Consider the following 47,006-nt stretch of genomic DNA (forward strand, 5'->3'; position numbering starts at 1 on the left):
GTCAGCCCCCGGCCGGCCGGCGCTCCGCCCCGGCGGCGACGCGCCGGCGCCGCAGCGTCCAGGCGTAGCGCGCGTCGCCGTCGAGCAGGTGCAGGTGGTCCTGGAGGCGGTTGCGCTCGAGCCAGGCGAGGGCCGCCTCGAGCTCCGCCGCCGTCATGGCGGCGCGGCCCTTGTTGCCGAAGAGGCGCTTGAGCACGGCGTTGTAGCGGTGGGGCAGGGGGCTGCCCCGGGGCATGCGCAGCTCGGCCTCGTCCTCGACCGCCTGGGCGGTCACCATGGCGGCGACGCGGGCCCGCAGCTGGCGCTCGGCGAGGGAGGGCGGCACCGCGTCGGGTTCCAGGCGCTCCGGGCGCGCCAGCGCCACGGCGGGGCCCGGCCGCAGCAGGGCGTAGCGCAGGCCGAGCGCGTTGCTCTCGAGCGGCACGATGCCGTCGTCGTCCTCGCGCCAGGGGCGCGGCTCGGGCGTGGCGGCCGAGACCGGGCGCGGGCGGCGGCGGGGCGCCGTCGCCTGCTCGGTCTCGATCCGCGCGCGGAAGCGGGCGAAGAGCGGGTCGTCGGGGTGGAACACCAGGGCGTGCTGGTCGGCGTAGGGGCCCGCGTGCGGGTCGACCCGGGTCGCCCGGGCGACCATCTGCTCGAGCCAGGGCCGGCTGCGGATGTGGGTGAGGGCCGCCACCACGGCCACCTCCGGCGCGTCCAGCCCCTCGTAGGCCATCGCCACCGTGACCAGCACGGCGGGCTCGGGCGTGAGCCGGAAGGCGGCCAGGACCGCGTGGGCGTCGGGCTCGGCCGAGGTGGCGATGCGCACGTCGCGCGCGCCCTGCGCGGCCGGCATCCAGCCCTGCAGCATGGCGTGGTAGCCCTGGGCGCTCGCCTGGTCGGGCGCCACCACCAGGAGCTTGCCGAGGCCGCGGGCCGGCGCCTCGGGGCTGAGGCCCCGGGTGAGACGCCGCGCCGCCCGCAGGCGCCGGGTGGCGAAGAACGCCTCGCGCAGGAGGTCGCGGGCAAAGCCCGTGCGCAGGGCCGTGAACAGGGCCGGCCGCGTGGTGGCGCTCGGCGCCGGCCCCGAGAGGCGGTGGGGCCCGACCCGCGCCTGCCCGGCCGTCCGCCCGCCCTCGAGCCAGCTCGCCTCGCCGTCGAGGGCCCCGAAATTCACCGGCAGCACCGCCTTCTCGGCGAGCGCCTGGGCGCGCGAGTAGCCGATCACGGCCCAGCCCGGCGCCTCGATGTCCGGCAGCGCCTCGCGGCCGGCGGGCGCCTCGCGGTAGGGCAGCCCCAGGATGGGCCGGCCGTCGGCCCGCTCCAGGGTGCCGGAGAGCAGGAGGCGCAGGGCGGCCTGCCGGAAGAGCGGCAGCAGGGCCCGGCTCCAGGCCGCCGCCTCGCTGCCCGGCTCCTCGTCGGCCAGGGCCGGCAGGTGGTGCACCTCGTCCACGACGAGCAGGGTGCGGTGGCGGCGCATCTCGGCGAGGTGCAGGGCGGGCGCCGCCGCGACCGCCTGGTAGGTGGTGACGTAGCCGGCGAGGCCCCGCGCCGGGTCGGGCGCGTTGTCGGCGGCGCGCACCGACAGGCCGTGCCCGAGGGCCGCGCGCCAGGCCGGATCCGCGAAGGCCTCCTCGGCCTGGAGGCGCAGCGAGTCCCGGGGCACCACCCAGACCACCCGCGCCACGACGCCCGCCTCGATCAGGCGCGCCGCCGCGATCACCGGCAGCAGCGACTTGCCGCCCCCGGGCGTCACCGCGGCCAGGATGTCGGCGATGCCGGCCGCCTCGCCCCGGGCGATGGCGCCGACGAGCGCGGCGAGGCTGCGCTGGTGGCTGCGCAGGGGGCGGGGCGGGGTGCTCAAGCGGCGGGACGGACCGGAACCATGGCGGCGACCATGCCGGAGCGCCGCGCGGTTGGGAATCCCGGCGAGGGCTCAGGCCGGCGGATTTGCGCCGCGGCGCGCCTCCACGGCGGCGCGCCAGCCGCCGAAGCGGGTCACCTCCTCGGCACCCGCCACGGCGTGGGCCTCGCACAGGAAGCCCGGCAGCGCCCGCCCGTCGTCGAGGGCGATGCGGCCGATGCCGAGCGGCGCCGGGATCGCCGCCACGAAGCGCCCGAAGGCCGCCGGGTCGAGGGACCAGACCTCCACGGCGAGGCCCGGCCCGGCGAAGCCGGGCTCGCGCACGAGGCCGGGCTTCGGCGGCGCGGTGCCGGGCAGGGCGTAGAGCCGGTACTCGCCCGTCGTGCGGGCGGCGCCCTCCGGCCGCGCGTCGAGGGCGAGGAGCTCCCGGTTGAGCGGCAGCCCCGACAGGTGCGCGCCCACCACCACCAGGGAGAGGCGCTCCGGTGCCGGCGCGGGCGCCGGTGCCGGCGCGGGCGCGGCCACCCGGCTCCCGGCCGGGAGCGCCGCCGCGCGGTCGCGCCCGAGGCCGGGCGCGGCGGCGCGGTGGAGCGCGTCGGCGAGCGGCGCCAGCGCCTCGTCCGAGAAGGCCCGCCCCACCAGCGTGACCCCGGCCGGCAGGCCGTCCTCCCGGAAGCCGGCCGGCACCGCGACGGCCGCGCAGTCCAGCAGGTTGACGAAGTTGGTGTAGCGGCCGAGGTGGCCGTTGAGCCGGATCGGGTCGGCCCGCATGGCCTCGACCGTGTAGGTGGTGGGCGCGCTCGGCAGCAGCAGCAGGTCGACGGCGGCCCAGGTCGCCTCGGTGCGCCGGCGCAGGGCCGCGAGGGCGTACTGGCCCCGGAAGGCGTCGGCCGCCGTCGGCGCGCGGCCCGATTCCACGATGCGGCGCACCGCCGGGTCGAGGGCCTCCGGGTGCGCCGTCGCGAAGGCCTCGATGGCGGCGAGGCGCTCGGCCACCCAGGGCCCTTCGTAGAGCAGGGCGGCGGCCTCGCGGAACGGCGCGTAGTCGAACGGCACCAGGGCGCAGCCGAGCGCGCCCGCCCGCGCCACCGCCGCGTCGTAGAGGCGGGCGGTCTCGGCGTCGCCGTGGAACTCGCGCTCCTGCGGCGTGAGGATTCCGACGCGGGGCGCGCCCGGGATCGCGGCCGGGACGGCGCGCCGGGAGTAGGGGTCGGCGGGGTCGAACCCTTCCGCGACGCGCCGGACCGCCAGGCCGTCCGCCACCGTGAGGGCGAAGACCGAGATGCAGTCGAGGCTGCGGCAGGCCGGCACCAGCCCGGTGGTGCTGAGGAGGCCGGGCGTCGGCTTGATCCCCACGATGTTGTTGAAGGCCGCCGGGACCCGGCCCGAGCCCGCCGTGTCGGTGCCGAGCGCGAAGGCCGCGACGCCCGCCGCCACCGCGACGGCCGAGCCCGAGCTGGAGCCGCCCGAGATGTAGGCCGGATCGAACACGCTGCGGGGGGCGCCGTAGGGCGAGCGCGTGCCGTTGAGCCCCGTGGCGAACTGGTCGAGGTTGGTCTTGCCGACCACGAGGGCGCCCGCCGCCCGCAGCCGCGCCACCACGGCGGCGTCGGCCTCCGGGGTGTAGGCGAAGGCCGGGCAGGCCGCCGTGGTGGGCAGGCCCGCCACGTCGATGTTGTCCTTGACCGCGAAGGGCACGCCCCAGAGCGGCAGCGAGTTCGGCTCCGGGGCCCGCGCCGCCAGCGCCTCGGCCGCCGCCCGCAGGGCCTCCGGCGCGACCTTCGTGATGAAGGCCGCCGGATCCGCCGCCGCGAGGCGCGCGGCGACCTCCGCCGCGAGGGCCACCGGGGTGAGCCGGCCGGAGGCGTAGAGCGCCCTCAGGCCGGCGAGATCGAGGACGGCTGGCAGCATGGGACGGCGTGGGCTCCTGGCGCCTTGCGGGGACCGGTATGGCGGCGGCGCGGCCCGACAGGCAAGTCCCGGGCCCTCGCGGGCCGCCCGCGGCCGCCCGCTCGCGGCCGCCCGCCCGAGGCCGCTCGCCCGCCGCCGGCCGCGGGACCGGGCGGCCGAGGCCGGCCCTCACCCCCGCGGCCCGAGCACGATCACGGCCGCCCCGGCGAGGCACAGGACCGCGCCGGCCGTGTCCCAGCGGTCGGGCCGCTGCCCCTCGGCCCACCACAGCCAGAGCAGCGCGGTGCCGATATAGACGCCCCCGTAGGCCGCGAAGGCGCGCCCGGCCGCCCCGCTCTCGGCGAGGGTCAGCAGGAGGGCGAACAGCGCGAGGGCGAGGGCGCCCGGCACGAGCCACCAGGGCGAGTGGCCGAGGCGCGCGACCGCCCAGACCGCGAAGCAGCCCGCGATCTCGGCGAGGGCGGCGGCGGCGTAGATCACGACGGTGAGCATCCGGGCTTGTCCCATGCCGGGCGCGGCCCGTGAAGCGGCCCGGCGGCGCCCGGCGCAGGAGCGCCGCCGGGCTTCCCCGTGCTAAGCGGGGGAGGGCGCGCTCCGGCCGGGCGCCCGGGCCGCGCCCGGGCCTCGGCCGGACGGCCGCGCGATGCGATCCGGCGGCCCGGGGGTGCGGATGAACCACGACAGCGACGAGCATTTCATGGCGATGGCGCTCGCCGAGGCCGAGGCGGGGGCGGCCGAGGGGCAGACGCCGTTCGGGGCCGTGGTGGTGAACGGGGCCGGGGAGGTCGTCGGCTCCGGCCACAACCGGGTCCGCGCCGACCGGGATCCCACGGCGCACGGGGAGATGGTGGCGCTCCGCGACGCCTGGCGCCGCCTCGGCACCCGCGAGCGCCTCGCGGAGTGCACGGTCTACACCAGCTGCGAGCCCTGCCTGATGTGCTCGTACGTCCTCACGCAGTTCCGCCTGCGGCGGGTCGTCTACGCGGCGCGCGGCACGGACGTGCCGGCCTACCGGCCGCTCCTCGATGCCGACCTCTCCGCCGTGGCGGGCTGGGTCGGCCGGCAGAGCGACTGGTCGCCGATCGAGGTCCGCGGCGACCTCCTGCGCGAGCGCGCGGTGGCGGTCCTCCGGGCGTTCGACTGGGGCTGACCGGCGCCGCCCCGCGCCCGCCGCCGTGGCGGCGGCGGCGGGCCCCGTCCCCTCACCGGCCCATCGCCCGCGGCATCCGGAACGGCAGCATCAGGCGCACCAGCGGGTGGCTGAAGCGGTCGAGGTCGAGGGCCTCGTGCACCGGCCGGACGTCCTCGCCGCAGAGGCGGGCCGAGAGGAGGGACCGGGAGTAGAACGGCGCGTCCTCGAAGCGGCGCAGCACCCGGGCGGCGCCGTCGTCGCTGCGGGTGGCGCGGGGGAGGCGCCAGAGGGTCGGCGGCAGGGCGGCGGGGACTGGCGGGTCGATGGCGCGCGGCCGGCCGGCGGCGTCGAAGCGCAGCGACAGGTCCTGCCGGCTGCCGTCGCGGCGCACCACGTCGTACAGGATCGCCGCGCCGTCGCTCAGGGGCGCGCGGGCCCAGGTCCAGCGCGTGAAGGAGCGCTCCAGCGCCACGTCGCCGTCGTTGGTGTCGAAGTAGGCGTGGCCCTGCCAGGCGAGGGCCGGGCGCGTGAACGCCACCTCGATCCGCGACGAGGGCGCGAGGGGCCACCAGCGATGCTGCCCCTCGGCGTCGAGCACGAAGGGCCCGGGGGTCAGGCCCTCGGGCCGCACCCGCACGGTGCCCGAGAGGCGCGAGGGCAGGGGAGCCGTGACCTCGTCGATGCGGATCGTCAGCGCGCTGCCGTCCCAGGACAGGCCGCTCGGGCCGATCGTCAGGGTGCGGGCGTCCCGCGCCAGGGCGCCGCGGCCGCGCTCGGTCATCGCCCAGCGCTGGGGGCGGCCGTACAGCACGACGTTGACGGCGCAGTGGTTGAGCGGGTCGCCGTCGCGGCTGCGGGCGTAGTAGGGCGAGAAGACGCTGCCCAGGAACGCGATCACCGTGATGCCGTGGGCGCCGTCGTCGCTCACCCCGTCGACGTACCACCAGGCGTAGCCGCCCGGGGGGACGGGCGCATCGAAGCGCGGTCCTGCAGGAGGCTCGCGGCGGCGATCCGTCCCGACAGGGCCGCCATCGGCACCCCCGGGCCCGGGTGCACGCTGCCCCCCGCGAGGTAGAGCCCCGGCAGGCGCGTGCGCGCCCCCGGCCGCCGGAACGAGGCCATCCAGCCGTGCGAGGCCCGGCCGTACAGCGCCCCCCCGGTCGCCGGGAACAGCCGGGCGAAATCCTGCGGAATCGTGGTGGTGCGGGCCGCCTCCCTGAGGGTCAGGCCGCTCGCGGCGAGGCGCCGGGTCAGGGTGGCGTGGCATCGCGCGGTCTCCTCCGGGTCGGCCGGGGCGTCGGTGGCGGGGGCGTTGACGAGGCAGAGCAGGGGCTCGGGGCCGCCGGGGCCGGTCCCGGCGTCGTCCCGGCCCTGCGCGCAGACGTAGACCGTGGGGTCGGCCGGGATGCGCCGGTGCCGGTCGAGGTCGGCGAACTCGCGCGCGCTGTCGGCCGAGAAGAACACGTTGTGGCGCACGAGCGGGAAGCCGTCCGGCTCGGCCGCCAGCGCCACCGTCACGGCCGAGAGCGAGCGCTCGGCCGCCGGCACGGGGTCGATCGCCCGGGCGGCGGGCGCGCCGAACAGGCCGCCCGCGAGGGCGGCCGCGTCGGCGTTGAGCACGACGTGGTCGGCCGGCAGGCGCTCGCCCCCGGCGAGGTCGAGCCCCGCGACCCGGCCGTGCGCCACCGCGAGCCCGGTCGCCTCGGTCCCGTACCGGAACGTCGCGCCGCGCTCGGCCGCGAGGTCGGCCATCGCCCGCGCCAGGCCCGACAGGCCGCCCGCGAGGGTCCAGACCCCCTCCTGCTCGACGTGGGCGACGAGCATCAGGGTGGCGGGCGCCCGGAACGGCGACGAGCCGCAATAGGTGGCGTAGCGGGCGAAGAGCTGGCGCAGGCGGGGGTCGTGGAAGTACGCCCCGAGCGCCCCCCACAGGGTCTCGAAGGGCTGGATGCGCCAGAGGTCGCCGAGGCCCGACAGGCCGACCCGCCGGGCGAGCCCGACCGGGCTCGGCCGCGTGCCGCGGATGAACGGCCCCTCCAGGGTGCGGTAGATCTCCGCCGCCCGGGCGCGGAAGCGCCGGAACCCGTCCGCCTCGCCCGGGCCCGCGAAGGCCGCGATCGCCGCCTCCGAGCGCGCCGGATCGGCGAAGAGGTCGAGGCGCTCGCCCGCCCCCCAGGCATGGCGGGCCAGGATCGCGGCCCGCCGCAGGGGAACCCGCGCGGCGAGGTCCGCCCCGGCCTCGCGGAACAGCTCCTCGAACACCCACCGCATGGTGAAGACCGTCGGCCCCGCATCGACCGCGAGGCCGCCGACCGGCAGCGCCCGCATCTTGCCGCCGGGCGCGGCCGCGCGCTCCACCACCGTCACGGCGAGCCCCGCCTGCGCCAGGCTCAGCGCCGCCGCGAGCCCGCCGATGCCGGCGCCGATCACCACCACCCGCTCGAGCCCCACGCGCCCCGCTCCTTCGCCGTTGATCTCCGGCACCATCGGTGTCAAGTATCATAGACAGTCGGGGTGACCAATCAAACTGACAGTTTCGTGGGAGGCAGACCATGGACGACGGCAGACGGATCGAGCGTGCGCTCGACAACGCGGTGGCCTACGCCGAGGCGCCGGGGGCGCCCCCGCGCCTCGCCGAGGCGATCCGCTACGCGGTCTTCCCGGGCGGCCACCGCATCCGCCCGCGCCTCTGCCTCGCGGTCGCCCGCGCCTGCGGCGACGACGACCCGCGCGCCTCCGACGCGGCCGCGGCCGCCATCGAGCTGCTGCACTGCGCCTCGCTCGTCCACGACGACCTGCCCTGCTTCGACGACGCGGCGGTGCGGCGCCAGAAGCCCTCCGTCCACGTCGCCTACGGCGAGCCGGTGGCGCTCCTCACCGGCGACGCCCTGATCGTGCTCGCCTTCGAGACCCTGGCGCGGGGCGCGGCGCGCTCCTCGGGCCGCCTCGCCGCCCTCGTCGGGCTCGTCGCCCGGGCGGTGGGGTCGCCCGCCGGCATCGCCGCCGGCCAGGCCTGGGAATCGGAGCCGTGCGTCGGGCTCTCCCAGTACCAGCAGGCCAAGACCGGGGCGCTGTTCGCCGCCGCCACCGTGGCGGGGGCCGCCGCCGCCGGGGTCGAGCCGCTGCCGTGGCGCCTGCTCGGCGAGTGCCTGGGCGAGGCCTACCAGGTCGCCGACGACCTGCGGGACGTCGCCTGCCGGCAGGAGGAGGTCGGCAAGCCCGTCGGGCGCGACGCCACCCTCGGGCGCCCCAACGCCGCGGCGCTCCTCGGCATGGAGGGCGCCCTGCGGCGGCTCGAGCACCTCGCCCACGAGGCCATCGAGGTGATCCCGCCCTGCCCCGGGGCCGAGACGCTCAAGGCCGAGGTCCTGGCCCAGACGAGGCTGTTCCTGCCCGCCCGCCTGACGGCCGGGCTCGCCGCCTGAGCGTCCGGTCCCGCGACGTGCCGGGGCGTGCACGGGACGCCGGGGCGGGACCGGGGGCGGGCGCCCTCGGCCCGGCCGAACCCGCCCGCGCGGCCGGCCCCGGGGACGGCGCGGCGCCGTCCTGGCGCGAGCGCTGGCTGGCGCTCCGCCACCGGCTGGTCGCGAGTCCCGCCTTCCAGCGCTGGGCCGCCTCGTTCCCGCCGACCCGCGGCATCGCCCGGCGCAACACCCGGGCCCTGTTCGACCTCTGCGCCGGCTTCGTCTACGCGCAGGTGCTGCTCGCCTGCGTGCAGCTCGACCTGTTCGGCCTCCTGCGCGGGGGGCCGATGGGCCTCGGCGCCCTGGCGCAGCGCCTCGCCCTGCCGCCCGAGCGGGCGGAGCGCCTGCTGCGCGCCGCCGCCGCGCTCCGCCTCGTCGCGGCCCTGCCCGACGGGCGCTACGCCCTCGCCGACCTCGGCGCCGCGCTCCTCGGCAACCCCTCGGTGAGCGCGATGATCGCCCACCACGCCATGCTGTACGACGACCTGCGCGACCCCGTGGCGCTGCTGCGCGGCGAGGCGGGGCCGACGCGGCTCGCGGGCTACTGGGGCTACGCCGGGGCCGGCGACCCGCGGGACCTGCGCGACGGCGAGGTCGCGCCCTACGGCGGCCTGATGGCGGCCTCGCAGGCCCTGGTGGCCGAGGACATCCTCGACGCCTGCCCGCTCGCCCGCCACGCCCGCCTCCTCGACATCGGCGGCGGCGAGGGGGCGTTCGCGGTGGCGGCCCTGCGGCGCCATCCCGCCCTGCGCCTGACCCTCTTCGACCTCCCGGCCGTCGCCGCCCGGGCCTCGGCCCGCTTCGCCGCCGAGGGACTCGGCGCGCGGGCGCAGGCCCTCGGCGGCAGCTTCCACGACGGCCTGCCGGGGGGCGCGGACGCCGCCTGCCTGGTCCGGGTCGTGCACGACCACGACGACGGCCCGGCTCTCGCCCTGATGCGCGCCGCGCACGCGGCGCTCGCCCCCGGCGGGAGGCTGCTCCTCGCCGAGCCGATGGCCGGCACGCCCGGGGCCGAGCCGGTCGGCGACGCCTATTTCGGCTTCTACCTCCTCGCCATGGGCAGCGGCCGGCCGCGCACGGCCCGGGTCCTGGCCGGCATGCTGGCCGAGGCCGGCTTCCGGGACGTGCGCGAGGTGGCGACCCGCCGCCCGCTCCTCGTCCGGCTGCTGACGGCCCGGCGATCCTGCTAAAAGTGTAAAGTAGACTTGACGCACAACCCTGCCCATCTAGGATGACATCACCGCCGCACCAGACGACGGCCCCGCACCGGTTGGAGGGACAGCAAGGCCATGCACGCGCTCGCCGTCGTCCTCGACCGACCGGAGCAGCTGGGGCTCGACCGCCTGGCCCTCGACGCCCCCGGCGCCGGCGACGCCGTCGTGGAGGTGGCCTGGAGCGGCATCAGCACCGGGACCGAGCGGTTGCTCTGGTCGGGCCGGATGCCGGACTTTCCCGGGATGGGCTACCCGCTGGTCCCGGGCTACGAATCGGTCGGCCGGGTGGTCGAGGCGGGCGCCGCCTCGGGCCGCCGGGTCGGCGAGACCGTGTTCGTGCCGGGCGCCCGCTGCTTCGGCCCCGTCCGCGGCCTGTTCGGCGGCGCCGCCTCGCACCTCGTGGTCGACGGGGCCCGGCTGGTGCCGGTCGCGCCGCGGCTCGGCGCGGAGGCGGTCCTGCTGGCCCTCGCGGCGACCGCCCACCACGCCCTCGGCGCCCTCGACGCCGGGCCGAGCCTCATCGTCGGCCACGGCGTCCTCGGCCGCCTCCTCGCCCGCCTGACCCGCCTCGCCGGGGGCGAGCCGGTGGTGTGGGAGCGCGAGGCCGCCCGGATCGCCGGCGACCACGGCTACCCGGTGATCGACCCGGATTCCGACCCGCAGCGCCGCTACGCCCGCATCACCGATGCGAGCGGCGATGCCGGCCTCCTCGACGGGCTGATCGCCCGCCTGGCGCCGGGCGGCGAGGTCGTGCTCGCGGGCTTCTACGAGGCGCCCCTGTCCTTCGCGTTCCCGCCCGCCTTCCTGCGCGAGGCGCGCATCCGCGTCGCCGCCCAGTGGCGGCCCGAGGACCTCGCCGCCGTGGCGGCGCTGGCGCAGAGCGGGCGCCTCGCCCTCGACGGCCTGATCACCCACCGCGCCCCCGCCGGGACCGCGCCGGAGGCCTACCGCACGGCCTTCCGCGATCCGGCCTGCCTCAAGATGATCCTCGATTGGAGTGCCCGCCCATGACGCTCGCGCTGAACGGAGCCGCCCTCCGCCAACCCGGACCCCAGGCCGCCCTCCTGCGGGCGGAGGCGGCCATCGGGCCCGACCCCGTCGCGACGCAGGCCCGGCGCGAGACGCAGATCATCGCCATCTACGGCAAGGGCGGCATCGGCAAGAGCTTCACCCTCGCCAACCTGTCCTACATGCTGGCCCAGCAGGGCCGGAAGGTGCTGCTGATCGGCTGCGACCCGAAGAGCGACACCACCTCGCTCCTGTTCGGGGGGCGCGCCTGCCCGACCATCATCGAGACCTCGACCCGCAAGAAGCTCGCGGGCGAGCAGGTCGCCATCGGCGACGTCTGCTTCAAGCGCGACGGCGTGTTCGCCATGGAGCTCGGAGGGCCGGAGGTCGGGCGCGGCTGCGGCGGGCGCGGCATCATCCACGGCTTCGAGCTGCTCGAGAAGCTCGGCTTCCACGAGTGGGGCTTCGACTACGTCCTGCTCGACTTCCTCGGCGACGTGGTCTGCGGCGGCTTCGGCCTGCCGATCGCCCGGGACATGTGCCAGAAGGTGATCGTGGTCGGGTCGAACGACCTGCAGTCGCTCTACGTCGCCAACAACGTCTGCTCGGCGGTGGAGTACTTCCGCAAGCTCGGCGGCAACGTCGGGGTCGGCGGCCTCGTGATCAACAAGGACGACGGCACCGGCGAGGCGCAGGCCTTCGCGCAGGCCGTGGGCATCCCGGTCCTCGCCTCGATCCCGGCCGACGAGGACATCCGCCGCAAGAGCGCGAACTACGAGATCATCGGCCGCCCCGACGGGCGCTGGGGCTCGCTCTTCGCCATGCTGGGCGAGAACGTCGCGACGGCGGCCCCGCACCAGCCCCGGCCGCTCAGCCAGGACGGGCTGCTCGGGCTGTTCAAGGGCGAGGCGGTGGGGCGCGGCGTGGTGCTCGAGCCGGCCACGCACGCGGACATGTGCGGCGCCGCGATCGTCGACAGGCCGTCCCTCGAAGTCGTCTACGACGCGGCCTGATCCCGATGGGCGTCTCCCTCGACATCGGCGCGCTGCGCGCCCGGAAGTCCGCCCCGGCGGCCGGGATCCCGCTCCCGGCGGCCGGATCTCCGCCGGCGGCCGCAACTCCGCCCCCGGCGGCCGGGTCTCCGCCCCCGGCGGCCGTATCGCCGCCCCCGGCGGCCGTATCGCCGCCCCCGGCGGCCGGGATCCCGGCCCCGGAGGCCGTGAACCTCGCGGCCGCGCAGGCCGACGGCCTCGGCTGCCACGCCGGCGCCGACACCATGCGCGCCGCCGCCCGCGCGGCGGGCCTGAGCGAGACCCTGGAGACCTACGCCCGGGACTACCCGGCCGGGCCCCACGACCAGCCCCAGAGCATGTGCCCGGCCTTCGGCTCGCTCCGGGTCGGCCTGCGCATGCGGCGCACCGCCACGATCCTCTCGGGGAGCGCCTGCTGCGTCTACGGCCTCACCTTCACGTCGCACTTCTACGGCGCGCGCCGCACGGTCGGCTACGTGCCGTTCAACTCCGAGACGCTGGTCACCGGCAAGCTGTTCGAGGACATCCGCGAGGCGGTCCGCACGACCGCCGACCCGGCCCTCTACGACGCGGTCGTGATCATCAACCTGTGCGTGCCGACCGCCTCCGGCGTCCCCCTGCGGCTGCTGCCGCGGGAGATCGACGGGGTCCGCATCATCGGCATCGACGTGCCGGGCTTCGGGGTGCCGACCCACGCCGAGGCCAAGGACGTGCTCGCCGGCGCGATGCTCCGGGTCGCCCGCCAGGAGGCCGAGCGGGGCCCGGTCCAGGCGCCTCGCGGGGGCCGCGACGGGCGCCCGAGCCTGACGCTCCTCGGCGAGATGTTCCCGGCCGATCCGGTCCAGATCGGCGCGATGCTGGAGCCGCTCGGCCTCGCCGCCGGCCCCGTCGTGCCGACCCGCGAGTGGCGCGAGCTCTACGCCGCCCTCGACGGCGCGGCCGTCGCCGCCGTGCACCCGTTCTACACCGCGGCGATCCGCGAGTTCGAGGCGGCGGGCCGGCCGGTGATCGGCTCGGCGCCCGTCGGCCACGACGGCACCGCGGCCTGGCTCGACGCGGTCGGCGACGCCTGCGGCGTGCCCCGGGCCACCGTCGAGGCGGCCAAGAACCGGCTGCTGCCCCCGATCCGCGCCGCGCTCGCCGAGAGGCCGATCCGGGGCCGGATCACGCTCTCGGGCTACGAGGGCTCCGAGCTCCTGGTGGCGCGCCTGCTGATCGAGAGCGGGGCCGAGGTTCCCTACGTCGGCACCGCCTGCCCGCGCACGCGCTGGTCGGATCCCGACCGGGAATGGCTCGAGGCCCGCGGCGTCACGGTGCGCTTCCGCGCCTCCCTGGAGCACGATCTGGCGGCGCTGCAGGCCATCCGGCCGGACCTCGCCATCGGCACGACGCCGGTGGTGCAGAAGGCCAAGGAGATGGCGATCCCGGCCCTCTACTTCACCAACCTGATCTCGGCCCGCCCGCTGATGGGCGTCGCCGGGGCCGGCTCGCTCGCCCAGGTGGTGAACGCCGCGCTCGGCAACCAGGCCCGCTTCGAGGCGATGCGGGGCTTCTTCGAGGGCGTCGGCACCGGCCACGCCGCCGGGATCTGGGAGGACGTGCCGGTCAGGCGCGCGCCCGTCCCCCGCAAGGCCGCCCAGAAGCCGATCGGGGAGATGGCCTGATGCTCGTCCTCGATCACGACCGCGCCGGCGGCTACTGGGGCGCCGTCTACGTCTTCACGGCGATCAAGGGCCTCCAGGTCGTCATCGACGGCCCGGTCGGCTGCGAGAACCTGCCGGTCACCTCGGTGCTGCACTACACCGACGCGCTGCCGCCCCACGAGCTGCCGATCGTGGTGACGGGGCTCGCCGAGGAGGAACTCGGCCGCCACGGCACCGAGGGCGCGATGAAGCGCGCCCACGCCACCCTCGACCCGGCCGAGCCGAGCGTCGTCGTCACCGGCTCGATCGCCGAGATGATCGGCGGCGGCGTGACGCCGGAGGGGACCGGCCTCCAGCGCTTCCTGCCGCGCACCATCGACGAGGACCAGTGGCAGGCCGCCGACCGGGCCATGACCTGGCTCTGGAACGAGCACGGGCTGAAGAAGGCCGCCCGCAAGGGCGTGATCCCGAAGCCGCCCGAGCGCAAGGCCGGCGAGAAGCCCCGGGTCAACCTCATCGGCCCGGCCTACGGCACCTTCAACATGCCCTCCGACCTCGCCGAGATCCGGCGCCTCGTCGAGGGCATCGGGGCCGAGGTCAACCTCGTGTTCCCGCTCGGCTCCCACCTCGCCGACGTGCCCCGCCTCGTCGAGGCCGAGGCCAACATCTGCCTCTACCGCGAGTTCGGGCGGCTCCTCTGCGAGTCCCTCGACCGGCCCTACCTGCAGGCGCCGATCGGCATCCACAGCACCACCCGGTTCCTGCGGGCGCTCGGCGGGATCCTCGGCCTCGATCCCGAGCCGTTCATCGCGCGCGAGAAGCACACGACCCTCAAGCCCCTCTGGGACCTGTGGCGCTCGGTGACGCAGGACTTCTTCGGCTCGGCGAGCTTCGGCATCGTGGCGACCGAGACCTACGCCCGGGGCGTGCGCCACTTCCTCGAGGACGAGATGGGGCTGCCCTGCCGGTTCAGCTTCGCCCGCACGGCGGGGCAGAAGCCCGACAACGCCGCGGTGCGCCGGGCGATCCGCGAGACGCCGCCGCTCGTGCTGTTCGGCTCCTACAACGAGCGCATGTACCTCGCGGAGGCCGGCGGGCGGGCGGTCTACGTCCCGGCCTCGTTCCCGGGCGCGGTGATCCGGCGCCACACCGGCACGCCCTTCATGGGCTACGCGGGCGCGACCTACCTGGTCCAGGAGGTCTGCAACGCGCTCTTCGACGCGCTGTTCCACATCCTGCCGCTCGCCCGCGACATGGACGCCGTCGAGGCCACGCCCGCCCGGACCCACCGGGAGCTGCCCTGGGAGGAGGCCGCCCGCGCGCGGCTCGACGCCCGGGTCGAGGAGAGCCCGGTCCTGGTGCGGATCTCCCTGGCCAAGCGGCTGCGCGACGCCGCCGAGCGCGAGGCCCGGCGCGCCGGGGCCGAGACCGTCACCGAAGCCTTCGTCGAGCGCGCCCACGGCACGCTCATGGCGGCCGCGTGAGCGCCGCCCTCGCCCACCCGGAGGGCGCCGCCGGCGCCCTCCGCCCGACTGTCCAGCCGCGTCCGGCCGCCGGCGCGAGGAGGAGTTCCGACGCCATGCACCGTTCCTTCGTCACGGGGTCGCGCTCCCAGCAGGAGCAGGTCCAGTTCCGGGTCATCCTGGCGGCAACCTATCCGGTCTTCCTGATCGCGGCCGTGCTGCAACGCGTGCTGCCCGCGCGCGAGCACGGCACCGCGCCGCGGCGCTCCGTGTTCGGCGAGGCGCGGGCCATGGCCCTCTCGGCCATCCCGTTCGCCTTCATGGGCTGAGGCACGGCACCTTTCCGCCGCCGCGAGGCGTCGGAGAACCCACCCTGCCGCACCCCGTGGCCTCGGGAGGCGGCAGGGCGACACCCGCCGCGGGGCTCAACCCGCCCGCGGCCAAGCACGCGGAGGTTCTCGTCATGGCCAACGGTATCGACAAACCCAGCACCCTCTCGGGGCTCACCGAGGCGGAGGCCAAGGAATTCCACGGCATCTTCGTCACGAGCTTCATCATCTTCACGGCCGTCGCGGTGGTCGCGCACTTCCTGGTCTGGCTGTGGCGGCCCTGGCTGCCGGGGCCCAACGGCTACTCGGCGCTCGAGGAGAGCGTGAAGGTCGCGGCCCACGGCATCCTGCCGTTCATCTCCTGAGGAAGGATCGCCCGTCATGCACAAGGTCTGGCTACTCTTCGATCCCCGTCGCACCCTGGTGGCGCTGTTCACCTTCCTGTTCGTCCTGGCCCTGCTGATCCACTTCATCCTGCTCAGCACCAGCCGCTTCAACTGGCTCGAGGGCCCGGCGAAGCGGGCGGAGGCGCCAGCGCTGTCGCTGGTGCTGCCGACCTAGGGCAGGCTCCGACGAAGCGCCCGCGGCCCTCGACCGAGCGCCCGCGGCTCGCCATCCGGCGCCCGCGGCCCCTCGACGATCCCGGCAGGCGACGCGTCGCCTGCCGGGATCGTCAGGGTCCGCCGGACGGCGCGCGCCCGTCCCTCCGCGGGCGGTCCCGGCGGGGACCGCCCGCGGCGCGGCCCCGGCCGCCACCTGCCCCGAGACCTGCCCGGAGACCTCGCGCCATGGCAATGCTCAATTTCGAGAAGAAGTACCGGGTTCGCGGCGGCACCCTGCTCGGCGGCGACCTGTTCGACTTCTGGGTCGGCCCGTTCTTCGTCGGGTTCTTCGGCGTCACGGGCCTGTTCTTCACCCTGCTCGGCACCGGCCTCGTGGTCTGGGGCGCGGCCCTCGGGCCGACCTGGAACATCTGGCAGATCAACATCGCGCCCCCGGACCTGAAGTACGGCCTGGCCCTCGCGCCCCTGAAGGAGGGCGGGCTGTGGCAGCTCATCACCTTCTGCGCCATCGGGTCGTTCGCGTCCTGGGCCCTGCGCGAGGTCGAGATCTGCCGCAAGCTCGGCATCGGCTACCACGTGCCCTTCGCCTTCTCGGTCGCGATCCTGGCCTACGTCACCCTGGTGGTGGTCCGGCCCCTGCTGCTCGGCGCCTGGGGGCACGGCTTCCCGTACGGCATCCTGAGCCACCTCGACTGGGTCTCGAACGTCGGCTACCAGTACCTGCACTTCCACTACAATCCGGCCCACATGCTGGCGGTGACGTTCTTCTTCACCACCACGCTGGCGCTCGCGATGCACGGCTCGCTGATCCTGTCGTCCACCAACCCGCCGAAGGGCGAGGTGGTGAAGACGCCCGAGCACGAGGACACCTACTTCCGCGATACGATCGGCTACTCGATCGGCACGCTGGGCATCCATCGCCTCGGCCTGTTCCTGGCCCTCTCGGCCGGGTTCTGGAGCGCCGTCTGCATCGTGATCAGCGGCCCGTTCTGGACCCGCGGCTGGCCCGAATGGTGGGGCTGGTGGCTGAACCTGCCGGTCTGGCGCTGAGAGCGCCGGGCCCCGGCGGCAGCGCGGCGGCGCCGTGACGGCGCCGCCCTCCGATTCCCGAACCCGACGCGCCACCCACCAGAAGGCCTCGCCGCCATGGCGTACTACCAGAACATCTTCACGCAGGTTCAGGTCCACCCCCGGGTGCCCGAGCACGGGGTCACCATCGCGGAGGACAAGCGGGTCGGCACGCCCGGCTTCAGCTACCTCGCGGGGCTCGTCGGCAACGCGCAGGTCGGGCCGATCTACCTCGGCACCCTCGGCACGCTGTCCCTGGTGAGCGGGCTCATCGCCTTCGAGATCATCGGGCTCAACATGTGGGCCTCGGTGAACTGGGACCCGATCCAGTTCCTGCGCCAGCTGCCCTGGCTCGCGCTCGAGCCGCCCCGACCGGAATACGGGCTGATGATCCTGCCGCCCCTGGCGGAGGGCGGCTGGTGGCTCCTCGCCGGCTTCTTCCTCACCGCCTCGATCCTGCTGTGGTGGCTGCGCCTCTACCGGCGGGCCCGGGCGCTGGGCATGGGCACCCACGTGCCGTGGGCCTTCGCCTCGGCGATCTGGCTCTACCTCGTCCTCGGCTTCATCCGGCCGATCCTGATGGGGAGCTGGAGCGAGGCGGTGCCGTTCGGGATCTTCCCGCACCTCGACTGGACCGCGGCGTTCTCGCTGCGCTACGGCAACCTCTTCTACAACCCCTTCCACATGCTCTCGATCGTCTTCCTGTACGGGTCGACGCTGCTGTTCGCCATGCACGGCGGCACCATCCTGGCGGTGAGCCGCTACGGCGGCGAGCGCGAGATCGAGCAGATCGTCGACCGCGGCACCGCGACGGAGCGCGCCGCCCTGTTCTGGCGCTGGACCATGGGCTTCAACGCCACGATGGAATCGGTCCACCGCTGGGCCTGGTGGTTCGCGGTCCTGACCACGCTCACCGGGGGCATCGGCATCCTGCTCACCGGCACCGTGGTCGACAACTGGTACCTCTGGGCCGTCAAGCACGGCGTGGCGCCGTCCTACCCGCAGGTCTTCGGGCCGGTGGTCGATCCCCTGAGCATCCCGGGAGGCGCACGATGAGACTCGCGCTCCAGATCATCGGCGTCATCGCGGCGGTGCTGCTCACGGGCGCCATGCTCGGCACCGCCGGATGGACCCACCCGCCGGTCGACACCCAGCAGGTCGGCTTCCGCGGCACCGGCATGGAGACGGTGCGCAACCCGCGCACCCAGGCCGCCCTCCTCGCCGCCAACGTGGCCCCGGACCCGCAGGACCCGGCCCCGCCCGGCGGCGATCCCGCCACCGCGACCTACCAGAACGTCCAGGTGCTCAAGGACCTCAGCACCGACCAGTTCAACCGCCTCATGGCCTCGATCACCGAGTGGGTCTCGCCCGAGCAGGGCTGCGCCTACTGCCACAACGTCGAGAACATGGCGGACGACAGCGTCTACGCGAAGAACGTCGCCCGCAAGATGATCCAGATGGTGCGCCACATCAACGGCGGCTGGAAGAACCACGTCGGCGAGACCGGCGTGACCTGCTACACCTGCCACCGCGGCCAGCCCGTGCCGGCGAACGTCTGGCACATCAACCCGGGCCCGCCCCACGCCGTCGGCTTCGCGGCCCGGGACAACGGCCAGAACCACCCGAGCAAGGTCGCGGGGCTGTCCTCGCTGCCCTACGATCCCTTCGCGTCGCTCCTCGGCGACAAGGAGGTCGACAACAACGCGATCCGGGTCGCGGCCACCACCGCGCTGCCGACCAGCAAGGGCAAGCCGATCCAGGAGGCCGAGCGGACCTACAGCCTCATGATCCACATGTCGGAGGCCCTCGGCGTCAACTGCACCTACTGCCACAACACCCGCGCCGTGTCGCAATGGTCGCAGAGCACGCCGCAGCGCACCACCGCCTGGCACGGCATCCGCCTGGTGCGCGACGTCAACGGCAACTACATCGACCCGATCACCTCGATCCTGCCCGAGGCGAGGCTCGGGCCGGAGGGCGATGCGCCCAAGGTCGACTGCACCACCTGCCACCAGGGCCTCACCAAGCCGCTGAACGGCGCCAAGATGCTGACGACCTATCCGGAGCTCGCCGGGGATCCGGCGCCCGCCCCGGCCGCGAAGCCCTGAAACCTCCCGCCGGCCCGGTCCGCGCTCCGGGCCGGACCGGCGACGCGGGCCCGGACGGGACCGAAGGCGGGGGGCGCGGCGACGCCGCGCCCCCCGCCTCGCCGCGTCGGGACCGGGCGCCCGCGCGTCCCGGCAGGTTCTCCTCGGGCTCCGGCATGTCCGCCCGAGCCGCGGCATGGTAGGGGTGCGGCACCCGCTGCCGCGCCCCCGGGCGCCGGCGCGGTGGCCCGCTCGAGGGGCCGCCCTTCGCGTTCAGGCTCAGCGCCCGTGACCCTCCCCCGCCCGCGCGGCGCGTCCCGCGTCCTCCTCGGCCTCGCCCTCCTGGCCCTCCCGGCCGGCGCGGCCTGGCTCGCGGCGCCCTGGCGGCCCGCCGGCCCGGCCGCGCCGGTGCGGCTCGCCCCGACCCGCGCGGCCGTGGAGGAGGGCCGCACGGTGGTGCGGCTGACCCCGGCCGAGCGCCGGCGGATCGGCATCGAGACCGCGACGCTGCGGGCCGGCGCCCACCGCGAGGAGCGCCAGGCCTACGGGGCGATCCTGGACCTCGCCCGGGTCACCGAGCTCACCAACGCCTACGCGGCCGCGAAGGCGCAGCTCCAGACCGCGCAGGCCCGGATCGAGGTGTCGCGCAGCGCCTTCCAGCGCGCCAAGGCGCTCGGGCCCTACGCCACCGCCGTGCAGGTGGAGACGAGCGAGGGCGCCTACCGCACCGACGAGGCCTCCCTGGCCAGCGCGGAATCGCAGCTTCGCACGCTCGCCGCCACCGCCCAGCAGGAATGGGGCCCGGTGATCGGGCGCGCGATCGTCGGGCGCTCCGACCTCGTCACCCGGCTGATCGAGCGCGAGCGCTTCCTCGTGCAGGTCACGCTGCCCCCCGGCGAGGCCCCGGCGGCGGCGCCCGCCGTGGCCTACGCCGAGGTGCCGCCGCAGAGCGCCCGGGTGCCCCTCGCCTACGTCTCGCCCGCGACCCGCACCGACCAGCGCATCCAGGGACTGAGCTACTTCTACACCGTGGCGGGCACGAGCGGCTTCCTGCCCGGCATGAGCACCCTGGCGTTCCTGCCCGCCGACCGGGCGGTCGAGGGCGTGGCCGTCCCGGAGGAGGCGGTGGTGCACTGGCAGGGCGGCGCCTGGTTCTACCGCGGCGTCGGGCCGGATGCCTTCGCGCGCCACCCCCTCGGCCCGGACGCGCCGATGTCGGCGGACGCCTTCGTGGTCGCGGGGCTGCCGGGGGAGACCGAGATCGTGCTCAAGGGCGCCCAGGCGCTGCTGTCGGAGGAGATGAAGAGCCAGCTCCAGGTCTCCGGCGGCGCCGACGACGATTGACGCGGATGGCGCGCGCTCCCCGAGGCCCGCAGGCGGCGCTCGTCGCCTTCGCGGTGCGCCTGCCCGGCACGGTGCTGGCCCTGGCGCTGGCCCTGGCGGCCTGCGGGCTGATCGCGCTCGGCGAGGCGCGCTACGACGTCTTTCCCGAATTCGCGCCGCCCTCCGTGGTGGTCCAGACCGAGGCGCCGGGCCTGAGCCCCGAGCAGGTCGAGCTCCTGGTGACCCAGCCCGTGGAGCTGGCGGTCAACGGCCTGCCGGGGGTCGAGCGGCTGCGCTCCGCCTCGATCCAGGGCCTCTCGGTGATCACCGTGGTGTTCCGGGCCGGCAGCGACGTGTTCCGCAACCGCCAGCTCGTCACCGAGCGCCTCGCGGCCGCGGCCGGGCGCCTGCCCCAGGGCGTGCAGCCGCCCGCCATGACGCCCCTGACCTCCTCGACCAGCACGGTCCTGCTCGTCGGGCTCACCTCCGCGGCGCGCTCGCCGATGGAGCTGCGCACGCTGGCCGACTGGACGGTGCGGCTGCGGCTGCTGGCGGTGCCCGGCATCGCCCAGGTCTCCCTCTACGGCGGCGAGGTGCGGGCGCTCCAGGTGCAGGTCCGGCCCAGGGACCTCGTCCGGTTCGGCATCGGCCTGCCGGAGGTGCTGGCCGCGGCCCGCCGCGCCACCGGGGTGCGCGGCGCGGGCTTCGTCGACACGGCGAACCAGCGCGTCACCCTCCAGACCGAGGGCCAGTCCCTCACGCCCGAGCAGGTCGCCCGGGCGGTGCTGGTCAACGAGGGCGGCGCGAGCGTCGTGCTCGGCGACGTCGCCACCGTGGCGGCGGCGCCCGAGCCCCCGATCGGCGCGGCCCTGGTCGACGGCGAGCCCGGCATCCTCATGATGATCGGGGCGCAGTACGGCGCCAACACCCGCGAGGCCACGCGCCGCGTCGAGGCGGTGCTCGCCGCGTTGCGGCCCGGGCTCGAGCGGGACGGCGTGCGGCTGCACCCGGATCTCTTCCGCCCGGCGGACTTCATCGCGGTCGCCAACGCCAACGTGCTCCAGGCCCTCGCCCTCGGCGGCGCCCTGGTGGTGGTCGTGCTGTTCGGCTTCCTGTTCGACTGGCGCACGGCCTTCATCAGCTGCACGGCGATCCCCCTCTCGCTCCTCGCCGCCGTGCTGGTGCTCCAGGCGCTCGGCGAGACGCTCAACACCATGACGCTCGGCGGGCTCGCCATCGCGATCGGCGAGGTGGTCGACGACGCGGTGATCGGCGTCGAGAACGTGGTGCGGCGCCTGCGCGAGAACCGCCGGCGCGGCGGCAAGCGGCCCGGGGCCGCGGTGGTGCGCGACGCCGTCCTCGAGGTGCGGGTCTCCGTCGCCTACGCCACCGTCGCGGTCCTGCTGGTGTTCCTGCCGGTCCTGGCCCTGTCGGGGGTCGCCGGGCGCCTGTTCGGCCCCCTGGCGCTGGCCTACATCCTGGCGGTGCTGGCCTCGCTCGCCGTGGCGCTCCTCGTCACGCCGGCGCTGGCCGTGCTGCTCCTCGCCGGGCGCGAGGGCGGATCCCGGACGGGCCCGCCCACGTCCCTCGAGGACCCGCCGCTGATGCGCTGGTCGCGGGCGGCCTACGAGCGGGGCCTGCGCGGCATCGACCGGGCGCCGCGCCTCGTCGCCGCGGCGGCCCTCGCGCTCAGCCTCGCCGGCGCGGCCGCGCTGCCGTTCTTCGGCAGCACCTTCCTGCCGGACCTGAAGGAGGGCCACCTGATCCTCCACATGGCGGCGGCGCCCGGCACCTCGCTGCGAGAATCCCTGCGCCTCGGGCGCCACCTGAGCGAGGGCCTGCGGGCGATCCCGGGCGTGCGGGCGGTGGCCCAGCAGGTCGGGCGCGCCGAGGCCGGGCAGGACACCGCCGGCACCCACTACAGCGAGGTCCACATCGCCCTCGCGCCCGGCCTCGACGGGGCCGGCCAGAAGGCCGTCGAGGCCCGGATCCGCGCCCTGACGGCGGAGTTCCCGGGCGCGGCCTTCGCGCTCAAGACCTTCCTGACCGAGCGGATCGAGGAGACGGTCTCGGGCTTCACCGCCCCGGTGGTGATCCACCTCTTCGGCAACGACCTGACGCGGCTCGAGGCGGCGGCGCGCGTCCTCGCCCGGGAGCTCGGCGAGGTCAGGGGCGCGGCGGACGTCCAGCTCCAGTCGCCGCCGGGCCTGCCGCAGGTCACCCTCTCGCTGCGCCCCGCCGACCTGCGCCACTGGGGCCTCGACGCCGTGGACGTGCTCGAGCTCGTGCGCACCGCCTACCAGGGCGACGTCGTCGGCCAGGCCTACGAGGGCAACGCGGTCGTCAACGTCATGGTGATCCTCGACGCGGCCCTGCGCGGGCGCCTCGCGGCCCTCGGCGAGCTGCCGCTGCGCACCCGGGGCGGCGCCTACGTGCTGCTGCGGCAGATCGCCGACATCTACGAGACGCCGGGCCGCTACCAGGTGCTGCACGAGGGCGCGCAGCGGGTGCAGACCGTGACCGCCGGCGTGGTCGGGCGCGACGTCGCCTCCTTCGTGGCCGAGGCCCGCCGCAAGATCGCCCGCGAGGTCGAGCTGCCGCCGGGCGCCTCCCTGGCGATCACGGGCAGCGCCGAGGAGCAGGCGCGCGCGCGGCGCGACCTCCTGCTCTGGTCGGGCCTCGCGGGCCTCGGCATCGTGCTCCTGCTCGCCCGGGTGGCGGGCCACTGGCGCAACCTGGCGCTGGTGCTGGCGAACCTCCCCTTCGGCGTGGCGGGGGGCGTGGCCGCGGTCGCGGCGACCGGGGGCGTGCTCTCCCTCGGCTCGATGGTGGGCTTCGTGACCCTGTTCGGCATCTCGCTGCGCAACACCATCATGATGGTCGCGCATTACCGCCACCTCGTCGCCGTCGAGGGCCGGCCCTGGTGCGCCGCCACCGCCGTCGCGGGGGCGGGGGACCGCCTGGTGCCGATCCTGATGACCTCGCTCGTCACCGGGCTCGGCCTCCTGCCCCTCGCCCTCGGGGCCGGCGAGCCCGGCCGCGAGATCGAGGGGCCGATGGCGACCGTGATCCTGGGCGGCCTCGTCACCTCGACGCTCCTGAGCCTCCTCGTCCTGCCGACGCTCTCCCTGCGGTTCGGACGGTTCGCGGGCGGGCGGGCCCCGGCCGGCGCGCCGGCGCCGTGAGCGGAAGGGGGTCAGGTCAGGAGGGGCGCCATGTCCGGGTCGCCGGCCCGCATCGCCCGGCGGTAGGCGTCCCGGGCCCCGATGCGCTGCAGGTAGGCCTGGATCGCCGGATAGGGCGCGAGGTCCACGGGCTGGAACAGCCGCATGGTCGTGAGCGAGAACACCGAGACGATGTCGGCCGCCGTGAGGGCGTCGCCGGCGAGGTACTCCGCCTGCCCGAGCCGCGCCTCGACCTGGGCGAAGGCGCGCGCGAGGCGACCCTGGATCGCCCGCAGGACCGGGTTGTCCGGGGCGAGGTCGAGCCGGCCGAGGATCATGGCGCGCCCCATGGCGGGCTGGAGCGTGCCGTTCGCGTAGTGGAGCCAGTACAGGTAGGCGGCGAAGTCCGGGTGGTCCGGGCCGGGCGCGAGGCGGCCCCCGCCGTGCCTGGCGAGGATGTAGGCCACGATGGCGCCGGACTCGGCCAGCACCAGCGCGCCCTCGGTGATCACCGGGGCGGTCCCGGACGGGTGGAGCGCCCTGAGGGCGGGCGGCGCCAGGATCGTCACGGGATCGCGCGCGTAGCGCTCGAGCCGGTAGGGGACGCCGAGCTCCTCGCAGAGCCAGATGATGCGCTCGGACTGGGAGCGCCCGAGGTGATGGATCGTCAGCATGGCCCGCGGCCCTCCCGTGTCGCCGTCGCCCTGCCGGGCGCTACTTCGAGGCCCGGTCGGGGTTCTTGATCTGGCCGTAGACGAGGCTCGCGAAGTTGCCGAGCGCCACCGGCCAGGTCGGGCCCGCGGCGTCCCGGTTCGCCACTTGGCAGAACCTGGCGGTCAGGCCGTTGACGAGGTCGGCCTGGCTCGCCTGCGGGGCCGCGGCCTTCACCTTCGGCAGCACGGCGTTGATGCGCGGCAGCATGTCCTCGGCCTTGACGTCCCGCAGCTGGGCGGCGGCGTCGGGCTCGTCGAGGGCCCTGGCGACGTCCGCGTTGGCGACCGGCTCGCAAGACCCGTTGCCGGCCAGCATCGAGGCGGTGTCGGCCCGCAGGGTGCCGACCTGGCCGGGCTTGGCGGTGGCCGGGGCCTGGTTGCCGAAGCTCTGGCGGACGTAGTTCGTGACCTGCGCGACCTCCTCGTCCGTCATGCCGGCGCCCACCGCCGGCATCGCCGCGTACTCGCCCCGGGCGCTGAGCCCGCCGAGGATCACCCGGATGACCGTCTCGGGCCCCTGGGCCAGCACCGCGCCGTTGCCGGCGAGGGCCGGGAAGGCGCCCGGGACGCCCTTGCCGTCCTGGCGGTGGCAGGAGACGCAGTGGCTGAGGTAGGCCTGCGACCCGGGCGGGGCGCTCTGGTCGAAGGCCGAGGGCGTCCTCTCCTCGTAGGTGGACTTCGCCGGCAGGGTCTTGAGGTAGACCGCGATGGCCCGCACGTCGTCGTCGGGCAGCTTGCTCAGGCTCTCGTCGATCACCTGCCGCATCGGGCCGGCGGCGACGCCGGCCCGGCCCGAGGCGGCGCCGGTCTTGAGGTAGGTGAAGAGCTGGTCCTCCGTCCAGGCGCCGAGCCCCTCCTTGTCGTCGCCCGACAGGTTCGGGGCGAACCACTGGTCGGTGGTGCCGCCCTCGAGGTAGCCGGCCCATTGCGAGGTGCCGACGAGCTTGCTGCCGTTGTGGCAGGCGCCGCAATGGCCGAGGCCCTGCACCAGGTAGGCGCCGCGGTTGATCTGCGGGCTCCGGGCCGGATCGGGCTCGAAGCGCTTGTTCGTGAAGAAGGCGAGGCGCCAGCCGAGCAGCCCCTCGCGGCTGATGTCGAGGTTGAGCGGGAAGACGAGGTCGTTCGGCTTGCGCGGCGCGCTCACCGGCGCGAGGGAGAACAGGTAGGCCTTGATCGCCCGGATGTCCTCGGTCGAGACCCGGGTGTACCAGGGGAACGGCATCGCCGGGTAGATGTAGCTGCCGCTCCTGGTGATCCCGTCCTGCATCAGGCGGCGGAAATCCTCGTCGCTCCAGTCGCCGATGCCGGTCTCCTTGTCGGGCGTGATGTTGGGCGTCGCGACCTTGCCGAGCCCGAGCGGGAAGGTGAGGTAGTACCCGCCGGCGAGCAGCTTGCCGCCCGGCGCGGTGTGGCAGGCGACGCAGTCGCCGGCGGTGGCGAGGAGCTCGCCGCGCTTCACCAGGTCCGGGTCGGCGCCCTGTGCCCGGGCGCCGCCGAGGGCGAGCACGGCGAGCGACACGGACCCGAGCGCGTGGGCGATGATGCGACGCATGGCGGCGTGGTCTCCGGGTGCCCCTCGGGACGGGGCCGGCTTCAGGGAAGGGGGCGGCTCGGACGCGAGGGCGGCCCGGCCGCGGGCGTGGGCGGCGCGGCCCCGAGGCGCAGCCCGAGGTCGGCGAGGTGGGCGATCAGGGAGCCGACGAGCGCCAGGGCCAGCCAGCGCCAGTCCGCCCCCGTCAGGGCGGCGCGCAGGGCCAGCATCAGGCAGGCGCCCGAGGCGAGGTTGGCGACGAGGGACGCCGGCGCCGGCCCGTGCCCGGCGCGGCGGCGCCAGGCGAGCAGCAGGACGGCCTCGACGGCCACGAGGGCGAGCACGAGGTCGATGAGGCGACCGCTCGCGAACCATTCGGCCACGTGTCGATCCTCCCGGCAGCCGCGGCGGGGCAGGGTTTCGTGTCGGGATGACGCAGCGTACCGCCCGGGCCGCCGCGGCAATGCGGAAACGAGGGCGGGCGCGGGCCGGTTCGCCGGAAATCGTTCCGGGACCGATTTGTCGCACGTCCCTGCGGCGACCTGCCCGGGTCGTCTCCGGCCCGCGCCCTCAGAACGGCCCGTTCATCCGCACGATCGACCAGTTGAGGCAGCCCGCCACGCCGACCCAGGCGAGGTAGGGCACGAGCAGCCAGGCGCCGAGCCCGGAATGCCGCCCCACGACCGCGACCAGCACCGCGACCGAGAGCCAGAGGGCCACCACCTCGACGAGGGCCCAGTCCGGCCGCCGGAGCCGGAAGAACAGGCCGCTCCAGGCGACGTTGAGCACGCCGTTCACCGCGAAGGCGAGGAGCAGCCAGCTGCGCTCGGGGCCCGGCGGCGCGGCGTTCCAGGCCAGCACGCCGGACACCGCCGTGAGCGTGAAGATCACCGTCCAGACCGGCCCGAAGGCCCAGTCGGGCGGCTTCCAGGACGGCACCCTGAGGCCGGCGTACCAGGGCCCGAGGGTGGTCATCGCCGCGCCCAGGACCGCCACCACGATGGCGGCGAGTGCCGCCACGACGATCGGTCCCCAGCGTCCCTCCGCGAGTGCGCTCAAGGCGAGACCCAGCGGAAGAGGTGGGCGAGGTCCTTGAAGAAGATGCGGGCGTGCGCGGCGGGCCGGGCCCGCACCAGCTCCTTGTTCATGTAGGCCTCCCAGGTGAGGCTCTGCACGTCGGGGTCGCGGCAGATGCTGACGAAGCGCTCGCGCAGGGCGTCGTTGCGGTACCAGACCGCCTGCATCAGCCGCAGGATCCAGAACACCCGGCCGTGGGCCCTGAGGAAGCGCCGCCGCGCCCCCGCGAGCGCCCGCGCGTCCCCGGTGCGCAGGAAGGCGTCCGCCGCCTCGGCCGCGAGGCGCCCCCCGAGCATGGCGTAGTAGATGCCCTCGCCGGAGGCCGGCGCGACGAGGCCGGCGGCGTCGCCCGTGAGGAGGACGTCGCGGCCGTTGTCGAAGCGGCGCAGGGGCTTGAGCGGGATCGGGGCGCCCTCGCGCCGCACCGTCTCGCCGGCGTCGAGGCCGGTGGCGCGGCGCAGGGACCCGACCGCCCCGCGCAGGGAGAAGCCCTTGCGGGCGCTGCCGGTGCCGATGCTGATCGTGTCGCCGTGCGGGAAGATCCAGGCGTAGAAGTCGGGCGAGAGCGCGCCCTGGTAGTAGACGTCGCAGCGCGCCGGGTGGAAGGCCCCCTCCGGCGGGGTGCGGACGATCTCGTGGTAGGCGAAGACCTGCCGCATCCGGGCGTGGCCCGGGATCTCCTGGCGCCCGACCGTCGAGGCGGCGCCGTCGGCCCCGATCACCAGGCGGGTGCGCACGCTCTCCTCGCTCCCGTCGCGGCGCCGGTAATGGACGCGGGCGAGCCCGTCCCCGGGGCGAGTCAGGCGCAGGAAGGTGGCGGTGCGCCGCGCGGCCCCGGCCCCGGCGGCGCGGTCGCGCAGCCAGGGGTCGAAGGCCTCGCGGTCGACCATGCCGACGAAGCCCTCGCCGACCGGCATGTCGACCTGCCGGTCGCGGGGCGAGACCATGCGGGCGCAGCGGATGCGCGCCACGATGAGCGCGTCCGGGACCGCGAAGTCGCGGATCAGGCGCGGCGGGACGGCGCCGCCGCAGGGCTTGATCCGGCCCTCCTTGTCGAGGAGGAGCACCCGGCGGCCCGCCTGCGCGAGGTCGGTGGCCGCCGTCGCCCCGGAGGGCCCGCCGCCGACCACCACGACGTCGTAGGTCTCCTCGTCCATGGCCGTGCCTCCCGGAAGATGCCTTGATGCGGGTTGCCGCCCGGGCCGTCAGCCGGGCGAGAGGGCCAGGGCCGCGGGCCCCGGCGGCGCCGGGGCGGGCGCCCCGATCCGCAGCGCCATCGCGGCGGCGGCGCAGAACAGCAGGGCCTCGCCGGCGAAGACCGAGGCGTAGGCCGGCAGGGTGTCGCCGAGGAGGAGGCGGGCGAGGTCCACCGCCACGGCGCCGAGGAGGCCGCCGAGCCCGAAGGCCACCCCCTGCGCCGCGCCCCAGACGCCCATCCGGGTGCCGTGGCGGCCCTCTCCGGTCCCGTCCCGGCACTCCGCCCGCCCGCCGGTGCCGGCGAGCCCCATCATCGCGCCGATCGCCGCCACCGCAAAGATGCCGTTGAACAGCCCGAGCCCGAACACCAGCGCCCGCAGGGGCGCCTCCGGCCCCGAGAAGCCCGCGGCCGCGATCGCCCCGAGGGCGACGGCGGAGCCGGCGCAGCCGGTCACCGTCCAGACGCGAAGGGAGCCGAGGACCGGCCCGCCGACGCGGGTGGTGATGCCGGCGACCCACAGCATCCCGGCGAGGACGCCGCCGTTCTGCAGGCCGGCGAGCTGGGTGGTGGCGCCCGGCGTCATCGCGAAGACGACGCCCGCGAAGGGCTCGAGGATGAGCTCCTGCGCGCTGTAGGCGAGCATGGCCACGAAGACGAACACCGTGAAGCGCCGCGAGGCCGGCTCGGCCCAGACCTCGGCCAGGGCCCGGCGGAACGGCACCCGGGCGGGCGCGCCCGCCGGGGCGGCCGGGCGCGGGCGCTCGACGCCCCGCACCGCCGCGAGGGCGAGCAGGAAGGCGAGGCCCGACACCGTGCCGGAGACCGCGACGAGGCGCGTGCCCGAGAAGGGATCGAGGAAGTGGCCGGCGAGGGGCGCCGTGACGACGAAGCCCGCGATCATCATCACCCAGACGACCGTGGCGGCGGCGCCCCGGCGCCCCGGCGCGACGCCGGTGGAGAGCAGGACGAGGAGGGAGGTGCCGGCGGCCCCGACCCCGACGCCGACGGCGAGGAAGGACAGGATCGCGAGGGCGAAGCCGGCGGCGGCGTGGGTGCGCAGGAGGGCCGTCGCGACGGCGGCCCCGAGGCCGCCGAGGGCGAGCAGCGCCATGCCGCCGACGATCCAGGGCGTGCGGCGGCCGCCCACGTCGGAGCCGTAGCCCCAGCGCGGCCGCAGCACCTGCACGGCGTAGTGGAGGGCGACGAGGCCCCCCGGCACCGCGGCCGGCAGGGCGAGCTCCACCACCATCACGCGGTTGAGGGTCGAGGTCATCAGCACCACGATCGCGCCGAGGGCCGTCTGCACCAGGCCGAGCCGCGCGATGGTGCCCCACCCGAAGGCCGCCGGGGCGCTCACGCGAGGCCTCCCGCCAGGGGGCGCAGCGCGAAGGCCGCCGCCAGCATGCCGAGCACGTAGAGCAGGGTGCCGGTGGCGTTGTACCAGGCGGCCCGGCCCCGCGGGTCGCGCAGGAAGCGCCGCATCAGGACGCCCTGGCCGGCGAGCAGCAGCGCCACGGCGCCGGCGTGCCAGGGCCGCTCCCAGGCGAGCAGCGCCGCGACGACGGCGACCTGCGGCAGCCCCATCACCAGGCAGGCGAGGCGCGCCGCGCCCGCGCTGCCGAGCTGGACCGGCAGGGAGCGGATGCCGGTGGCCCGGTCCCCCTCCATCGACTTGAAGTCGTTGAGGGTCATGATGCCGTGGGCGCCGATGCTGTAGAGGAGCGCCACCAGGAGGATGCGCCGGTCCGGCAGCGCGGCCGCCATCACGGCGGCGCCCGTGAACCAGGGCAGGCCCTCGTAGCAGAGCCCGACCGCGGAATTGCCCCACCAGCCGTTGCGCTTCAGCCGCAGGGGCGGCGCGCTGTAGATCCAGGCGAGCACCAGCCCGAACAGCGCGGCGCCGAGGATCCAGGGCCCGAGGGCGGCGGCCACGAGGAGCGACAGCAGCGTCCAGCCCGCCGCGACGTAGAGGCCCCAGCGGCCCGGCATCCGGCCCGAGGGGATCGGGCGGTCCGGCTCGTTGATGGCGTCGACGTGCCGGTCGAACCAGTCGTTGACCGCCTGGCTGGTGGCGCAGACGAGGGGGCCGGCGAGCACGATCCCGGCCGCCGCCACGGGCCAGCGGCCCTGGAGGGCGGCGCCCGAGGACACCACCCCGCAGCCGAAGGCCCACATCGGGGCGAACCACGTGATGGGCTTGAGAAGCTCGATCAGTGCGCTCGGAGCCGGTGTCGCCATACCCCGGAGGCTAGGATCGCGGCCACCGGAGTGTCAAGCGGAGTTTACAGTCGGGCCGATTTTCCCGCCCTTCTGCCGGGCGGCTTCCGCAGCGACAGCCATCCCGGCCCCGAGGGGCCGGGGGCTCAGTGCTCGGTCTCGTCGGGCTCGTCGATGCCGTCGAGGTCGCCCAGGCCGTAGCGGCGCAGCTTGGCGTAGAAGCCCTGGCGGCTGAGCCCCAGCATCTCCGCCGCCGAGGCGCGGTTGTCGTTGGTGATCTTGAGGGCGGCCTCGATGCAGAGGCGCTCGATCAGGTCGGTGGTCTCGCGCACGAGGTTCTTCATCGAGACGCGGCCGACGAGCTCGGTCATCTGCTCGACGGAGCGGGGGAACTCGCGCCCGCCCGGGACGGCCGCGGGGACGATCCGGCGCGGCACGGAGCGGACCGTGAAGCCGAGGCAGGGCTGCTCCCCGCCCGGCACCGAGACGGCGGCGACCTCGACCTCCTCGAGGCCCCCGAACTCGCCGCGCACGACCGTCGCGAAGTGCCGCACCGAGCCGTGCTCGACCAGGGTGGCGAACAGGGCGCTGAACTCGGTGCCCTCGCGGCCGAGCCAGCGGTCGAGCGATTCGCCCTTGGCCTGCTGCTCGCTCGCGAGCTGGGCGAGGTCCAGGAACGCCGCGTTGGCGGCGAGCACGTGCCGGTTGCGGTCCGTGAGCACGAAGCCCTCCGGCAGCGCGTCGATGACGTTGAGCACGCCCGAGCGCGCCGGGCCCGGGCCGGGCGCCGCGGCGAGGGAGGGCGAGAGCCGCACCAGGATGTGGGTCGTGCTGTCCTGCCGGAACAGGGCGGCCGCGACGCGCGCCTCCCCGCGCCGGTTGGCGAGGCGGGCCGCGACGTCCTCGGCCTGGCCCGTGAGGCGCAGGCCCACGAGGAGCGCCTGCACGGCCTTGCCGCTCTCGGGCTCGAACAGGTCGACGAGGTCCTGGCCCACGATCCGCTTGGCCGCCCGGCCGAGCAGGCGCGCGGTCGCCGGGTTGACCTCCGCCACCCGGCGCGTCGCCGCGTCGACGATCATCACCGCCTCGCCGGCGAGCTGGAACAGCATCCGGTAGCGGGTCTCGGCCCCGCGCAGGCGCAGGTAGTCGCGCTCGAGGGCCTGCTGCGACTCGGCGAGCCGGCGCTGCAGGGCCGCGAGCGCCCTGAGATCGCGGCCGATGGCGATGATCGGCCCGTTCCCGGGCAGCCGCAGGGCGGAGTAGCGGATCGGCACGTCGATGCCGCTCGCCGAGGGGTGGTTGACCTGGCGCCAGCGCGTCACCGCGCCGGGCGCGGCGTCCTGGAGCAGGTCCGCGATCTTCGGCCGGCTCTCGACCGTGACGGTGTCGATCCAGCGCCGCCCGAGCCAGCGGCCGACGCCCTCGTCCGCGAGGTCGTCGCTGCCGAAGGTCGCGTCGCGGATCACGCCGTCGTGGTCGACGACGAGCGAGAGGTCCGTCGCGGCCGCGACCAGGACCCCCGTCGTCTCCGCATCCAGGTGGGCGACGGCATCTCGAAGCACCGCGAAAGCATCCTTCGCAGTTAGGCTCACTGAACTGTTCACGGGCTACCGCAACTCGCCGACCACCATGAACACGTGTTTCAGCAGGCTCTTACGCGCAGATCAAGCAGGTTTTCGGCGATTCCGGGCGCGGCCCGGGCATCCGTCACCGCCGCGTCGGCCCCGACGAGGCGGAGCCGGTCCGGCCGCTCGTGGAAGGCGGGGCCCCCCACGAGCAGCCGCAGGGCCTGGTTGCAGGAGGCGCGCCGCATCTCCGGAATGGTCTCGCCGAGGGTGCCGAGGCGGCCCTCGTCGGAGAGGGAGAACCCGGCGACGTCGAACCACTCGTCCCTGACGCGCCGCAGGGGATCGAAATCCTCCTGCCCGAGGCTCGACACCACCTCCCAGCCGGCCTCGCGGAAGAAGCGGTCCACGATCGTCAACCCGAACGTGTGCGCCTCGCCGGGGGCGGGCATCAGCAGGATGCGGCGGCTCGACGGGCAGGCCTCGGCCGGCTCGCCGCACAGGCTCTCGAGCCCGTGCACCATGCGCCGCAGCCGCCCCATCGCCACCGTGACCTGGACGAAGTCGCAGATGTCCTGCTCCCAGAGCAGGCCGAGGTGGCGCGCCGTCGGGGCCATCAGGTCGAGGAGCAGACTCTCCAGGCTCAGGCCCTCCTCCAGCATCGCCCGCACCTCGGCCGCCGGGTCGGTCTCCTGGTCGGCCAGGATCAGGGAGCTGAACCGCACCACGTCCTCGGGCTCGGGCCTGTGGCGGGTCGGGCGGCGCTGCGGCGCCCCGCCGCCGTGGGCGAGCATCAGCCGAGGGATGATCTCCGCCTCGACGACCCGCGCGAGGTCGTCGCGCCAGCGCGGGTCGCCCGCCTGGGCGGCCGGCGCATGGTCCACGCCGCCGGGCCGCGGCCTCTCGCGGGAAACAGACGCGACTCCAGACGCTTGGCTGAAATGCCTCAGCTCACCCACTGGCGCCTCCCCCCGCGCATATTGCCCGGTCTGCGCTTGCCGCTAGGACATTTTTCTTTGGTTCTTGGCCGGTCGCGGCGGAGCGCGGCCGGTATCGGCAAGTCGAGGTTGTAACCTTTGCGGAAGATACGCCTCTCACTCCATCGCGCAAGACCCAATCTCGCCGACGGCAGGGAAATGTCAGCCCGCCGGACTGTCAACTTGTGTTGACACTCTCGTCGGCCTGGCCCTAGGCTGCCCTCCGTCCGGAACCACCGCCAACGGGGGCCGGGCGGGGCGGTAACGAGGCAGGGCAGGCGGCGATGACGTATCCCGGAGACCGGCCGGTCCTGTACACGGCGGCGCAGCGCCGGCGGCGCGACGCCACCCCCTGGACGGTGGTGCAGGGCGTCCTTGCGCCGGTCCAGTTCGCGGTCTTCCTCGTCAGCGCGGTGCTGGTGCTGCGCACCCTGGCGACCGGCGAGGGCGAGGCGGCGGCCAACGCCTCCGTGGTCGCCAAGACGCTCGCCCTCTACGCCATCATGGTCACCGGGTCGCTCTGGGAGAAGGCGGTGTTCGGGCGCTACCTGTTCGCCCCCGCCTTCTACTGGGAGGACGTCGTCAGCATGCTGGTGCTGGCGCTCCACACCGCCTACCTGGTGGCGCTGGCCTCGGGCGGCGTCGGCACCCGGGCGCTGATGCTCCTCGCCCTCGCGGCCTACGCGACCTACCTCGTCAACGCCGGCCAGTTCCTCCTCAAGCTCCGGGCGGCGCGGGCCGGGGCGCCCGCCCGCCCGGCGGGTGCCCGCCTGGCGGAGGCGGCCCGGTGAACGCGCACGCCCCGCTCCCCGGCGCCGCGGGCGGCCCGGTCCTGCGCCAGGAGCGCGGGCAGCGGGCGGTGTTCTGCGGGCTCACCGGCATCGTCTGGCTGCACCGCAAGATCCAGGACGCGTTCTTCCTCGTCGTCGGCTCGCGCACCTGCGCGCACCTGATCCAGTCCGCCGCCGGCGTGATGATCTTCTCCGAGCCGCGCTTCGCCACCGCGATCATCGACGAGCGCGACCTCGCCGGCCTCGCCGACGCGAACGAGGAGCTCGACCGGGTGGTGCGCCGCCTCCTGGAGCGCCGGCCCGACATCCGGCTCCTGTTCCTCGTCGGCTCCTGCCCGTCCGAGGTGATCAAGCTCGACCTCGGCCGGGCGGCCGAGCGCCTCTCGCACCGCGTCGCCCCCGGCGTGCGGGTGCTGAGCTACTCGGGCAGCGGCATCGAGACCACCTTCACGCAGGGCGAGGACGCCTGCCTGGCGGCCCTCGTGCCGGGGCTGCCGCCGGAGGCGGCGGGCGCCCCCGCGCCGCTCCTCGTCGCGGGCGCCCTCGCGGACGTGGTCGAGGACCAGTTCGCCCGCCTCTTCGCCGCCCTCGGCATCCCGGTGCGCTTCCTGCCGGGGCGCCGCGCCGCCGAGCAGCCCCCGGTCGGGCCGGGCACCCGCTTCCTCCTGGCCCAGCCCTTCCTGGCCGACACCGCCCGGGCCCTCGAGGCGCGCGGCGCGGTGCGGCTCGCGGCCCCGTTCCCCCTCGGCGAGGAGGGCACGACCCTGTGGCTGCGGGCCGCCGCCGAGGCGTTCGGCGTGGCCCCGGAGCGCTTCGAGGCCGTGACCGCGCCCGGGCGCGCCCGGGCGCGCGCGAGCCTCGCGCGCCAGCGGGCGCTCATCGCCGGCCGCCGCGTGTTCTTCTTCCCCGATTCCCAGCTCGAGGTCCCGCTCGCCCGCTTCCTGGCGCGCGAGCTCGGGGCCGCGCTCCTCGAGGTCGGCACGCCCTACCTGCACCGCCAGCACCTCGCCGAGGAGCTGCGGCTCCTGCCCGACGGGACGGTCGTCAGCGAGGGCCAGAGCCTCGACGACCAGCTCGACCGCTGCCGGGCGGTCAGGCCCGACATCGCGGTCTGCGGCCTCGGCCTCGCCAACCCGCTCGAGGCGGAGGGCGTGACGACCAAGTGGTCGATCGAGCTCCTGTTCACCCCGATCCAGGGCTACGACCAGGCCGGGGACCTCGCCGAGCTGTTCGCCCGCCCGCTCAATCGCCGCACCCGGCTGGAGGTCTGAGCGCGATGCAGCTCACGGTCTGGACCTACGAGGGACCGCCCCATATCGGGGCGATGCGGGTCGCCACGGCGATGCGCGGCCTCCACTACGTCCTGCACGCCCCCCAGGGCGACACCTACGCCGACCTGCTCTTCACGATGATCGAGCGGCGCGACGCCCGCCCGCCCGTCACCTACACGACCTTCCAGGCCCAGGACCTCGGCCGCGACACCGCCGAGATCTTCAAGAACGCGGTGCGGGAGGCCTACGCGCGCTTCCGGCCCGAGGCGATGATCGTCGGCGCCTCCTGCACGGCCGAGCTGATCCAGGACGACCCGGGCGGGCTCGCGCGGGCCCTCGACCTGCCGATCCCGGTGGTGCCGCTGGAACTGCCGGCCTACCAGAAGAAGGAGAACTGGGGCGCCTCCGAGACCTTCTACCGGCTCGTGCGCGCCCTCGCCCGCCCGCCGGCCGGCCGCGCACCCGGGGCGCGCCCGGACCGCGCGCCCGGGGCGCGCCCGACCTGCAACATCCTCGGCCCGACGGCGCTCGGCTTCCGCCACCGCGACGACCTGCGCGAGGTGCAGGACCTCGTCGGGCGCCTCGGCATCGGGGTGAACGTGGTGGCGCCCCTCGGCGCCTCGCCCTCCGACCTCGGGCGGCTCGGGGAGGCGGACTTCAACGTCGTGCTCTACCCGGAGGTGGCGCGCAGCGCCGCGCAGTGGCTGGAGCGCACGTTCGGCCAGCCCCTCGTGGACGTGGTGCCGATCGGCGTGAAGGCGACCGTGGCCTTCGTCGAGGCGGTGGCGGCGGCGGCCGGCGTCGATCCGGGCCCGGTCCTCGCCGGCGCGCCGTCGCGCCTGCCCTGGTACACGCGCTCGGTCGACTCGACCTACCTCACGGGCAAGCGCGTCTTCGTCTTCGGCGACGCCACCCACGCCCTGGCGGCCGCCCGGGTGGCCCGCTCCGAGCTCGGCTTCACGGTGGTGGGCCTCGGCACCTACGGCCGCGAATTCGCCCGCGAGGTGCGGGCGGAGGCGCAGAGCCACGGGATCGAGGCGCTGATCACCGACGACTACCTCGACGTCGAGGCCGCCATCGCGGCCTGCCAGCCGGAGCTCGTCCTCGGCACCCAGATGGAGCGCCACGTCGCCAAGCGCCTCGGCATCCCGTGCGCGGTGATCTCGGCGCCGATGCACGTGCAGGATTTCCCGGCCCGCCACTCGCCGCAGATGGGGTTCGAGGGCGCCAACGTCCTGTTCGACGCCTTCGTGCACCCCCTGATGATGGGCCTGGAGGAGCACCTCCTGGCGATGTTCCGGGACGACCCGGAATTCCACGACGGCGTCGCGCCCTCGCATCTCGGCGGGCAGCCGAGGCCGGAGCCCGCCGCCGCGCCCGCGCCCGCGCCCGCCGCGATCACGGTGGCGTGGGCGGCCGACGCCGAGAAGGAGCTGAGGAAGATCCCGTTCTTCGTGCGGGGCAAGGCCCGTCACAACACCGAGCGCTTCGCCCGCGAGCGCTCGCTCCCGCTCATCACCCTCGAGACCCTGTACGATGCAAAAGCGCATTTCAGCCGCTGACGCCGGCAGGGCCCTGCCGCCGCTGCGCGTCGTCATCGTCACGCTCGACAACCACCTCGCGGGGGCGGTGGAGCGCGCCCGCGCGGTCCTCGCCCGCGAGGCCCCGGGCCTGACCCTCGGCTTCCACGCCGCGGCCGAGTGGGACACCGACCCGGACGCCCTCGAGGCCTGCCGGGCCGACATCGCCCGGGCCGACATCGTGCTCTCGGCGATGCTGTTCATGGACGAGCACGTCCGCGCGGTGCTGCCGGCCCTCCTGGCGCGCCAGCCCGGTTGCGACGCGATGGTCGGCTGCCTCTCGGCCGGCGAGGTGGTGCGCACCACCCGCCTCAACCGCTTCGCCATGGACGGCTCGCAGCGCGGGGCGCTCGACTTCCTGAAGCGCCTGCGCGGCAAGCCGGGCACGAAGCCCGGCCAGAGCAGCGGCGCCCGGCAGATGGCGCTCCTGCGCCAGATCCCCCGCATCCTGCGCTTCATCCCGGGCTCGGCCCAGGACGTGCGGGCCTACTTCCTGACGCTGCAATACTGGCTCTCCGGCTCGGACCGGAACGTCGTCAACCTGGTGCGCTTTCTCGCCGGGCGCTACGCCGCCGGGCCCCGCGCCGGCTGGCGCGAGGCCCTGAAGGCCGAGGCCCCGGTCGCCTACCCGGAGACCGGCCTCTATCACCCGCGGCTGCCGGGCCGCGTCGGCGAGCGGGCCGACCGGCTGCCGCTGCCGCAGGGCCCGGTCCGCGGCCGGGTCGGCCTCCTGCTGATGCGCTCCTACGTGCTCGCCGGGAACACCGCCCATTACGACGGGGTGATCGCGGCCCTGGAGGGCCGGGGTCTCGCGGTGGTGCCGGCCTTCGCCAGCGGCCTCGACAACCGCCCGGCGGTCGCGCGCTTCTTCCTCCGGGACGGGCGGCCGGCCATCGACGCCCTGGTGTCGCTCACCGGCTTCTCCCTCGTCGGCGGGCCGGCCTACAACGACGCCCCGGCGGCGGCCGCCATGCTGGAGGGGCTCGACGTCCCCTACCTCGCCGCCCAGGCGGTGGAGTTCCAGACCCTCGAGCAGTGGGAGGCCTCCGAGCGCGGCCTGTCGCCGGTCGAGGCCACCATGATGGTGGCGATCCCCGAGATCGACGGCGCCACCTCCCCGATGGTGTTCGGCGGCCGCTCCAGCCGCTCGGGCACCGGGAACGCCCGCGACATGAGCGTGCACCCGGAGCGCGCCGCGATGCTGGCCGCCCGGGTCGGTCGCCTCGTCGCCCTGCGCCGGCGCCCGAAGGCCGAGCGCCGGGTCGCCGCGGTGCTGTTCAACTTCCCGCCCAACGCCGGCGCCACCGGCACCGCGGCCTTCCTGTCGGTGTGGCACTCCCTCCACAACACCCTGAAGGGCCTCGCCGCCGACGGCTACACGGTCGAGGTGCCGGCGAGCCCCGAGGCCCTGCGCGAGCGCGTGCTCGTCGGCAACGCCCTCCGGTACGGCGCCCCCGCCAACGTCGCCCACCGCGTCCCGGCCGACGAGCACGTGCGCCGCGAGCGCTGGCTCGCCGAGATCGAGGCGCAGTGGGGCCCCGCGCCCGGCCGGCACCAGAGCGACGGGTCCTCGCTGCTCGTGCTCGGCGCGCAGTTCGGCAACGTCTTCGTCGGGGTGCAGCCCGCCTTCGGCTACGAGGGCGACCCGATGCGGCTCCTGTTCGAGAAGGGGTTCGCCCCCACCCACGCCTTCTCGGCCTTCTACCGCTACCTGCGCGAGGATTTCCGCGCCGACGCGGTGCTCCACTTCGGCACCCACGGCGCGCTCGAGTTCATGCCCGGCAAGCAGGCCGGGCTCGCGGCCGGCTGCTGGCCCGACCGCCTCATCGGCGACCTGCCGAACATCTACCTCTACGCCGCCAACAACCCCTCGGAGGGCACGCTGGCCAAGCGCCGCTCGGCCGCGACGCTCGTGAGCTACCTGACGCCGAGCCTCGCCCAGGCCGGCCTCTACCGCGGGCTCGTCGAGCTGAAGGGCTCGGTCGAGCGCTGGCGCGCCCTGCCGCCCGAGGACGCGGCCGAGCGGCGCAGCCTCGCGGGCCTGATCCAGGTCCAGGCCGCCGCCCTCGACCTCGCCGAGGCCGAGCCCCGCTTCCCGGACCCGGAGGCCCGCATCGCGGCCCTCACCGGGGCGCTGATCGAGCTGGAGCACACGCTGATCCCGCACGGCCTGCACGTCGTGGGCGAGGGGACGCCGGCGCCCGAGCGCGTCGACCTGCTGCACGCGCTCGCCGAATCGGCCCACGGCCTGAGCGTGGCGCGGGCCGGGATCGAGGCGCTGGTGGCGGGGGCGGGCCCCGACGACGCCCTCGCGGCGGCGGGCCTCAGCCCCGGCGACGCGACCCGCGCGGCCTTCCGGAGCCTCGCCGAGACCGACCGCCTCCTCGCCCGGGACCACGAGATCCCGGCCCTGCTGCGGGCCCTCGACGGGCGCTTCATCGCCCCGGTGGCCGGCGGCGACATCCTGCGGGCGCCCGCGATCCTGCCGACCGGCCGCAACCTGCACGGCTTCGATCCCTACCGCATCCCGAGCGCCTTCGCGCTCGCCGACGGCCGCGCCCAGGCGGCGCGCCTGCTCGCCCGCCACGAGGCCGACGGCGCGCGCTACCCCGAGAGCGTCGCCCTGGTCCTGTGGGGCAGCGACAACCTCAAGAGCGAGGGCGCGCCCATCGCGCAGGCCCTGGCGCTGATGGGCGCCGCCCCCCGCTTCGACGGCTACGGCCGGCTCTGCGGCGCCAGCCTGATCCCCCTCGAGGCGCTCGGGCGCCCGCGCATCGACGTGGTGGCGACCCTGTCGGGCATCTTTCGCGATCTGCTGCCGCTCCAGACCCGGCTCATCGCCGAGGCCGCCTACCTCGCCGCCACCGCGGACGAGCCCGTGGAGCAGAACTTCGTGCGCAAGCACGCCCTCGCCCACCAGGCGGCGCACGGCATCGACATCGAGACGGCGGCCCTGCGGGTGTTCAGCAACGCCGAGGGCGCCTACGGGGCCAACGTCAACCACCTCGTCGACAGCGGGCGCTGGAGCGACGGGGAGGAGCTCTGCGAGACCTTCTCGCGGCGCAAGGGCTTCGCGTACGGGCGCTCCGGCAAGGCAGAGCCGCAGCGGGCGCTGATGCGGACGGTGCTCTCGGGCGTCGACCTCGCCTACCAGAACCTCGACTCGGTCGAGGTCGGCGTGACCTCGGTCGACCACTACTTCGACGGGCTCGGCGGCATGGCGCGGGCCGTGGCCGAGGCCCGCGGCGCCAAGGTGCCGGTCTACATCAGCGACCAGACCCGGGGCGAGGGCCGGGTGCGCTCCCTCGCCGAGCAGGTGGCGCTCGAGACCCGCACCCGGATGCTCAACCCGAAATGGGTCGAGGGCATGCTCGGCCACGGCTACGAGGGCGTCCGCCAGATCGACGCCCACCTCACCAACACGGTCGGCTGGTCCGCGACCACGGACCAGGTCGCGCCCTGGATCTACCAGCGCATCACCGAGACCTACGTGCTCGACGCGGCGATGCGCGAGCGCATGGCGGCCCTCAACCCGGCCGCCTCCGCCAAGGTCGCCCACCGGCTGATCGAGGCGCATCGCCGCGGCTTCTGGACCCCCGACGCGGCGACGCGCGACGCGCTCGACCGCGCCGAGGAGGAGCTGGAGGACCGCCTCGAAGGCATCACCGCGGAGGCTGCCGCATGAACATCGCGATCCGAAACCCCGTTGCGGCCCGGCCCTCCGGCGATCGCCGCGCCGAGGGAAGCCTCCAGGTCGAGCTCGACCCCGACATCCGCATCGAGACCGCGAAGGTCTTCGCCGTCTACGGCAAGGGCGGCATCGGCAAGAGCACCACCTCGTCGAACCTCTCGGTCGCGTTCTCGAAGATCGGCAAGCGGGTGCTGCAGATCGGCTGCGACCCCAAGCACGACTCGACCTTCACGCTGACGAAGCGCCTCGCCCCCACGGTGATCGATGCGCTCGAGGCGGTGCAGTTCCACTCGGAGGAGCTGCGCGTCGAGGACTTCGTCGCCGAGGGCTACAACGGCGTCATGTGCGTCGAGGCGGGGGGACCGCCCGCCGGCACCGGCTGCGGCGGCTACGTCGTCGGCCAGACCGTGAAGCTCCTCAAGGAGCACCACCTGCTCGAGGACACCGACGTGGTGATCTTCGACGTGCTCGGCGACGTCGTCTGCGGGGGCTTCGCCTCGCCGCTCCAGCACGCCGACCGGGCGCTCGTCGTCACGGCCAACGACTTCGACTCGATCTTCGCCATGAACCGGATCGTGGCGGCGATCCACGCCAAGGCGAAGAACTACCCCGTGCGCCTGGGGGGCGTCATCGCCAACCGCTCGGCCGACACCGACGAGATCGACCGCTTCAACGACGCGGTGGGCCTGCGCCGCCTCGCCCATTTCCGCGACCTCGACGTGGTGCGCCGCTCGCGCCTCAAGAAGGCGACGCTGTTCGAGATGGACCCCTCGCCCGAGCTCGTCGCGGTGCAGAACGAGTACCTGCGGCTCGCCGAGGAGCTCTGGGCCGGCGTCCCGCCCCTCGAGGCCACGCCGATGAAGGACCGCGACCTGTTCGAGTTCCTGGGCTTCGACTGACCGCGTCCTTCGGGGAGACTTCGTGACCGACGGCATCCTGGGGCTTCGACCGATGACCAGCACCACCTACGCGGCGCGCCGCTCGCAGCTCGAGACCTACTTCGACCGCACCGCCGTCGAGGCCTGGGCCCGGCTCACCTCCGACGCGCCGGTGAGCCGCATCCGTGCCACCGTCCGGGCCGGGCGCGACGCCATGCGGGCCGAGCTCCTCTCCTGGCTGCCCGCCGACCTCACGGGCCGGCGCCTGCTGGATGCGGGCTGCGGCACGGGGGCGCTCGCCGTCGAGGCGGCCCGGCGCGGGGCCGCGGTCGTGGCGATCGACGTCTCGCCGACCCTCGTCGGCCTCGCCCGCGAGCGCACCGCCGGGCTCGGCCTCGCCGGCCGCCTCGACTTCCGGGTCGGCGACATGCTCGATCCCGGCACCGGGACCTTCGACCACGTCGTGGCGATGGATTCCCTGATCCACTACCGCTGCCCCGACATCGTTCGGGCCCTGGCCGCGCTCGCCGAACGCACCGGGGAATCGCTGCTGTTCACGGTGGCGCCCCGCACCGCGCTCCTCACGGCGATGCACGCGGCCGGCCGCCTGTTCCCGCGCGGCGACCGGGCCCCCGCCATCGAGCCGGTGGGCGAGGGCGCCCTGCGCCGCCGCCTCGCCGGCGAGCCGCGCCTCCGGGAATTCCGCGTCGCCCGGACGCGGCGGGTCAACAGCGGCTTCTACCTCTCCAACGCCCTGGAGCTGCGCCGCCCCCGGGCCGGGCGGCCATGAGCGCCGCCGGCAGCCTCGCCCGGGCGCTCGGCCGGCTCGGGCCGCGCTTCCTGCCCTTCGCGGACGCCGCGACGGCGGAGCTGCCGCTCGGGCGCCTCCTGCGGCTGTCGCTGTTCCAGGTCACGGTCGGCATGGCGGCGGTGCTGCTGATCGGCACCCTCAACCGGGTGATGATCGTCGAGCTCGACGTACCGGCCTGGATCGTCGCCGTGATGCTGTCCCTGCCGCTCCTGTTCGCGCCGTTCCGGGCGCTCGTGGGCTTCCGGTCCGACACCCACCGCTCGGTGCTGGGCTGGCGCCGGGTGCCCTACATCTGGTTCGGCACGCTGCTGCAGTTCGGCGGGCTCGCCATCATGCCGTTCGCCCTCCTGATCCTGTCGGGCGACACTACGGGCCCGGCCTGGATCGGGCAGGTCGCCGCCGCGCTCGCCTTCGTGCTGGTGGGGGCGGGGCTCCACACCACCCAGACCGTCGGCCTCGCCCTCGCGACCGACCTCGCGCCGGCCCACGCGCGGCCCAGGGTGGTGGCGCTCCTCTGCGCGATGCTGCTCGCCGGCATGATGGCGAGCGCCCTGATCTTCGGCCTCGCCCTCGCGAACTTCTCCCCGATCCGGCTGATCCAGGTCATCCAGGGCGCGGCGCTCGCCACGATGCTGCTCAACGGCATCGCCCTGTGGAAGCAGGAGGCCCGCGACCCCGGCCGCTCCGTGCGCGGGCCGCGCCAGGATTTCCGCTCGGCCTGGGGGATCTACGCCGGGCCCGGCCCGGCCCGGCGCCGCCTCGTCGCCACCGGCCTCGGCACCGCGGCCTTCAGCATGCAGGACATCCTGCTCGAGCCCTACGGCGGCCAGATCCTGCACCTGACGGTCGGCGCCACGACGGCGCTGACCGCGATGCTCGCCATCGGCGGCGGCGTCGGCCTCGCGGCGGCGGCGCGCTGGCTCAACCGCGGCGGCGACCCGTTCCGGGTCGCGGCGGCCGGCGCGGTCGTGGGCATCGCGGCGTTCTCGGCGGTGGTCTTCGCGGCCCCCCTGGCCTCCGGCGCCCTGTTCACCTCGGGCGTGACGCTGATCGGCCTCGGCGGCGGCCTCTTCGCGCACGGCACGCTCACGGCCTCGATGGCCGGCGCGCCGGCCGACGAGACCGGGCTCGCGCTCGGCGCCTGGGGCGCCGTGCAGGCGAGCGCGGCGGGGCTCGCCATCGCGGCGAGCGGCATCATCCGGGACGTCGGCTCCGCCCTCGCGGTCCAGGGCCGCCTCGGGGAGGCCCTGAGCGACGCCTCGATCGGCTACCTCGTCGTCTATCACATCGAGATCGCGCTCCTGTTCGCCACCCTGGTGGCGATCGGGCCGCTGGTCCGGCGGGCCCCCCCGCCGGAGGTCCGGCGCGAGAGGGCGACCGACACAGCTCCCGTCCTCGTCAACCTGCCGGGCTAGTGGAGAGGAGATCCGCCATGCCGAAGGGCGCCATCACCAGCTACATCGACGTCGCACAACTCGTGCTCTACGCCTTCTGGTTGTTCTTCGCCGGGCTGGTATTCTACCTGCGCCGGGAGGACCGGCGCGAGGGCTATCCCGTCGAATCCGAGGTCACGGGCGGTCTCAAGAGCTGGGACTTCCTGCTCATGCCCGATCCCAAGGAGTTCCGCATGGCCGACGGCAAGACCGTGCTGGTCCCGCGGCCCGACGAGGGCCCGGTCGGTGCCCTCGCGGCGGTCAAGCGCGAGGTCTGGCCCGGCGCTCCGATCGAGCCCACCAACGCCGCGCCCGAGCGCCTGCGCGACGGCGTCGGCCCCGGCGCCTACGCGCACCGCACCGACACGCCCGACCAGACCTGGGAGAAGCACGACCGCATCGTGCCGCTGCGGGTCGCGACCGAGTTCGTGGTCAATGCCCGGAGCACCGACCCGCGCGGCATGCGCGTCGTCGGCGCCGACCGGACGACGGTCGGCACGGTCGCGGACGTCTGGGTGGACCGCGGCGAGTCCCTGCCGCGCTACTACGAGGTCGCGCTGTCCGGGACGGAGCCGGCCCGCAGCGTGCTGCTGCCGGTGGTGTTCGCCAACGTCTCGACCGGGCGTGACGCCGTGGTCTGCGACGCGCTGCTCGGGGAGCAGTTCGCCGACGTCCCGGCGACGCGCAGCCCCGACAGCGTGACCATCCTGGAGGAGGAGCGCATCGCGGCGTTCTTCGGCGCCGGCACGCTCTACGCCACGCCCGGACGGATGGAGGCGCTGCTGTGAGGCAGGAGCCGCTTCCCCGCGGGCTGCCCGCCCCCCTGCCGGAGGGCGAGCGCCTCCTCTGGCAGGGCCGCCCGACCGTGATGGGCCTCGCCCGCCGAGCCTTCCACGTCGACCTCGTGGCGGCCTACTTCGCGCTCCTCGCGCTGTGGGGCACCGCGGCCGGGACGGGCCCGGCGGGGGCGCGCCTGGCGGGCGTCGCCGCCACCCTCGAGATCGGCGCGGCGGCGCTGGCGATCCTCGTCGGCCTCGCCTGGCTCTCGGCCCGCACCACGACCTACACGCTGACCGACCGGCGGGTGCTGCTGCAGATCGGCATCGCCCTCTCGCTCACGGTCAACCTGCCGCTCAGGGAGATCGAGGGGGCCGCCCTGCGGCGCTTCGGCGACGGCACCGGCGACGTGCCCCTGCGGCTGCGCGCGGGCACGCGCCTCGCCTACCTGCATCTGTGGCCGCACGCCCGGCCCTGGCGCCTGAGCCGGCCCGAGCCGCTGCTGCGCTCGCTGCCCGACGCCGCCGTGCTGGCGACCCGCCTCGCGGCGGCCCTGGCGGCGGCCCACGGCCAGGCCCCGCAGGCCGTCGCGGCGGCGGACGCGGCCCCGGACCTCCCGGGCCGCCTCGCCGCGGCCCATCCCGTCTGACGATCGAGGAGCACGCGATGCCCGAGCACACCACGCCGGTGCCGCGCACCCAGGTCCTGCGGGCCGGCGGCCTCCTCGTCTTCGCCCTCGCGGCCGTCGCCGTCGGCCGGGTCGGCGACGTCGGGGTCACCCGCCTGCCCGAGGCGCGGGCCGTCGAGAGCCTCGACATGACCGTCGCGGACCGGGCCGACGGCGCCATCGCCATCAGCGACGCCCGCGACGGGCGCCTCGTCGCCACCGTGGCGCCGGGCACGGACGGGTTCGTGCGGGCGACCCTGCGGGTGCTGGCCCAGGGCCGCCTGCGCGAGGGCTTCTCGCGCGAGCCGCCGTTCCGGCTCACCCGCTGGGACAACGGCACGCTCTCGCTCGACGACACGGCGTCGGGCCGGCGCATCAGCCTCGAGGCCTTCGGGCCCACGAACGCGGGGGCCTTCGCGCGCCTCCTGGAGCAGGGGAGGGGGGCATCGTGATCGGATTCTTCGGGAGACGCCGCGTCGAGGTGCCCTGCACGGTCGAGATCGAGCAGACGCCCGAGAGCCTGCACGCCCACGTCACCCTCGACGGCGGGCTCCAGCCCGGGCCCGGGGACGAGGTCACGGTGCACGACGCCCCCACCTCGGTGCCCTACGGCGAGCGGCTGGTGGTCCGGCGCACCGCGACCCTGGTGCGGGCCGGCTGGGCCGAGCGGCTCTGGACCCGCCTCGCCGGCCACTTCGAACTCACCGAGCTCTACGAGGTCAGCTTCTCGGAAAGGACACGGCTATGACCGCCACCGCGCAGCGCACCCTGAACGAGAGCACGCGCAACGCCCAGGAGACGACCTTCCTGAGCCCGCGCTTCTACACCACCGACTTCGCCGAGCTCGACCGCACGAACGTCGAGCCGGTGCGGGCCGAGTGGGACGTCCTCATCGCCGAGATGAAGGCCGACCCGAACAAGCGCCACTTCGTGCGCAACAGCGATTTCGACCTCGACCTCTCGGGGCTGGAGCCCGAGCTGCGCAAGGAGTTCCTGGACTTCCTCGTCTCCTCGATCACCGCCGAGTTCTCGGGCTGCGTGCTCTACGCCGAGATGCGCAAGCGCGCCCAGAACAAGGACATCCGCGAGCTGTTCGGCCTGATGAGCCGCGACGAGGCCCGCCACGCCGGCTTCATCAACGACACGCTCAAGGATTTCGGCGTCGGCGTCGACCTCGGCTTCCTGACCAAGGCCAAGAAGTACACCTACTTCCGGCCCAAGTTCATCTTCTACGCGACCTACCTGTCCGAGAAGATCGGCTACGCCCGCTACATCACGATCTACCGTGAGCTGGAGCGCCGGCCGGAGAACCGCTTCCACCCGATCTTCAAGTGGTTCGAGAAGTGGTGCAACGACGAGTTCCGCCACGGCGAGGCCTTCGCGCTGCTGATGCGCGCCAACCCCAAGCTGCTCTCGGGCATCAACTACTACTGGATCAAGTTCTTCCTGCTGGCCGTGTTCTGCACCATGTTCGTGCGCGACCATTGCCGGCCGGCCTTCCACAAGGCGCTCGGGATCGATCCGACCGAGTACGACTACCAGGTCTTCGCCATCACCTCGGAGATCTCGCGCCAGGTTTTTCCGCTCACCCTCGACCTCGACAGCCCGGCCTTCCGGGCGGGCCTCGAGCGCCTGCTCGCCTGCTCGCGGGCGATCGCCGACGCCCGGGCGCAGGGCGGCCTGGCGGGGCGGCTCAGGCACGCCGCGCAGGTCGGCCTCGCGGGGCTCACCTTCGCCCGCCTGATGCTGCTCCCGGCCCGCAAGAACCCGATGCCGGCGCAGATCCGCCTGAGCCCGGCCTGGTAGCCGCATGTCAGCCTACGCCCCGCCGATCCTCTACGCGGTCCTGATCTGGTGGCTCTCGACCGGGGTGATCCTCTGGTTGAACCACCGGCCCCGGCGCACCCACGCGTGGAGCTTCGGGGCCCTGAGCCTCGGGCTCGCCGGGGCGCTCGCGGCGATCGCCCGCACCGCCGACGACGCCACCGAGGCGGGCGCCTACGCGGCGTTCACGGCGGCGCTGGTGATCTGGGGCTGGCAGGAGATGGCCTTCTACATGGGCTACATCACCGGCCCGCGCCGCCGCGCCGCCGACCCGGCGGCGCGGGGACCGGCGCGCTTCGTCCAGGCCGCCGCCACGAACCTCTGGCACGAGGCGGCGATCGTCACCGGGGCGCTCGCCATCCTGTGGCTGACCCGCGGGCAGCCCAACCGCATCGCCCTCTGGACCTACCTCGTCCTGTGGGGGATGAACCTGAGCGCCCGCCTCAACCTCTTCCTCGGCGTGCGCAACCTCAACGCCGAGTTCCTGCCCGAGCACCTGAGCTACCTCGGCGGCTACTTCGCCCGGGCGCCGATGAACCGGCTCTTCCCGGTCTCCCTCGGCCTCGGCACCGCCGCCCTGCTGTGGCTGCTGCACCCGGCGGTCGTCGGGGAGGTGCCGGCCCACCGGCTGGCCGGACACACCATGGTGGCGGCCCTGATGGGGCTCGCCATCGTCGAGCACGGCTTCCTGATGCTGCCGCTTCCCTCCGCGGCCCTCTGGGGCTGGGGGCTGCCGGCCGCCGCCGGGGTGCCGGCCGCCGC

General features: G+C 75.2%; 42 protein-coding genes. 28 read left to right on the plus strand and 14 right to left on the minus strand.

The genetic code is table 11. The features are described from left to right. Position 1: 1 nt before the first annotated feature. The 3 genes from DT057_RS16285 to DT057_RS16295 all read right to left on the minus strand — a co-directional run bounded on the left by DT057_RS16285 (position 2) and on the right by DT057_RS16295 (position 4,246). The gene (locus DT057_RS16285) at positions 2-1,843 is read right to left on the minus strand and encodes a DEAD/DEAH box helicase (protein WP_128563157.1); all 1,842 of its coding nucleotides are present in this window, start codon (positions 1,841-1,843) and stop codon (positions 2-4) included. Between the two features lie 72 nt (positions 1,844-1,915). Then, complete coding sequence (atzF, locus tag DT057_RS16290) at positions 1,916-3,754, minus strand: allophanate hydrolase (RefSeq protein WP_128563158.1); 1,839 nt, start codon at positions 3,752-3,754, stop codon at positions 1,916-1,918. A 168-nt stretch (positions 3,755-3,922) separates the two neighbouring features. Further along, entirely contained in the window at positions 3,923-4,246 is a 324-nt protein-coding gene (locus tag DT057_RS16295; RefSeq protein ID WP_128563159.1) for a YnfA family protein, read from the minus strand. A 178-nt stretch (positions 4,247-4,424) separates the two neighbouring features. Here DT057_RS16295 and DT057_RS16300 point away from each other — a divergent pair, with 178 nt between their 5' ends. After that, the gene (locus tag DT057_RS16300; protein WP_162501423.1) at positions 4,425-4,904 is read left to right on the plus strand and encodes a nucleoside deaminase; all 480 of its coding nucleotides are present in this window, start codon (positions 4,425-4,427) and stop codon (positions 4,902-4,904) included. A 52-nt stretch (positions 4,905-4,956) separates the two neighbouring features. Here DT057_RS16300 and DT057_RS16305 read toward each other — a convergent pair whose 3' ends face one another. Then, entirely contained in the window at positions 4,957-5,814 is an 858-nt protein-coding gene (locus tag DT057_RS16305) for a carotenoid 1,2-hydratase (protein ID WP_128563161.1), read from the minus strand. Beyond that, complete coding sequence (crtD, locus tag DT057_RS16310) at positions 5,811-7,373, minus strand: 1-hydroxycarotenoid 3,4-desaturase CrtD (RefSeq protein WP_128563162.1); 1,563 nt, start codon at positions 7,371-7,373, stop codon at positions 5,811-5,813. Before crtD ends, DT057_RS16305 begins: the two co-directional genes overlap by 4 nt. A gap of 65 nt (positions 7,374-7,438) precedes the next feature. Here crtD and DT057_RS16315 point away from each other — a divergent pair, with 65 nt between their 5' ends. The 14 genes from DT057_RS16315 to DT057_RS16380 all read left to right on the plus strand — a co-directional run bounded on the left by DT057_RS16315 (position 7,439) and on the right by DT057_RS16380 (position 23,264). Further along, positions 7,439-8,311 (plus strand): polyprenyl synthetase family protein, encoded by an 873-nt coding sequence (locus DT057_RS16315; protein ID WP_128563163.1) that lies wholly within the window; start codon positions 7,439-7,441, stop codon positions 8,309-8,311. A gap of 137 nt (positions 8,312-8,448) precedes the next feature. Continuing rightward, complete coding sequence (locus DT057_RS16320) at positions 8,449-9,540, plus strand: methyltransferase (protein WP_238313796.1); 1,092 nt, start codon at positions 8,449-8,451, stop codon at positions 9,538-9,540. 99 nt (positions 9,541-9,639) lie between these two features. After that, on the plus strand, positions 9,640-10,575 hold the full coding sequence (bchC, locus tag DT057_RS16325) for a chlorophyll synthesis pathway protein BchC (protein ID WP_128563165.1): 936 nt from the start codon (positions 9,640-9,642) through the stop codon (positions 10,573-10,575). Beyond that, positions 10,572-11,585 carry a chlorophyllide a reductase iron protein subunit X gene (locus DT057_RS16330; protein ID WP_128563166.1) on the plus strand — a complete coding sequence of 338 codons (1,014 nt, stop codon included), beginning with the start codon at positions 10,572-10,574 and terminating at the stop codon, positions 11,583-11,585. Before bchC ends, DT057_RS16330 begins: the two co-directional genes overlap by 4 nt. 5 nt (positions 11,586-11,590) lie before the next feature. Further along, positions 11,591-13,267, plus strand: a complete 1,677-nt coding sequence (gene bchY / locus DT057_RS16335; RefSeq protein ID WP_407068119.1) for a chlorophyllide a reductase subunit Y — start codon at positions 11,591-11,593, stop codon at positions 13,265-13,267. Then, the gene (gene bchZ / locus DT057_RS16340) at positions 13,267-14,730 is read left to right on the plus strand and encodes a chlorophyllide a reductase subunit Z (RefSeq protein ID WP_128563167.1); all 1,464 of its coding nucleotides are present in this window, start codon (positions 13,267-13,269) and stop codon (positions 14,728-14,730) included. Before bchY ends, bchZ begins: the two co-directional genes overlap by 1 nt. Positions 14,731-14,825: 95 nt before the next feature. Further along, the gene (locus DT057_RS16345) at positions 14,826-15,038 is read left to right on the plus strand and encodes a hypothetical protein (protein ID WP_128563168.1); all 213 of its coding nucleotides are present in this window, start codon (positions 14,826-14,828) and stop codon (positions 15,036-15,038) included. 134 nt (positions 15,039-15,172) lie between these two features. After that, positions 15,173-15,403, plus strand: coding sequence for a light-harvesting antenna LH1, beta subunit (pufB, locus tag DT057_RS16350; protein WP_128563169.1), 231 nt, complete (start codon positions 15,173-15,175; stop codon positions 15,401-15,403). 16 nt (positions 15,404-15,419) lie between these two features. After that, positions 15,420-15,599: a light-harvesting antenna LH1, alpha subunit gene (gene pufA / locus DT057_RS16355; RefSeq protein WP_128563170.1), complete on the plus strand. Its 180-nt coding sequence runs from the start codon at positions 15,420-15,422 to the stop codon at positions 15,597-15,599. A gap of 227 nt (positions 15,600-15,826) precedes the next feature. Continuing rightward, a complete protein-coding gene (gene pufL, locus DT057_RS16360) occupies positions 15,827-16,651 on the plus strand; it encodes a photosynthetic reaction center subunit L (RefSeq protein ID WP_128563171.1) in 825 nt (274 codons plus the stop codon). 96 nt (positions 16,652-16,747) lie between these two features. Further along, positions 16,748-17,725, plus strand: a complete 978-nt coding sequence (gene pufM / locus DT057_RS16365; protein WP_128563172.1) for a photosynthetic reaction center subunit M — start codon at positions 16,748-16,750, stop codon at positions 17,723-17,725. Further along, complete coding sequence (gene pufC / locus DT057_RS16370; RefSeq protein WP_128563173.1) at positions 17,722-18,777, plus strand: photosynthetic reaction center cytochrome PufC; 1,056 nt, start codon at positions 17,722-17,724, stop codon at positions 18,775-18,777. Before pufM ends, pufC begins: the two co-directional genes overlap by 4 nt. A gap of 321 nt (positions 18,778-19,098) precedes the next feature. Continuing rightward, positions 19,099-20,100 carry an efflux RND transporter periplasmic adaptor subunit gene (locus DT057_RS16375; RefSeq protein WP_407068120.1) on the plus strand — a complete coding sequence of 334 codons (1,002 nt, stop codon included), beginning with the start codon at positions 19,099-19,101 and terminating at the stop codon, positions 20,098-20,100. Between the two features lie 5 nt (positions 20,101-20,105). Further along, a complete protein-coding gene (locus DT057_RS16380) occupies positions 20,106-23,264 on the plus strand; it encodes an efflux RND transporter permease subunit (RefSeq protein ID WP_128563175.1) in 3,159 nt (1,052 codons plus the stop codon). Positions 23,265-23,275: 11 nt separating this feature from the next. On the opposite strand, the gene DT057_RS16385 is transcribed toward DT057_RS16380, so the two are convergent. The 9 genes from DT057_RS16385 to DT057_RS16425 form a co-directional block, all read right to left on the minus strand. After that, on the minus strand, positions 23,276-23,917 hold the full coding sequence (locus tag DT057_RS16385; protein WP_128563176.1) for a glutathione S-transferase family protein: 642 nt from the start codon (positions 23,915-23,917) through the stop codon (positions 23,276-23,278). Between the two features lie 40 nt (positions 23,918-23,957). Beyond that, on the minus strand, positions 23,958-25,508 hold the full coding sequence (locus tag DT057_RS16390; protein WP_128563177.1) for a c-type cytochrome: 1,551 nt from the start codon (positions 25,506-25,508) through the stop codon (positions 23,958-23,960). Positions 25,509-25,549: 41 nt separating this feature from the next. Continuing rightward, positions 25,550-25,870: a hypothetical protein gene (locus DT057_RS16395; RefSeq protein ID WP_203236295.1), complete on the minus strand. Its 321-nt coding sequence runs from the start codon at positions 25,868-25,870 to the stop codon at positions 25,550-25,552. 187 nt (positions 25,871-26,057) lie between these two features. Further along, positions 26,058-26,546: a TspO/MBR family protein gene (locus DT057_RS16400; RefSeq protein ID WP_128563178.1), complete on the minus strand. Its 489-nt coding sequence runs from the start codon at positions 26,544-26,546 to the stop codon at positions 26,058-26,060. Then, positions 26,543-27,721: a geranylgeranyl diphosphate reductase gene (locus tag DT057_RS16405; RefSeq protein ID WP_128563179.1), complete on the minus strand. Its 1,179-nt coding sequence runs from the start codon at positions 27,719-27,721 to the stop codon at positions 26,543-26,545. The genes DT057_RS16400 and DT057_RS16405 overlap by 4 nt, the downstream gene beginning before the upstream one ends. Positions 27,722-27,769: 48 nt before the next feature. Then, positions 27,770-29,119 carry a BCD family MFS transporter gene (locus DT057_RS16410; protein WP_238313787.1) on the minus strand — a complete coding sequence of 450 codons (1,350 nt, stop codon included), beginning with the start codon at positions 29,117-29,119 and terminating at the stop codon, positions 27,770-27,772. Further along, the gene (gene chlG / locus DT057_RS16415) at positions 29,116-30,000 is read right to left on the minus strand and encodes a chlorophyll synthase ChlG (RefSeq protein ID WP_128563180.1); all 885 of its coding nucleotides are present in this window, start codon (positions 29,998-30,000) and stop codon (positions 29,116-29,118) included. The genes DT057_RS16410 and chlG overlap by 4 nt, the downstream gene beginning before the upstream one ends. Before the next feature lie 125 nt (positions 30,001-30,125). After that, on the minus strand, positions 30,126-31,541 hold the full coding sequence (gene ppsR, locus DT057_RS16420; protein WP_128563181.1) for a transcriptional regulator PpsR: 1,416 nt from the start codon (positions 31,539-31,541) through the stop codon (positions 30,126-30,128). A gap of 80 nt (positions 31,542-31,621) precedes the next feature. Then, the gene (locus DT057_RS16425) at positions 31,622-32,428 is read right to left on the minus strand and encodes a cobalamin B12-binding domain-containing protein (protein WP_238313786.1); all 807 of its coding nucleotides are present in this window, start codon (positions 32,426-32,428) and stop codon (positions 31,622-31,624) included. A gap of 377 nt (positions 32,429-32,805) precedes the next feature. Between DT057_RS16425 and bchF the strand changes: the two genes are divergently transcribed. The 13 genes from bchF to puhE all read left to right on the plus strand — a co-directional run. Further along, on the plus strand, positions 32,806-33,312 hold the full coding sequence (gene bchF, locus DT057_RS16430) for a 2-vinyl bacteriochlorophyllide hydratase (protein ID WP_128563182.1): 507 nt from the start codon (positions 32,806-32,808) through the stop codon (positions 33,310-33,312). Continuing rightward, on the plus strand, positions 33,309-34,583 hold the full coding sequence (locus tag DT057_RS16435; RefSeq protein WP_128563183.1) for a ferredoxin:protochlorophyllide reductase (ATP-dependent) subunit N: 1,275 nt from the start codon (positions 33,309-33,311) through the stop codon (positions 34,581-34,583). The genes bchF and DT057_RS16435 overlap by 4 nt, the downstream gene beginning before the upstream one ends. A gap of 5 nt (positions 34,584-34,588) precedes the next feature. After that, a complete protein-coding gene (gene bchB / locus DT057_RS16440) occupies positions 34,589-36,145 on the plus strand; it encodes a ferredoxin:protochlorophyllide reductase (ATP-dependent) subunit B (RefSeq protein WP_128563184.1) in 1,557 nt (518 codons plus the stop codon). Then, positions 36,120-39,848 (plus strand): magnesium chelatase subunit H, encoded by a 3,729-nt coding sequence (locus DT057_RS16445; RefSeq protein ID WP_128563185.1) that lies wholly within the window; start codon positions 36,120-36,122, stop codon positions 39,846-39,848. Before bchB ends, DT057_RS16445 begins: the two co-directional genes overlap by 26 nt. After that, positions 39,845-40,753, plus strand: a complete 909-nt coding sequence (bchL, locus tag DT057_RS16450) for a ferredoxin:protochlorophyllide reductase (ATP-dependent) iron-sulfur ATP-binding protein (RefSeq protein ID WP_128563186.1) — start codon at positions 39,845-39,847, stop codon at positions 40,751-40,753. The genes DT057_RS16445 and bchL overlap by 4 nt, the downstream gene beginning before the upstream one ends. Positions 40,754-40,805: 52 nt before the next feature. Continuing rightward, positions 40,806-41,522, plus strand: a complete 717-nt coding sequence (gene bchM / locus DT057_RS16455) for a magnesium protoporphyrin IX methyltransferase (protein ID WP_128563194.1) — start codon at positions 40,806-40,808, stop codon at positions 41,520-41,522. Beyond that, positions 41,519-42,958 (plus strand): BCD family MFS transporter, encoded by a 1,440-nt coding sequence (locus DT057_RS16460; protein WP_128563187.1) that lies wholly within the window; start codon positions 41,519-41,521, stop codon positions 42,956-42,958. The genes bchM and DT057_RS16460 overlap by 4 nt, the downstream gene beginning before the upstream one ends. A 17-nt stretch (positions 42,959-42,975) precedes the next feature. Next, complete coding sequence (gene puhA / locus DT057_RS16465; RefSeq protein ID WP_128563188.1) at positions 42,976-43,764, plus strand: photosynthetic reaction center subunit H; 789 nt, start codon at positions 42,976-42,978, stop codon at positions 43,762-43,764. Then, complete coding sequence (gene puhB / locus DT057_RS16470) at positions 43,761-44,402, plus strand: photosynthetic complex putative assembly protein PuhB (RefSeq protein WP_238313785.1); 642 nt, start codon at positions 43,761-43,763, stop codon at positions 44,400-44,402. Before puhA ends, puhB begins: the two co-directional genes overlap by 4 nt. Positions 44,403-44,419: 17 nt before the next feature. Beyond that, positions 44,420-44,872 carry a photosynthetic complex assembly protein PuhC gene (gene puhC, locus DT057_RS16475; RefSeq protein ID WP_128563189.1) on the plus strand — a complete coding sequence of 151 codons (453 nt, stop codon included), beginning with the start codon at positions 44,420-44,422 and terminating at the stop codon, positions 44,870-44,872. Next, entirely contained in the window at positions 44,872-45,168 is a 297-nt protein-coding gene (locus tag DT057_RS16480; protein ID WP_128563196.1) for a hypothetical protein, read from the plus strand. The genes puhC and DT057_RS16480 overlap by 1 nt, the downstream gene beginning before the upstream one ends. Beyond that, positions 45,165-46,226 carry a magnesium-protoporphyrin IX monomethyl ester (oxidative) cyclase gene (gene acsF / locus DT057_RS16485; protein WP_128563190.1) on the plus strand — a complete coding sequence of 354 codons (1,062 nt, stop codon included), beginning with the start codon at positions 45,165-45,167 and terminating at the stop codon, positions 46,224-46,226. Before DT057_RS16480 ends, acsF begins: the two co-directional genes overlap by 4 nt. A gap of 4 nt (positions 46,227-46,230) precedes the next feature. Then, positions 46,231-47,006, plus strand: a 776-nt coding sequence (gene puhE / locus DT057_RS16490) for a putative photosynthetic complex assembly protein PuhE (RefSeq protein WP_162501424.1), incomplete at its 3' end; no start/stop codon positions are given.

It is taken from the genome of Methylobacterium crusticola, assembly GCF_003574465.1.
Classification (GTDB): domain Bacteria; phylum Pseudomonadota; class Alphaproteobacteria; order Rhizobiales; family Beijerinckiaceae; genus Methylobacterium; species Methylobacterium crusticola.

What these genes read in the sequence shown, in the direction of transcription:
- pufL (WP_128563171.1), top strand. Translation starts at nt 15,827, where the DNA reads ATGGCAATGCTCAATTTCGAGAAGAAGTACCGGGTTCGCGGCGGCACC.
- bchC (WP_128563165.1), top strand. Translation starts at nt 9,640, where the DNA reads ATGCACGCGCTCGCCGTCGTCCTCGACCGACCGGAGCAGCTGGGGCTC.
- bchB (WP_128563184.1), top strand. Translation starts at nt 34,589, where the DNA reads ATGCAGCTCACGGTCTGGACCTACGAGGGACCGCCCCATATCGGGGCG.
- puhA (WP_128563188.1), top strand. Translation starts at nt 42,976, where the DNA reads ATGCCGAAGGGCGCCATCACCAGCTACATCGACGTCGCACAACTCGTG.
- DT057_RS16380 (WP_128563175.1), top strand. Translation starts at nt 20,106, where the DNA reads ATGGCGCGCGCTCCCCGAGGCCCGCAGGCGGCGCTCGTCGCCTTCGCG.
- DT057_RS16460 (WP_128563187.1), top strand. Translation starts at nt 41,519, where the DNA reads ATGAGCGCCGCCGGCAGCCTCGCCCGGGCGCTCGGCCGGCTCGGGCCG.
- DT057_RS16315 (WP_128563163.1), top strand. Translation starts at nt 7,439, where the DNA reads ATGGACGACGGCAGACGGATCGAGCGTGCGCTCGACAACGCGGTGGCC.
- DT057_RS16405 (WP_128563179.1), bottom strand. Translation starts at nt 27,721, where the DNA reads ATGGACGAGGAGACCTACGACGTCGTGGTGGTCGGCGGCGGGCCCTCC.
- DT057_RS16295 (WP_128563159.1), bottom strand. Translation starts at nt 4,246, where the DNA reads ATGCTCACCGTCGTGATCTACGCCGCCGCCGCCCTCGCCGAGATCGCG.
- pufM (WP_128563172.1), top strand. Translation starts at nt 16,748, where the DNA reads ATGGCGTACTACCAGAACATCTTCACGCAGGTTCAGGTCCACCCCCGG.
- bchL (WP_128563186.1), top strand. Translation starts at nt 39,845, where the DNA reads ATGAACATCGCGATCCGAAACCCCGTTGCGGCCCGGCCCTCCGGCGAT.
- puhC (WP_128563189.1), top strand. Translation starts at nt 44,420, where the DNA reads ATGCCCGAGCACACCACGCCGGTGCCGCGCACCCAGGTCCTGCGGGCC.
- DT057_RS16300 (WP_162501423.1), top strand. Translation starts at nt 4,425, where the DNA reads ATGAACCACGACAGCGACGAGCATTTCATGGCGATGGCGCTCGCCGAG.
- DT057_RS16390 (WP_128563177.1), bottom strand. Translation starts at nt 25,508, where the DNA reads ATGCGTCGCATCATCGCCCACGCGCTCGGGTCCGTGTCGCTCGCCGTG.
- DT057_RS16330 (WP_128563166.1), top strand. Translation starts at nt 10,572, where the DNA reads ATGACGCTCGCGCTGAACGGAGCCGCCCTCCGCCAACCCGGACCCCAG.
- DT057_RS16345 (WP_128563168.1), top strand. Translation starts at nt 14,826, where the DNA reads ATGCACCGTTCCTTCGTCACGGGGTCGCGCTCCCAGCAGGAGCAGGTC.
- bchZ (WP_128563167.1), top strand. Translation starts at nt 13,267, where the DNA reads ATGCTCGTCCTCGATCACGACCGCGCCGGCGGCTACTGGGGCGCCGTC.
- bchF (WP_128563182.1), top strand. Translation starts at nt 32,806, where the DNA reads ATGACGTATCCCGGAGACCGGCCGGTCCTGTACACGGCGGCGCAGCGC.
- atzF (WP_128563158.1), bottom strand. Translation starts at nt 3,754, where the DNA reads ATGCTGCCAGCCGTCCTCGATCTCGCCGGCCTGAGGGCGCTCTACGCC.
- pufB (WP_128563169.1), top strand. Translation starts at nt 15,173, where the DNA reads ATGGCCAACGGTATCGACAAACCCAGCACCCTCTCGGGGCTCACCGAG.
- chlG (WP_128563180.1), bottom strand. Translation starts at nt 30,000, where the DNA reads ATGGCGACACCGGCTCCGAGCGCACTGATCGAGCTTCTCAAGCCCATC.
- crtD (WP_128563162.1), bottom strand. Translation starts at nt 7,373, where the DNA reads ATGGTGCCGGAGATCAACGGCGAAGGAGCGGGGCGCGTGGGGCTCGAG.
- bchM (WP_128563194.1), top strand. Translation starts at nt 40,806, where the DNA reads ATGACCAGCACCACCTACGCGGCGCGCCGCTCGCAGCTCGAGACCTAC.
- DT057_RS16445 (WP_128563185.1), top strand. Translation starts at nt 36,120, where the DNA reads ATGCAAAAGCGCATTTCAGCCGCTGACGCCGGCAGGGCCCTGCCGCCG.
- acsF (WP_128563190.1), top strand. Translation starts at nt 45,165, where the DNA reads ATGACCGCCACCGCGCAGCGCACCCTGAACGAGAGCACGCGCAACGCC.
- pufA (WP_128563170.1), top strand. Translation starts at nt 15,420, where the DNA reads ATGCACAAGGTCTGGCTACTCTTCGATCCCCGTCGCACCCTGGTGGCG.
- pufC (WP_128563173.1), top strand. Translation starts at nt 17,722, where the DNA reads ATGAGACTCGCGCTCCAGATCATCGGCGTCATCGCGGCGGTGCTGCTC.
- bchY (WP_407068119.1), top strand. Translation starts at nt 11,591, where the DNA reads ATGGGCGTCTCCCTCGACATCGGCGCGCTGCGCGCCCGGAAGTCCGCC.
- DT057_RS16385 (WP_128563176.1), bottom strand. Translation starts at nt 23,917, where the DNA reads ATGCTGACGATCCATCACCTCGGGCGCTCCCAGTCCGAGCGCATCATC.